The sequence below is a fragment of the Dactylosporangium cerinum genome (genome assembly GCF_042653625.1).
Lineage (GTDB): Bacteria > Actinomycetota > Actinomycetes > Mycobacteriales > Micromonosporaceae > Dactylosporangium > Dactylosporangium cerinum.
In genome coordinates this window covers 57672-114998 of sequence record NZ_JBHSIU010000015.1, presented here as the reverse complement: position 1 = coordinate 114998, position 57327 = coordinate 57672, and the positions used below count along the sequence as shown (strand labels likewise).

General features: G+C 71.8%; 50 protein-coding genes and 1 tRNA gene (2 of these 51 running past the window's edge). 35 read left to right on the top strand and 16 right to left on the bottom strand.

Annotation, left to right across the window (positions count from 1 at the left end):
• On the top strand, window positions 1–1994 hold the 3' portion of the coding sequence (locus ACFPIJ_RS15395; protein ID WP_380115585.1) for a winged helix-turn-helix domain-containing protein. It extends 682 nt beyond the left edge of the window; 1994 of the gene's 2676 nt are visible here — the last part of the coding sequence; its start codon lies beyond the left edge, outside the window; it ends in the stop codon at window positions 1992–1994.
• A 279-nt stretch (window positions 1995–2273) separates the two neighbouring features.
• Here ACFPIJ_RS15395 and ACFPIJ_RS15390 read toward each other — a convergent pair whose 3' ends face one another.
• From ACFPIJ_RS15390 to ACFPIJ_RS15380, 3 genes are all read right to left on the bottom strand, one after another.
• The gene (locus ACFPIJ_RS15390; RefSeq protein ID WP_380115583.1) at window positions 2274–3080 is read right to left on the bottom strand and encodes a DUF7144 family membrane protein; all 807 of its coding nucleotides are present in this window, start codon (window positions 3078–3080) and stop codon (window positions 2274–2276) included.
• Between the two features lie 310 nt (window positions 3081–3390).
• Entirely contained in the window at window positions 3391–4065 is a 675-nt protein-coding gene (locus tag ACFPIJ_RS15385) for a PP2C family protein-serine/threonine phosphatase (protein ID WP_380115581.1), read from the bottom strand.
• A gap of 141 nt (window positions 4066–4206) precedes the next feature.
• Window positions 4207–7014 carry a winged helix-turn-helix domain-containing protein gene (locus ACFPIJ_RS15380; protein WP_380115580.1) on the bottom strand — a complete coding sequence of 936 codons (2808 nt, stop codon included), beginning with the start codon at window positions 7012–7014 and terminating at the stop codon, window positions 4207–4209.
• Window positions 7015–7784: 770 nt separating this feature from the next.
• Between ACFPIJ_RS15380 and ACFPIJ_RS15375 the strand changes: the two genes are divergently transcribed.
• Complete coding sequence (locus ACFPIJ_RS15375) at window positions 7785–10004, top strand: ATP-binding SpoIIE family protein phosphatase (RefSeq protein ID WP_380115578.1); 2220 nt, start codon at window positions 7785–7787, stop codon at window positions 10002–10004.
• A 12-nt stretch (window positions 10005–10016) separates the two neighbouring features.
• Here ACFPIJ_RS15375 and metG read toward each other — a convergent pair whose 3' ends face one another.
• On the bottom strand, window positions 10017–11780 hold the full coding sequence (metG, locus tag ACFPIJ_RS15370; RefSeq protein WP_380115577.1) for a methionine--tRNA ligase: 1764 nt from the start codon (window positions 11778–11780) through the stop codon (window positions 10017–10019).
• 108 nt (window positions 11781–11888) lie between these two features.
• Here metG and ACFPIJ_RS15365 point away from each other — a divergent pair, with 108 nt between their 5' ends.
• Entirely contained in the window at window positions 11889–12779 is an 891-nt protein-coding gene (locus tag ACFPIJ_RS15365; protein WP_380115576.1) for a hypothetical protein, read from the top strand.
• Window positions 12780–12791: 12 nt separating this feature from the next.
• Here the strand turns inward: ACFPIJ_RS15365 and rsmI are convergent, their stop codons facing one another.
• The gene (rsmI, locus tag ACFPIJ_RS15360) at window positions 12792–13652 is read right to left on the bottom strand and encodes a 16S rRNA (cytidine(1402)-2'-O)-methyltransferase (RefSeq protein WP_380115575.1); all 861 of its coding nucleotides are present in this window, start codon (window positions 13650–13652) and stop codon (window positions 12792–12794) included.
• Here rsmI and ACFPIJ_RS15355 point away from each other — a divergent pair.
• The 3 genes from ACFPIJ_RS15355 to ACFPIJ_RS15345 all read left to right on the top strand — a co-directional run bounded on the left by ACFPIJ_RS15355 (window position 13607) and on the right by ACFPIJ_RS15345 (window position 17021).
• Entirely contained in the window at window positions 13607–15220 is a 1614-nt protein-coding gene (locus ACFPIJ_RS15355) for a dolichyl-phosphate-mannose--protein mannosyltransferase (RefSeq protein WP_380115574.1), read from the top strand. The two genes, rsmI and ACFPIJ_RS15355, sit on opposite strands and share 46 nt — an antisense overlap.
• A gap of 100 nt (window positions 15221–15320) precedes the next feature.
• A complete protein-coding gene (locus tag ACFPIJ_RS15350; RefSeq protein ID WP_380115572.1) occupies window positions 15321–16505 on the top strand; it encodes a PP2C family protein-serine/threonine phosphatase in 1185 nt (394 codons plus the stop codon).
• A 24-nt stretch (window positions 16506–16529) separates the two neighbouring features.
• Window positions 16530–17021, top strand: a complete 492-nt coding sequence (locus ACFPIJ_RS15345; RefSeq protein ID WP_380115570.1) for a MarR family winged helix-turn-helix transcriptional regulator — start codon at window positions 16530–16532, stop codon at window positions 17019–17021.
• A gap of 797 nt (window positions 17022–17818) precedes the next feature.
• Here ACFPIJ_RS15345 and ACFPIJ_RS15340 read toward each other — a convergent pair.
• Window positions 17819–19054, bottom strand: a complete 1236-nt coding sequence (locus ACFPIJ_RS15340) for a hypothetical protein (RefSeq protein ID WP_380115569.1) — start codon at window positions 19052–19054, stop codon at window positions 17819–17821.
• 81 nt (window positions 19055–19135) lie between these two features.
• On the opposite strand from ACFPIJ_RS15340, the gene ACFPIJ_RS15335 reads away from it, so the two are divergent.
• The 5 genes from ACFPIJ_RS15335 to ACFPIJ_RS15315 are packed head-to-tail and all read left to right on the top strand — an operon-like array spanning window position 19136 to window position 24115.
• Complete coding sequence (locus ACFPIJ_RS15335) at window positions 19136–19993, top strand: TatD family hydrolase (protein ID WP_380115568.1); 858 nt, start codon at window positions 19136–19138, stop codon at window positions 19991–19993.
• Entirely contained in the window at window positions 19990–20862 is an 873-nt protein-coding gene (gene rsmA, locus ACFPIJ_RS15330) for a 16S rRNA (adenine(1518)-N(6)/adenine(1519)-N(6))-dimethyltransferase RsmA (RefSeq protein WP_380115567.1), read from the top strand. Before ACFPIJ_RS15335 ends, rsmA begins: the two co-directional genes overlap by 4 nt.
• Window positions 20859–21809 (top strand): 4-(cytidine 5'-diphospho)-2-C-methyl-D-erythritol kinase, encoded by a 951-nt coding sequence (locus tag ACFPIJ_RS15325; RefSeq protein WP_380115566.1) that lies wholly within the window; start codon window positions 20859–20861, stop codon window positions 21807–21809. The genes rsmA and ACFPIJ_RS15325 overlap by 4 nt, the downstream gene beginning before the upstream one ends.
• Entirely contained in the window at window positions 21810–23612 is a 1803-nt protein-coding gene (locus ACFPIJ_RS15320) for an ABC-F family ATP-binding cassette domain-containing protein (RefSeq protein WP_380115564.1), read from the top strand.
• A gap of 20 nt (window positions 23613–23632) precedes the next feature.
• The gene (locus ACFPIJ_RS15315) at window positions 23633–24115 is read left to right on the top strand and encodes a DUF4383 domain-containing protein (protein WP_380115563.1); all 483 of its coding nucleotides are present in this window, start codon (window positions 23633–23635) and stop codon (window positions 24113–24115) included.
• A gap of 30 nt (window positions 24116–24145) precedes the next feature.
• Here ACFPIJ_RS15315 and ACFPIJ_RS15310 read toward each other — a convergent pair whose 3' ends face one another.
• A complete protein-coding gene (locus ACFPIJ_RS15310) occupies window positions 24146–24748 on the bottom strand; it encodes a TetR family transcriptional regulator (protein ID WP_380115607.1) in 603 nt (200 codons plus the stop codon).
• 95 nt (window positions 24749–24843) lie between these two features.
• Complete coding sequence (locus ACFPIJ_RS15305) at window positions 24844–25836, bottom strand: acyl-CoA desaturase (protein WP_380115561.1); 993 nt, start codon at window positions 25834–25836, stop codon at window positions 24844–24846.
• A gap of 229 nt (window positions 25837–26065) precedes the next feature.
• Here ACFPIJ_RS15305 and ACFPIJ_RS15300 point away from each other — a divergent pair.
• The 9 genes from ACFPIJ_RS15300 to cysN all read left to right on the top strand — a co-directional run bounded on the left by ACFPIJ_RS15300 (window position 26066) and on the right by cysN (window position 35665).
• A tRNA-Gln gene (locus tag ACFPIJ_RS15300) sits at window positions 26066–26140 on the top strand.
• Window positions 26141–26184: 44 nt separating this feature from the next.
• The gene (gene glmU, locus ACFPIJ_RS15295) at window positions 26185–27654 is read left to right on the top strand and encodes a bifunctional UDP-N-acetylglucosamine diphosphorylase/glucosamine-1-phosphate N-acetyltransferase GlmU (protein WP_380115560.1); all 1470 of its coding nucleotides are present in this window, start codon (window positions 26185–26187) and stop codon (window positions 27652–27654) included.
• Window positions 27655–27687: 33 nt separating this feature from the next.
• Window positions 27688–28668 (top strand): ribose-phosphate diphosphokinase, encoded by a 981-nt coding sequence (locus ACFPIJ_RS15290; RefSeq protein ID WP_380115558.1) that lies wholly within the window; start codon window positions 27688–27690, stop codon window positions 28666–28668.
• A gap of 328 nt (window positions 28669–28996) precedes the next feature.
• Window positions 28997–29614: a 50S ribosomal protein L25/general stress protein Ctc gene (locus ACFPIJ_RS15285; RefSeq protein WP_380115556.1), complete on the top strand. Its 618-nt coding sequence runs from the start codon at window positions 28997–28999 to the stop codon at window positions 29612–29614.
• A gap of 80 nt (window positions 29615–29694) precedes the next feature.
• Window positions 29695–30282 carry an aminoacyl-tRNA hydrolase gene (gene pth / locus ACFPIJ_RS15280; RefSeq protein WP_380115555.1) on the top strand — a complete coding sequence of 196 codons (588 nt, stop codon included), beginning with the start codon at window positions 29695–29697 and terminating at the stop codon, window positions 30280–30282.
• Between the two features lie 134 nt (window positions 30283–30416).
• Window positions 30417–32609 carry a sugar transferase gene (locus ACFPIJ_RS15275; protein ID WP_380115554.1) on the top strand — a complete coding sequence of 731 codons (2193 nt, stop codon included), beginning with the start codon at window positions 30417–30419 and terminating at the stop codon, window positions 32607–32609.
• Window positions 32609–33448, top strand: coding sequence for a 3'(2'),5'-bisphosphate nucleotidase CysQ (locus ACFPIJ_RS15270; protein WP_203848138.1), 840 nt, complete (start codon window positions 32609–32611; stop codon window positions 33446–33448). The genes ACFPIJ_RS15275 and ACFPIJ_RS15270 overlap by 1 nt, the downstream gene beginning before the upstream one ends.
• 19 nt (window positions 33449–33467) lie before the next feature.
• Window positions 33468–34376 carry a sulfate adenylyltransferase subunit CysD gene (gene cysD, locus ACFPIJ_RS15265; protein WP_380115552.1) on the top strand — a complete coding sequence of 303 codons (909 nt, stop codon included), beginning with the start codon at window positions 33468–33470 and terminating at the stop codon, window positions 34374–34376.
• Window positions 34376–35665 (top strand): sulfate adenylyltransferase subunit CysN, encoded by a 1290-nt coding sequence (gene cysN, locus ACFPIJ_RS15260; protein WP_380115550.1) that lies wholly within the window; start codon window positions 34376–34378, stop codon window positions 35663–35665. The genes cysD and cysN overlap by 1 nt, the downstream gene beginning before the upstream one ends.
• 9 nt (window positions 35666–35674) lie before the next feature.
• Here the strand turns inward: cysN and ACFPIJ_RS15255 are convergent, their stop codons facing one another.
• The gene (locus tag ACFPIJ_RS15255) at window positions 35675–36457 is read right to left on the bottom strand and encodes a hemolysin family protein (protein WP_380115548.1); all 783 of its coding nucleotides are present in this window, start codon (window positions 36455–36457) and stop codon (window positions 35675–35677) included.
• 85 nt (window positions 36458–36542) lie between these two features.
• Here ACFPIJ_RS15255 and galE point away from each other — a divergent pair, with 85 nt between their 5' ends.
• Complete coding sequence (gene galE, locus ACFPIJ_RS15250; RefSeq protein ID WP_380115547.1) at window positions 36543–37514, top strand: UDP-glucose 4-epimerase GalE; 972 nt, start codon at window positions 36543–36545, stop codon at window positions 37512–37514.
• A gap of 18 nt (window positions 37515–37532) precedes the next feature.
• Here the strand turns inward: galE and ACFPIJ_RS15245 are convergent, their stop codons facing one another.
• The 4 genes from ACFPIJ_RS15245 to ACFPIJ_RS15230 all read right to left on the bottom strand — a co-directional run bounded on the left by ACFPIJ_RS15245 (window position 37533) and on the right by ACFPIJ_RS15230 (window position 41163).
• Window positions 37533–38723 (bottom strand): hypothetical protein, encoded by a 1191-nt coding sequence (locus ACFPIJ_RS15245; protein WP_380115545.1) that lies wholly within the window; start codon window positions 38721–38723, stop codon window positions 37533–37535.
• Complete coding sequence (locus ACFPIJ_RS15240) at window positions 38716–39231, bottom strand: RNA polymerase sigma factor (protein ID WP_380115544.1); 516 nt, start codon at window positions 39229–39231, stop codon at window positions 38716–38718. Before ACFPIJ_RS15240 ends, ACFPIJ_RS15245 begins: the two co-directional genes overlap by 8 nt.
• 68 nt (window positions 39232–39299) lie before the next feature.
• Window positions 39300–40580, bottom strand: coding sequence for a sialidase family protein (locus ACFPIJ_RS15235; protein WP_380115543.1), 1281 nt, complete (start codon window positions 40578–40580; stop codon window positions 39300–39302).
• Window positions 40570–41163, bottom strand: a complete 594-nt coding sequence (locus ACFPIJ_RS15230; protein ID WP_380115542.1) for an RNA polymerase sigma factor — start codon at window positions 41161–41163, stop codon at window positions 40570–40572. Before ACFPIJ_RS15230 ends, ACFPIJ_RS15235 begins: the two co-directional genes overlap by 11 nt.
• Before the next feature lie 75 nt (window positions 41164–41238).
• Between ACFPIJ_RS15230 and trpS the strand changes: the two genes are divergently transcribed.
• The 4 genes from trpS to ACFPIJ_RS15210 are packed head-to-tail and all read left to right on the top strand — an operon-like array spanning window position 41239 to window position 44455.
• Window positions 41239–42279: a tryptophan--tRNA ligase gene (gene trpS / locus ACFPIJ_RS15225; protein ID WP_380115541.1), complete on the top strand. Its 1041-nt coding sequence runs from the start codon at window positions 41239–41241 to the stop codon at window positions 42277–42279.
• Between the two features lies 1 nt (window position 42280).
• Entirely contained in the window at window positions 42281–42835 is a 555-nt protein-coding gene (locus ACFPIJ_RS15220) for a 2'-5' RNA ligase family protein (RefSeq protein ID WP_380115604.1), read from the top strand.
• 4 nt (window positions 42836–42839) lie between these two features.
• Window positions 42840–44012: a YihY/virulence factor BrkB family protein gene (locus ACFPIJ_RS15215; RefSeq protein ID WP_380115540.1), complete on the top strand. Its 1173-nt coding sequence runs from the start codon at window positions 42840–42842 to the stop codon at window positions 44010–44012.
• Between the two features lie 8 nt (window positions 44013–44020).
• Window positions 44021–44455: a hypothetical protein gene (locus ACFPIJ_RS15210; protein ID WP_380115539.1), complete on the top strand. Its 435-nt coding sequence runs from the start codon at window positions 44021–44023 to the stop codon at window positions 44453–44455.
• On the opposite strand, the gene ACFPIJ_RS15205 is transcribed toward ACFPIJ_RS15210, so the two are convergent.
• A complete protein-coding gene (locus ACFPIJ_RS15205; protein WP_380115603.1) occupies window positions 44452–45885 on the bottom strand; it encodes a glycoside hydrolase family 13 protein in 1434 nt (477 codons plus the stop codon). The genes ACFPIJ_RS15210 and ACFPIJ_RS15205 overlap by 4 nt on opposite strands.
• A gap of 1 nt (window position 45886) precedes the next feature.
• On the bottom strand, window positions 45887–46813 hold the full coding sequence (locus tag ACFPIJ_RS15200; RefSeq protein ID WP_380115537.1) for a MerR family transcriptional regulator: 927 nt from the start codon (window positions 46811–46813) through the stop codon (window positions 45887–45889).
• A 57-nt stretch (window positions 46814–46870) separates the two neighbouring features.
• Here ACFPIJ_RS15200 and ACFPIJ_RS15195 point away from each other — a divergent pair, with 57 nt between their 5' ends.
• From ACFPIJ_RS15195 to ACFPIJ_RS15155, 9 genes are all read left to right on the top strand, one after another.
• Window positions 46871–47212: a hypothetical protein gene (locus ACFPIJ_RS15195; protein WP_380115536.1), complete on the top strand. Its 342-nt coding sequence runs from the start codon at window positions 46871–46873 to the stop codon at window positions 47210–47212.
• A gap of 193 nt (window positions 47213–47405) precedes the next feature.
• A complete protein-coding gene (locus ACFPIJ_RS15190) occupies window positions 47406–48464 on the top strand; it encodes a BMP family lipoprotein (protein ID WP_380115535.1) in 1059 nt (352 codons plus the stop codon).
• A 69-nt stretch (window positions 48465–48533) separates the two neighbouring features.
• Window positions 48534–50054, top strand: coding sequence for an ABC transporter ATP-binding protein (locus ACFPIJ_RS15185; RefSeq protein ID WP_380115534.1), 1521 nt, complete (start codon window positions 48534–48536; stop codon window positions 50052–50054).
• On the top strand, window positions 50051–51199 hold the full coding sequence (locus ACFPIJ_RS15180; RefSeq protein ID WP_380115532.1) for an ABC transporter permease: 1149 nt from the start codon (window positions 50051–50053) through the stop codon (window positions 51197–51199). Before ACFPIJ_RS15185 ends, ACFPIJ_RS15180 begins: the two co-directional genes overlap by 4 nt.
• Complete coding sequence (locus ACFPIJ_RS15175; RefSeq protein WP_380115531.1) at window positions 51196–52449, top strand: ABC transporter permease; 1254 nt, start codon at window positions 51196–51198, stop codon at window positions 52447–52449. The genes ACFPIJ_RS15180 and ACFPIJ_RS15175 overlap by 4 nt, the downstream gene beginning before the upstream one ends.
• Window positions 52450–52451: 2 nt before the next feature.
• Window positions 52452–53156: a cytidine deaminase gene (locus tag ACFPIJ_RS15170; protein ID WP_380115530.1), complete on the top strand. Its 705-nt coding sequence runs from the start codon at window positions 52452–52454 to the stop codon at window positions 53154–53156.
• Window positions 53157–53241: 85 nt separating this feature from the next.
• A complete protein-coding gene (locus ACFPIJ_RS15165; RefSeq protein ID WP_380115528.1) occupies window positions 53242–54519 on the top strand; it encodes a thymidine phosphorylase in 1278 nt (425 codons plus the stop codon).
• Window positions 54519–54878, top strand: coding sequence for a cupin domain-containing protein (locus tag ACFPIJ_RS15160; protein WP_380115526.1), 360 nt, complete (start codon window positions 54519–54521; stop codon window positions 54876–54878). The genes ACFPIJ_RS15165 and ACFPIJ_RS15160 overlap by 1 nt, the downstream gene beginning before the upstream one ends.
• A 21-nt stretch (window positions 54879–54899) precedes the next feature.
• Window positions 54900–55580, top strand: a complete 681-nt coding sequence (locus ACFPIJ_RS15155; protein ID WP_380115525.1) for a DUF4272 domain-containing protein — start codon at window positions 54900–54902, stop codon at window positions 55578–55580.
• Here ACFPIJ_RS15155 and ACFPIJ_RS15150 read toward each other — a convergent pair.
• On the bottom strand, window positions 55572–56396 hold the full coding sequence (locus tag ACFPIJ_RS15150; protein ID WP_380115524.1) for a putative RNA methyltransferase: 825 nt from the start codon (window positions 56394–56396) through the stop codon (window positions 55572–55574). The two genes, ACFPIJ_RS15155 and ACFPIJ_RS15150, sit on opposite strands and share 9 nt — an antisense overlap.
• 17 nt (window positions 56397–56413) lie before the next feature.
• On the opposite strand from ACFPIJ_RS15150, the gene ACFPIJ_RS15145 reads away from it, so the two are divergent.
• On the top strand, window positions 56414–57327 hold the 5' portion of the coding sequence (locus ACFPIJ_RS15145; RefSeq protein ID WP_380115523.1) for an adenosine deaminase. Its footprint extends 157 nt past the window's final position; 914 of the gene's 1071 nt are visible here — the first part of the coding sequence; its start codon is at window positions 56414–56416; its stop codon lies off the right edge, out of view.

The window sequence follows — 57327 nt, the reverse complement described above, 5'->3', positions numbered from 1 at the left end:
AGTTGCACGCGGTGATGCGGGGCTGGGCGGCGGGACTGCGACTCGCCGCCCTCGCCGTGCAGGGGCACCCGGAGCCTGACAGTCTGGTGCCCCGCTTCGCGCTGCAGGACCGGGCGCTCGGCGAGTACCTCGTCGGCGAGGTCTTCGACACGCTGCCGGAGGACATCCGCGAGGTCGTGCTGTGCACCTCGGTGCTCGACCAGGTCAGCGCGGAGCTCGTGGAGGCACTCACCGGCCGGGTCGACGGCGCGCGGATCCTCGCGCAGCTGGAGCACTCGAACCTGTTCGTGGTGCAGGGCAGCGGCAACGCCGGCATGTACCGGTGCCATCCGCTGTTCGGTCTCATGCTCTACGACGAGCTGCGCCACCGCCGGCCCGAGCAGGTGCGCCAGCTGCACCGGCGGGCCGCGGACTGGTTCGCCGCGCACGACCTGCCGGCCGACGCGCTGCGCCACGCGCTCGCCGCACGCAACTGGGGCCAGGCCTCGGATCTGCTCGCGGCGAGCTGGCAGGAGCTGGTGCCGGGGGCCCGGCTGCGGACCATCAAGGAGCTGGTCCCGCCGCCGCCGCAGGAGGTCCGCAACGATCCGCGGCTGGCCCTGGCGTTCGCGGCGGAGCGGCTGGACGCCAGCGACCCGCAGGGCACGGAGACGTTCCTGCACCTGGTCGACCGTTCCCAGCACACCCTGGTCGAGTCGGCCCGGGTGGCGCTTCGACCCATCGTCGACAGCTTCCGCATGGCCGAGGCGCACCAGTCCGGCAAGCCCGAGCTGATCCTGGCCACGGCACCGATGCTGTTGCGCGACGACATGGGCCTCGACGACCAGGACACCGCCCGGATGCGGGCCCTGGCGCTCGTCGCCGTCGGTGGTGCCCGGCTGCTGCAGGGTGATCTGGCGGCGGCGGAGCTCGCGCTCACCGAGGCGCTCAACCTGGCCCGGCGCTGCGGCGGCGTCCAGTCCCAGCTGGCCGCGCTGCGACAGCTCGCGCAGCTCAACGCGACCCGCGGCAGACTGTCCGCGGCGATGCGCTACGGCAAGGAGGCCCTGGCCCTCGCCGACCGCGAGGGCCAGACCCAGGGCAGCGACGTGGTCTGGGCCCAGCTCACCGTCGCCGAGGTCTGCTACCTGCAGGCCCGGGTCCGGGCGGCCGAGCACTACCTGGACCGGGCGCTGGACGGCGGGGGTCTCGCCGACCCGGGCCTGGTGGCGGTGGCGACGATGTCCCGGGCGCACATCCGGGCCGCCGCCGGCGACGCCAGGGCCGCCTGCACCGAGCTCGCCGCGATCCGGCGGCAGCTCGCGGACTGGCGGTACACGCCCCGGCTCCAGCACTGCGTCACGCTCGCCGAGGCCGAGCTGCGGCTGGCCGCCGGCGACGTTGAGGCGGCCAAGCGGCTGCTCAACCTGGAGCCGGTCGAGCTCCTCGCGCCGTGGCTGGGCGTCGTCCGCGCGAAAGCCCACCTCGCCGAGCGTCGCCCGGCGGCGGCCCTCGGTGCGGTCCAGCCGTTCCTGGAGTACACCACCGGTTCGCTGGTGTGGACGGTGGACGCGAACCTCACCTGCGCCCGGGCACTACGGGCGCTCGGTGACCGGTCCAAGGCCGGCCGCGCCCTCGAACAGGCGCTGCGCTGCGCCGAGGACGAGGGCATCCGCTGGCCGTTCGTGGCGGGCGGCCAGCCGGTCCGGGAGCTGCTGGTGACCTACCTGCCGGCGGGCAGCGGATACCGCGGCGTCGCCGAGGACATCGCGACCGAGCTCAACGGCTTCGGCCGTCCGGCCGCGGTGGCGGGGGAGCTGGCCGAACCGCTCACCGAACGCGAACTGGCCGTCCTGCGCTACCTGCAGGGCACCCTGTCCGCGGGCGAGATCGCCTCGATGCTCTACGTGTCCGTCAACACGGTGAAGACGCACATGAAGAACATCTACCGCAAGCTGGGGGTCGGCAGGCGGCGAGAGGTCATCGAGCGGGCCCGGGAGCTGAACCTGCTGTAGGGCGGTTCACCGGACACACGAAGGGCGGCCCCCGGGATTCCCGGGGGCCGCCCTTTTCGGTGGTGCGCTCCGGGGCCGGCTGCCCGTGGGTGAGTCAGGTGCGTCCGGGAGGTCCGGCCAGGTGCCCGTGGTGAAGGTCAGGTGCGCCCGGGAGGTGCCCGGCCAGGTGGCCCGTGGTGGATTTCAGGGTGCGCCCGGTGGCCGGCCCCCACCGGCACGACAAAACGGCGGCGCCCACGTCGTTGTGGGCGCCGCCGTCGGCGGTGGGGCTGTCGCGAACTACTGGGTCACGTACGGCCGGGCGCCGATCGCGGCCAGCTCCTCGACGATCTCCTCGTCGTCCTCGACCATCACGCCCTCGATGATGGCGGTGTCGGCCGTCGCGGCGATCAGCACCGGCAGCGGGTCCATCAGCGGGTCGAGGGAGGCGCGCTGGACGGGGACCAGGGACTCCTCGACCAGCTCCGGAAGGTTCATCGGGACGGTGGCGTGGCCGACGGCCCGGACCCACGAGGTGGGCGAGTCGAAGTCGATGACGTCCACGTCCACGTTGACCTGCAGCGCCTCGGCGGCCGGCTCGAGCTCCTCGACGATGTCCACGAGAATCACGTCCTCGTGGCGCACGATCGGGCGGCCGGCCTTGTGACGGCCCCGGTACGTGTCGGAGCGGCTGTTGCGCCGCAGCGCGAGCTTCGTGACCGAGGCGATGGGGATCTCGGCCGGTTCGGCGTCGGGGCCGGCCGGCTTGCCCTTCGCGACGGTGAGGATGAACAGGATGATCACGTCGAGCGTGACCATGAGCAGCGACCATGCCGGGTAGGCCCGGAGCATGGCCAGCTGCGAGATCGCGTGCAGGGCCACGACGCTGACCGCCGCGGTCCGGGCGCTGCCCTTGCGGGCGCGCAGCGCGAGGCCGGTCGCGCCGAGCAGCACACCGAGCGTCACCGTTGCCGCCGCCCAGGTCGTGGCGCTGGTGAATGCCACGTCATTCTTGTCGAAGCCGATACCGCCGCTGGCGAATCCCACCAGCAGTCCTTGCGAGACGTTCAACGTGCCGACGAGCGCGAGCATCGTCGTTCCGAACATGGTCCATTCCTTCACCACACCGCCGCCGCTGTCCATCCGCCGTACCTCTCCCTACTGCCTCTGCCATCAGCTGAATCGGTTTCACCAGGGGAATGACGAGCGGGAAATACGTGCGGGCCGTGCCGGTCCCGGTCGAAACCAGGACCGGCACGGCCTATCTCCCCCGTTGTTATCTGTTCCCCCCGGAACAGGCCCGGATGGCCGTTCCGGACGCGCCGCCCGCGCGCCCGGAACGTCCACGTCGTGCCTGGGAACATGATTGGAGGTAGGCGGGTGAGCAGGGATCACCCTCGATGGGTGAGGTTCCGGGTCATCTGGCGACCGGCTCGGCGGCCAACAGGCAGGCGTCGTCGTCGGGGTTGCCGCGCCGGGCACCGTCCAGGGCGCGGTCCAGGCGCTCGCCCGGCGCGGAGGCGCACATCGCCGCCCGCACGTCGTCGGCGAGGCCCTGAACTCCCTGGTCGATGGCCTGGTCCCGGCGTTCGACGACGCCGTCGGTGTACATGAAGAGCAGCTCGCCGGGTTCGATGCGGACCGCGGCGTGCGGGTACGCGGCGCCGGGCTCGACCCCGAGCGCCATGCCGGGCGGCTGGCGCAGCGGCCCGACACCGTCCGCGTTGGCCCGCAGGATCGGCAGGTGACCGGCGCGGGCCCAGACGAGCATCCGGTCGGCGGGGCGGAACCGGCCGCAGACGGCGGTCGCGAGCATGGTCGTGCGGCGCCGGCACAGCATCCGGTTGAGGGCGGCGAGGATCGTGCCGGGTTCGTCACCGGCGAGGGCGAGGGAGGTCATCGACGCCCGCAGCTGGCGCATCGTGCCCGCCGCGTCGGGGCCGTGGCCCATCACGTCGCCGACGGCCAGCATCACGTCGCCGCCCGGCAGGGCGATGCCGAGGAACCAGTCCCCGCCGACGCCGGCGATCGTGTCGGCGACCGCGTATCGCACGCCGACCCGCACACCGTTGACCGCAACATCCGTCGTCACCACGTCACACCCCTGAGCCTTCGTCGGTCGACGGCCGGAGCACCGGCAACCGCCCATATCGTGGCCCTCACGACCGGGTGGGTGGCTCGCCCGGAAAGGGTGGTTGCCGGTGGTGGTCGCACCACACCACCGGGTGAGGCCTCAGATCAGGCTCAGCTCGCGGGCCCGGCGCACCGCGTCGCGGCGCCGGCTGACGCCCAGCTTGCGGTAGACGTGCCGGACGTGGGTCTTCACCGTGTTCGTCGACACGCTGAGCACGGCGGCGATCTCCGCGATCGACAGCATGCTGCGCAGATACAGCAGCACCTGCGACTCCTTCTCGGTGAGCGGGTCGGCCATCGCGCCGGCCGCGCCCGGCGCGGACCACGCCTCCAGGCCGTCCGGGACCGCGGCCGGGACCGCCGGCGCCAGCGGCGGCACGGTGGCCGGCGGCGGCACGGTGGCCGGCGGCGGCACGGTGGCCGGCGGCGGGGTGGTGGCCGGCTGCGGGGTGGCGGTCGGCTGCGCCCAGCCGTCGGCCGTGCCGTAGTGCTCGTCGCGTTCCAGCTCCCGCGGGCGGGTGACGGTCAGCACCGGCGGCGCCGCGAGGACCTCCGCGATCCACGCGGCGTGCCCCTGGAACGGCCGGCGGATGCCTTCCGGCCCGGCCATCCGCAGCGCCTGGTCCAGCTGGTCCGACGCGGCGGCGACGTCGCCGAGCTGCCGCAGCGCCTGGGCCAGCACGACCGTCGCGGAGACGGCGTTGACCAGCGAGCCGGGCCCGTTGGCCAGGACCCGGTCGGCGACCTGCGCGGCGGCGGCCGGGCGGCCGTCAGCCAGGTGCAGGCGGGCGAGGGTCAGCAGCGGTTCGTCGGACTCGGGCCAGTGCCGGAGCGCCTCGTCGATGACGGCGTGCGCCCGGTCCAGCCGGCCGTCGTGCAGGCACAGCTCGGCGTGCAGCGCCCGCGCGATGACGTCCGCGTAGCGGGGCATCGCGCCGACCCGGCTGTCCAGCAGTGGTTCGAGGGCCTCGCTGGCGCCGCTGTGGTCGCCGCGGTCGAAGAGCAGCAGCGCGAGCGCGATCGCCCCGCTGACCCACCCGTTGGGGTCGGGCACGGCGTTGGCGCTGACGCTCTCCTCGATGTGGAAGCGGGCCTCGTCGAGCTGGCCGCGCTCCCGGCAGACGGTGGCCAGCACCAGCCGGGCGTAGCTGATGTTGCGCGACTCGGCGATCCCCGCGTCGCGGCAGCTGTCCAGGACCCGCCGGGCGCAGGCCGCCGCCGCCGACAGCCGCCCGCGGCTGAGGTGCGCAACCGCCTGCAGGCGGTTGGCCTGCACGGTGAGCAGGTTGAAGCCGGACTTGCGGGCCAGGTCGGCGCCGTGCTCGAGGGACTCGTCGGCCTCCTCGAGCCGCGCGTCGGCGATCGCCGCACCGGCGAAGGTCAGGTGCGCGACGGCGCGGGCCGCGGCGGTGAGGTCCGCGTAGACGTGCTCGGCCGCCGCGTCCTCGGTGCGCTCCAGCAGCCGCGCCGCTGCCGCGGCGGCGCGTTCCGGGCTCTCCGCCGCGGCGGCCTCGGCGAGCCGCATCGCCGCGAGGACCTCGGCCTGCACGGCGGTCGGCGCCTCGCCGAGGCCGCGTTCCCCGAGCCGGATGAACGCCGACATGCCGACCAGGTCACCGGTGTCGCGGCAGTACAGGGCGAGGGCGAAGGCGAGCATGGGCCGCTCGGCGATGTCCGGCGGCGGCTGGGTCCCGTCCCGCGCCGTCATCGCCCGCGGTCCCGACCCGGCCAGCTCGGGCCAGTACTGGACGAATAATCGCTCAGCGGTGACCCAGTCGCTGCCGGCGATGGCGTGGGTCAGGGCGTCGCTGGGCAGCCCGTTGGCGGCATACCAGCCGGCGGCGGCCCGGTGCAGCGCCCGCTCCTCGGCGAAGGGCAGCGTGCTGCGCAGTTCGGCGCGCAGCATGGCGCGCAGCAGCCTGCGGTAGCGGTACCAGGAGTGCGAGCCGCCGTAGAAGCTGGCGAGGGCGTTGGCGCGGCTCATCTGGGCGAGCAGCCTGGCGCCGCCGCGGGTGCCGGTGAGCGCCTCGACCAGGCCCGGGCACACCGTCTCCAGGATGGACGTGCGCAGCATGACGTCGCGTATCTCGGGGTCGAGGTGCTGCAGGATCTCGCGCCGGACGTATTCGCTGAGCCCGACCTCCTCGTTGAGCCCCGCCTCGCCGAGGATGATGTCGGTGACCATCCGCTCCGGCTCGTGCCGGCCGACCATCGCGGAGAGGATCACCGCGACCGCCGCCGGCCAGCCCTCGGTCACGTGCCACAGGGCGAAGCGGAAGTGCTGGGCGAGGCGCACCCCGTAGCCGTCGGCGAGGCCGGACACCTCGTCCTGGGTGAGCGCCAGGTGGTCGGTGCGCAGCTCGTGCAGCTGGCCGCGGACCCGCCACCGGTACAGCGACAGCGGCGGCTCGGTCCGGGCGAGGATGAGGAAGCTGATCCGGTCGCCGAGACGGGTGATGAGCCGCTCGAGCCGGCGCAGCACGGTGTGGTTGGTGACGTGGTGCAGGTCGTCGAGGACGACGACGGCGCGTTCGTGGTGGTGGGCGTTGCTCCACGCGTAGGTGGCCGGGTCGACGGCGATGCCGGCGGCGGTGAGGGCGTTGGTCAACTGCCGCCAGGCCGTGGCGCCGCAGTTGACGTCGAACCGCACGTAGGCGGCCCGGCCGGGTGCGCGACCGGCGTGGATCCACGACGCCACCAGGGCGGTCTTGCCCCAGCCGGTCGGTGCGCAGAGCAGGGTGACCGGGTGCGACACGGCGGCGTCGAGGTGCTCCATGAGACGGGCCCGGCTCAGGTGTACCGTCGGCAGCGCAGGCGTGTCGCCACGCCGTGCGACCAGCGGTGCCTCGACCGGCCGGTGCGGCGCGTTCCAGCTGCGGAACCGCTCGGCGGCGTCGTTGTGCGCCAATATGTCAAGAGTGCTCTCACGTGGAACGCCGTGATGGCTCGTTTGCACCGTCACTCCCGAAGACGCGGTTTTCCGACGTGCCGGTCAGCCCTTCCCGGAGGGTGGTAATGGTCGGACAACTGACGCCGACCACCATAGAACTCCGACCCGTCCCGAGGGGAGCCTCACATTTATCTGCGTCGATTGTATAGCTACAAACATTGACGAACATCGAATAGTTGAGCGCTCTAGATGTCGAGAAACGTCGATTGGTATCGGTGTCCTGCCGTACGCCGTGTGTGCGACAGAGGGGGCGATGGGGATACTTTGTCCAGTTTTGCTGTGGGCGTCAGTTGTTACTGCGCGTCTTGTGGCTACACAGCGTGAACCCGGGGCCGGATGGCATCCGGGGCGCCTTGCGGACCTGGGGAGAATGGACCGTTTCGACCCGTGGCGGACCCGTACTGCACGACTGCGAAGATCCTCCCACTCGCCACACCGGTGTGTCGCCACGCGGTTCTACTTATGCCAGGAGCTCTAACTACTCAGGGCGGTGCCACACGAGCGCTTTTGTTACGGATAATTACAACGGTGTCATCAGCAACACTCCTCATAGGTGTCGGAACGCTTGCTCAAACGCATGCCAATCTGCAAGTTGCACGTCCCGACAACCGGCATAGAGGGCATTCCAGGCGCACGCTGTGACCGGTGCGGCCACCGCCGCCGTTGCGCCGCCGCCCGGTCGTCGGTTTGGATGGTTCGTCCGCGAATGTTCCAGGACCGGAGGTCCGGTGTACGACCTCAACAGCCTCTCGCTGAGCGAGATCGTGCGCTGTGGGACGGACGTTCGCGCGGCCGCCGCCGCGGCGCACGACCTGCCGGCTGCGCTGCGGGCCGTCGCGGCGCTGCTGTGCGAACGGGTCCGGGACGGGGACGAGCGGGACGGGCACGGCGGGCCCGCGTTCGCCTGGCTCCACCTCGCCGCCGGAGGCGAGGCGATCACCGTCGGCGGCCCGCCGGCCGCCGATCCGGAGGCCCTGACCGCGCCGCGAGGGGTCACGTTGCACGACGCCGACGACTATCCGGTCCGGGTCGTGCTCGCCGTCATCGGCGCCGGCTACCGGCTGCTCGCCGGGGTCACCGTGCGGCTGGACCAGGCGACCGCGCAGCTGTTCGAGCTGATCGGCGGCAACCTGTGGATCGGCCTGCAGCGGCACCTGGGCGCCGGCCCGGCCGAACGCGAGGAGGCGCTCGGCGACCTGCTCACCGCCGTGGAGCGGACCGCTGCGGAGCAGGCCACCCGCCTGGAGCGGACCGTCGCCGAGCTCGGCGACGCCGCCGGCCGGCTGCGCCGCAGCCAGCACGAACTGCGCGAGCGGGAGGCCCGGCTGCGGGAGGAGACCAGCCTCGTCGAGGCGCTGCACGCCGTCGGCACCGACCTGTCCTCGGAGCTCGACGTCGACCGGGTCGTCCAGCGCGCCACCGACGTGGCGACGAGCCTCACCGGGGCGGCGTTCGGTTCGTTCTTCTACAACGTCACCGACGAGCTCGGCGAGTCCTACCAGCTCTACACCCTCTCCGGGGTGTCGAAGGAGTCGTTCGCGAAGTTCCCGATGCCGCGCAACACGAAGGTGTTCGACCCGACGTTCCGGGGCGTCGGGCACCTGCGCAGCGACGACATCACCAAGGACCCGCGCTACGGGCTCAACGAACCGTATTCCGGCGATCCCGAGGGCCACCTGCCGGTCGTGAGCTACCTGGCCGTGCCCGTCATCTCCTCCACCGGTGAGGTGCTCGGCGGTTTCTTCTTCGGCCACCCGCGACCCGCCCGCTTCACCGCACGGCACGAACGCCTCGCCGTCGGCGTCGCCGCGCACGCCGCCGCCGCGCTCGACAACGCCCGCATGTACCTGCGGCAGCGCACCGCCGCGGTCGAACTGCAGCGCAGCCTCCTGCCCCGGATCCCGCGGGTGGAAGGGCTCGAGGTGGTCTCGCGGTACCTGCCGGCGGCGAAGGGGGTCGAGGTCGGCGGCGACTGGGTCGACCTGGTGCCGCTGTCGGCCGGCCGGGTCGCCCTCGTCGTCGGCGACGTCATGGGCAAGGGCATCCGCGCGGCCGCGGTCATGGGACAGCTGCGCACGGCGATCCGCTCGTACGCGTCGCTGGACCTGTCCCCGGGCCGGCTGATGCGGCAACTGAACACGCTGCTCGCGGCCGACCTCGACACCGAGATGGCGACCTGCCTGTATGCCGTCTACGACCTGGTGCACGGGACCCTGAACTACGCCAACGCGGGCCACCTGCCGGCCGTCGGGGTCCTTTCGGGCCAGCCGTCGCGGCTGCTGACCGGGCCGGTCGGGCCGCCGCTGGGCACGGTCGACTTCCCCTACACGGAGCAGGTCGTGGCCGTGCCGCCCGGCGAGGCGCTGCTGCTGTACACCGACGGCCTGATCGAACGGCGCGACAGCAACATCGAGGACCGGCTCGCCCACCTGCAGGTCCGCGTCGCCCTGCATCCGCGACCGTCCCTGGCCGCGCTCGACGACCTCGTCGCGGGGATGGTCGACCCGGCCCACCACGAGGACGACCTCGCGGTGCTCTACGTCCGGCAGCTGCCGGACGAGGTGCCGCGCACCGCCCGGGCGACCTACCCGGCGTCGGCGGAGCGGAGCCGGACCGCCCGGCGCTTCGTGGAGCAGACCCTGCTCGGGTGGGGCGTCCCCGGCGAGCGGGTGGACACCGCGGTCTCGGTCGTCGCGGAGCTGTTCGCCAACGCGGCGACCCACGCCCGCACCCGCACGGTCGAGCTGCGCCTGCACCTGCTGCCCGCCCACATCGCGGTCGAGGTCTTCGACCAGGACAACCGGCTGCCGTTCCTGATCGAGCCGACCTTCGACGACGAGCACCACCGCGGCCTGCACATCGTGCGCGCCACCTCGGACCGCTGGGGCACCCGCGCCGTCGCCGACGGCAAGATCGTGTGGGCGGAGATCCCGCTCCGCCCACACTGACCAACGTGCGTCTCAGCTCTGCAGCCGGGCCAGCTCCTCCTCGACGATCGACTCGTCGAGCTTCTTGAACACCGGCGTCGGTGCCGCCAGGGCAGTGCCCGCGACGATGTCCTGCGGGGTCCAGGTCGCGCCGACGGTGTAGTCGCCGGTGAGGATCGGATACGTGATGCCGTTGTCCAGGTCCTCGACGTCGACGATCCGCGGCATCGGCGCGTGCACGCCGGTGCCGCCGAGCAGCTCGTGGATCTGCTGCGCCGCGTGCGGCAGGAACGGCGTGAGCAGCGTGTTGCAGTCACGCACCGCCTGCAGGGCGACGTGCAGCACGGTGCCCATCCGGGCCTTGTCCTCCTTGAGCTTCCACGGCGACTGGTCGGAGAAGTACTTGTTGACCTCGCCGACGATGCGCATCGCCTCGGAGATCGCCGCCTTCTGCCGGTGCTTGGCCAGCAGGTCGCCGACGCTGCCGAACCCGGCGCGCACCGCCGCCAGCAGCGTGGTGTCCTCCGCCGTCAGCGCGCCGGCGGCCGGGATCTCCCCGAAGTTCTTCGCGGCCATCGAGATCGACCGGTTGACCAGGTTGCCCCAACCGGCGACCAGCTCGTCGTTGTTGCGGCGGCGGAACTCCGACCAGGTGAAGTCGGTGTCGGTCGCCTCCGGGCCGGCCACGGCGATGAAGTAGCGCAGCGCGTCGGCGTCGTAGCGCTCCAGGAAGTCCCGCACGTAGATGACGACCCGGCGCGACGAGGAGAACTTCTTGCCCTCCATCGTCAGGTACTCCGACGAGACGACCTCGGTGGGCAGGTTGAGCGCGCCGAGCGCGCCCGGCTTCGGCGACGAGTAGCCGAGCAGGATCGACGGCCAGATCACCGAGTGGAAGACGATGTTGTCCTTGCCCATGAAGTAGAACGCCTCGGCGTCCGGGTCCTGCCACCACTTGCGCCACGCCTCGGGGTCACCGGTGCGGCGGGCCCATTCGACCGACGCCGACAGGTAGCCGATGACCGCGTCGAACCACACGTAGATGCGCTTGTCGTCGCGGTCGCGCCAGCCGTCGAGGGGGATCGGCACGCCCCACTCCAGGTCACGGGTGATCGCCCGCGGCTGGAGGTCGGCGATGAGGTTGCGGGAGAACTTCAGCACGTTGGGCCGCCAGCCCTCGCGCGTGTCGAGCCAGGCGTTGAGCTGGTCGGCGAACGCGGGCAGGTCCAGGAAGAAGTGCTCGGTCTCCACGAACTCCGGCGTCTCGCCGTTGATCTTCGACCGCGGGTTGATCAGCTGGTCCGGGTCGAGCTGGTTGCCGCAGTTGTCGCACTGGTCCCCGCGGGCGCTGTCGTAGCCGCAGATCGGGCACGTGCCCTCGATGTACCGGTCGGGCAGCGTCCGGCCCGTCGACGGCGACCGGGCGCCGAGGGTGGTCTTCGCGACGATGTACCCGTTGTCGTACAGCCCCTGGAAGAGCTCCTGGACGACCTGGTAGTGGTTGCCGGTGGTGGTGCGGGTGAACAGGTCGTAGGTCAGGCCGAGCCCGTGCAGGTCCTCGACGATGACGCGGTTGTACCGGTCGACGAGCTCGCGCGGGGTCACCCCCTCCGCGTCGGCCTGGACCTGGATCGGGGTGCCGTGCTCGTCGGTGCCGGAGACCATCAGCACGTCATGACCGGCCATCCGCATGTAGCGGCTGAACACGTCGGAAGGGACCCCGAAGCCGGACACGTGACCGATGTGGCGCGGCCCGTTGGCATAAGGCCAGGCGACCGCGGCGAGAACACGACTCATGACCTGCAAGCGTAGTGACCCGTCCCCTCGTTCGGCGAACGGATAGTTTCTCCCGACACGCAAGGGTAAGTCCGAAATCTGCGCCATCACCCGTTGTCCAATGAAGCGGTGAGCGAAGAAGCAGCGTGGTGGCGTGGCCAGGCCGCCGGGATCCCGCCCAAGGCCCCCGACCCCGACGGGTTCCCGTTGTGGCCCACCACGACGACGGCCACGGTCCGGGCGCCCTCGCCCGGCGGTGCGCCCTACCGCGAGCCCGGCACCGAGCCCGACGGTGCACCGGGGACCGACGTGGTGCCCGCCGGCCTCGCCCACGGCCTCGTCGACCCGGCCGCCCATGACGCCGGCGCCACCGCGGTCGTCGAACACCTCCAGCTCGCCACCGCCCGCCTGGAGGCGACCGCGGCGCAGCTCGCCGACGCCGGCGACAGTTGGCCACCGCCCGCGATGCGCGTCATGCGCCGGCCGCGCGACGCCGCGGTCACCTCGCCGCCGCCGAAGCGCCTGCCCCGCAAGGTCCGCCGCCTGCGCAACCCTGCCTTCGGCCTGCCGGCGATGCTGGTGATCGCCCTGCTCGCCGGGTTCTTCGCATGGACCAGCGCCGAACCGTTCTGGCTCGACATGGGCCAGGGCGAGCACGGCCGCGCCCAGATCACCCGCTGCAAGGGCGACGGCGTGCTGCGCCGCTGCTATGCGACGTTCCAGTCCGACGTCCGGGCGGCGGTGGCGGGGGTACCCCTCGTCGGCGCCGACGAGGCCCCCGGCGCCACCCTCGACGCCCGCATGCGTGCCGGCGGGCGGATCGCGTACGCCGGCAACCCGTCGGGGCTGCGGGTGCGCTGGACGGTCGGGCTCGCGCTGATCCTGCTGTGCGGCGCCGCGCTGTGCTGGGCCACCGGAGCCGGCCGCCTGGGCCGCTTCCGCACCCGCCTCGCCGCCTACGCGCTGACGGTTGCCGCGCCGCTGGTCCTCGGGCTGGGCGTGCTGATCGCCAGCTACTGACCGGCGGAAGTTTCAGGCGTGGGCGGCCGCGTACACCTCGCGTCTCGGGAGGTCGTAGCGGGTGGCCACCTCGGTGATCGCGTCCTTCTTCGACGCGCCCGCGGCCACCAGCGCGGCGACCGAGGCGGACAGGGCCGCGTCCGTGGGCCGCTCCTGCTGGACCGCGGGCGCGCCGCCGACGACCAGGGTGATCTCGCCGCGGGCCGACGCCGCGTCCTGCGCCAGCTCGCCGAGCGTGCCGCGGCGGATCTCCTCGTAGGTCTTCGTCAGCTCGCGGCACAGTGCCGCCGGGCGGTCCGCGCCGAAGGCGGTGGCCAGGTCGCGCACGGTGTCCTCGACGCGGTGCGGGGACTCGAAGAAGACCAGGGTCCGTGGTTCGGTCGCCAGCGACGCGAAGTACGCGCGCCGCTCGCCCTGCTTGCGGGGCGGGAACCCCTCGAAACAGAACCGGTCGCAGGGCAGCCCGGACACGGCCAGAGCGGTCGTGACGGCACTCGGACCGGGCGCGACGCTCACCGGCACCCCCAGCGCCACCGCGGCCCGGACCAGCCTGAATCCGGGGTCGGAGACGCTGGGCATGCCGCCGTCCGTGACGACCGCGACGGTCGCCCCGCCGGCGAGCAGGTCCGCGAGCTCGGGCGTGCGGCGCTCCTCATTGCCCTCGAAGTAGCTGACGAGCCGGCCGCCGACGGTGACGCCGAGGGCCTGGGCGAGGCGCCCCAGCCGGCGGGTGTCCTCGGCGGCGACGACGTCAGCGGTGGCGAGGACCGACCGCAACCTGGGCGAGGCGTCCTCGGGATTGCCCAACGGAGCTCCGAGCAGAATCAATGGCACATGTGCGATGGTGGCATCCCACCGCCTACGATCGCGCAATGACCTCGGTGCTGACCGACGCAAGCGAGACGCCGCCGCAGGCGGTTGAGCCGACCCCGGCCCGCCCGGTCGACGACGTGGTCCGTCGTCGGCTTGCCCGGCCGGCGCGTGCGACGCCGGGGTTCTGGCTGGCGGCGATCCTGGTCACGGGGATCGGTCTGCTGCTGCGGATGGTGAATCTGTCCCATCCGAAGGAGACGATCTTCGACGAGGTCTACTACGCGAACGAAGCGTGGGACCTGTTGCAGCACGGGGTCGAGTGGAACCCGGAGGACAGCACCCCGCAGTACGTGGTGCATCCGCCGCTGGGCAAGTGGATGATCGGGCTCGGCGAGCAGATCTTCGGGTACAACTCGTTCGGGTGGCGCATCGCGGCGGTCACGGTCGGGGTGGTGTCGATCCTGCTGATCGTCCTCGCCGCGCGGAAGCTGTTCCGCTCGACGCTGCTGGCGGCGACGGCGGGGCTGCTGATGTCGCTGGACGGCATGCACTTCGTGCTGTCGCGGGCGGCGCTGCTGGACATCTTCCTGATGTTCTGGATCGTGGTCGCGTTCTACTTCCTGGTCCTGGACCGCGAGCAGCGCCGGGCCAGGTGGCTCGCGGCCCTGGAGCGCGGGATCGACCCGAGCCGGCCCGGTGCCGGCAACCGGCCCCGCCTCGGGATTCCCTGGTACCGGCTGGCCTGCGCGGTCTCCCTCGGCCTCGCCTGCGGCGTCAAGTGGAGCGCGTTGTGGTACGTGCTGCTCTTCGTCGCGCTGACGCTGATCTTCGACATCAGTGCCCGCCGCGCGGCCGGGTCGCGGCACTCGATCCGCGACGGCATCCTCGACGACGGCGGCTGGATCTTCGCCGTGTTCGGCCTCGCGCTCGCGGCCTACCTCGCGACCTGGACCGGCTGGTTCCTCTCCGACGACGGCTACTTCCGGCACTGGTACGCGCAGACCAACGGGCTCTCGGGCGACCGCCCGATCATCGACCCGCTGTACAACCTGTGGCATTACCACCACGAGGCGTACAAGTTCCACACCGGGCTCAGCACGAAGCACCAGTACCAGTCCTGGCCGTGGATGTGGCTGCTGCTGGGCCGCCCGGTGGCGTTCTACTGGAACACCGACGGGCCGTGCGACGCGAGCAGCTGCGCGTCGGAGATCCTGCTGCTCGGCACGCCGGTGCTGTGGTGGTCCTTCCTGCCGGCGCTGATCGCGCTGGGCTGGCTGGCGATCGCCCGCCGCGACGGCCGCGCCTGGCTCATCATGGTGTGCGCCCTGGCCGGCATCGTGCCGTGGTTCCAGTCGATGCCCGAGCACCGCACGATGTTCTACTTCTACGCCCTGCCGGCCGAGCCGTTCCTGGTCCTGGCGGTGGTGTACGTGCTGGGCGCGATCATCGGCCCGCCCCGGCACGTGAAGCCCGCCAGCGACCACCGGCTGATCGGGGCGATCGTCGCGGGCGCGTATGTCCTGCTCGTCGCGGCCTGTTTCGCCTATTTCTACCCGATCTATAGTGGTATGGACATTACGTACACCGAGTGGTTCTCCCGGATGTGGCTCGGATCCCGCTGGGTGTAGCACCACGAGGTGGCTGGGTATCACCACAGTCGACGGGCTGCCTTATATTGTTTGCCGCACGGCAAGCAAAGGCTTCGGTCGCGGATGGTGAAGGGCTCGCATGTCCGGCGTTGGCTCCATCGAGAAGGCTTTGCGCACCGCACCACCTGATCGCCTGGTGGAGGTGCTCGACGCACACCTGAGTGCGGCACACGGCACGAAGAGCAGCACCGTGTGGCTCGCCGACTACCGCTCCACCACGCTGTCACCCAGCGGCGACGAACCCGACGCCGCGGACAGCCAGCTGACCGCGGCCACCCGGGCGTTCGCCAGCCAGACGGTCGTCGTGGACGCCCGGGAGGGGCATGCCCTGGCCCGGGTGCACCTGCCGATCACGGCATGGGGCGAGCGCGTCGGGGTGCTCAGCGTGGTCCTGGACGCCGAGCGGGCGCAGCAGGCGCGGGAAGGGCTGCGCGACCTGGCCGGCACCTTCGCGGTGGCGTTGCAGGCGGCGTACAAGCGCACCGACCGCTACCACCTCGACCGCCGGCGTGGCGGGCGGCTGACGATGGCCGCCGAGATGCAGTGGGACCTCCTGCCCGCCCGGGGCTACGACCAGCCCGGGATCAAGTTCGCCGGGCAGCTGGAGCCGGCGTACGCCGTCGGCGGCGACCACTTCGACTGGTCCGTCAACGGCGACTGGCTCACCGTCACCGCGCTCAACGGCATGGGCACCGGCCTGGACGCCGCGCTGCTCAGCACGCTCGCGGTCAACGCGATGCGCAACGCCCGCCGGTCCATCCCCACCGGCCAGAGCGCCCCCGGCGACCTCGCCGACCAGGCCGTCCTCGCCGCCGACGCGATCTCCTCCCAGTACGGCGGCACCCGCCACGTGGCGACCCTCCTGCTGTCGCTCAACATCGCCACCGGCGAGCTGCGGATCATCGACGCCGGCTCACCCCGCCTGATCCTGGTCCGCGGCGGCCAGGTCCGCGACATGGTCCTCGACCCGCAGCTGCCACTGGGCATGTTCGGCGACACCAGATACGTCGAGGAGCAGGAACGACTCCACCCCGGCGACCGTCTCTTCATCGTCAGCGACGGGGTGCACGCCGCCACCCGGCCGAACGAGGCCGCGTACGGTGAGCGTGAGTTGAGCCGTGCCATACGATCGACCCGGTTGCAACCACCGGCCGAGGCCATCGGCAGCGTCATGCGGAGCCTTCGTGACTATCACGCGGGCGCCGAGCTCGCTGACGATGCGCTGATCGTCTGTCTCGACTGGTCGCCCAGAGCCGATCCGTGACCCCCGCGAACCCCGGAGGACGACGTGCGGAGCCGACCCTCACCGCACCCGGCTGGCAGTGACGACGCGGCCGCCCTGGCCGCGGCACTGGTCGACGCCGCGGGTCAGGCACTGGTCCTCGCCACCAGCGCCGCCAACGACAACTCCGGCGTCTCGGCCGCCCAGTTGCGCGTCCTCGGCGTCGTGGACCAGGCCGGCTCGATCAACCTGACCCAGCTGGCGATCGCGCTGCACACCGCGCCCTCCTCCGCCAGCCGCCTCTGCGACCGTCTCGAGGCCGCCGACCTGCTCCGCCGCACCAACGACGACCGCGACCGGCGCGAGGTGTGGCTGGTCCTGACCCCGACGGCCCGCCGGCTGCTGGACGGCCTCGGCCGCCAGCGCCAGGAGACGATCGCCGCCGTCCTGCGCCGCATGCCCCCGGACGACCGGGCCGCCCTGGTCCAGGGCCTCCAGTCCTTCTCCCACGCCGCCGGCACGCCAGTAGCTGGGTCAACAAAGGCCCAGGCCAGCTGACGCTGGGGCACTGTGCTTGCTGGGCCACCGCTGGCGCGGCGTCCCGGCGGGGGGCTGCGCCACCCCACACCCCCCATGCGACGCTGCGCGCCGCACTCAAGCCTGTTTCTTCCGCTGCGGCCTTCGGCCGGAAGAGCAGTGGGGGATTCTCACCCCACACCCCCAATGCTCGCTGCGCTCGCACGACCTGCGCCCTGACGGGCGCGGTCGACTCAGACGCATGCGCGTGGGCACCCGAAAGACCGGGGGTCCGGGTTTCGGATCGCTCAGGTCTGTCGTCCTCCTCGCCCGCCATGCGCGCGAGACGACGGGGGCGGGCCCGCCTCCCGAAAAACCCGTCGATCACCGACGTGGACGGCACCGGCGATCTTGCGACTACCTGGTTGATCGATGGTTCCCGGGGATCACTGATCAACCAGGTAGTCGCCGTTTCCCACAGTCCGGAAAGCACGGGCAACACCCGCGCCCATAGGTCGGGCCCGCCTCCGTCGTCTCGCGCGCAGAGCGGGCGAGGAGGACGAAAGACCTGTGGGACGCGAAACCTGGACCCCCGGTCTTTCGGGTGCCCACGCGCATGCGTCTGAGTCGACCGCGCCCGTCAGGGCGCAGGTCGTGCGAGCGCAGCGAGCATTGGGGGTGTGGGGTGAGAATCCCCCACTGCTCTTCCGGCCGAAGGCCGCCGCGGAAGAAACAGGCTTGAGTGCGGCGCGCAGCGTCGCATGGGGGGTGTGGGGTGGCGCAGCCCCCCGCCGGGACGCCGCGCCAGCGGTGGCCCAGCTAGCACAGCCCAGCAGTGCTTACAAATCAAACCAATGGTCGTCTGCGCGGGCGTCGGTGACCTCGGCGCCGGGGGCCCAGGCTTCGTACAGGCCGCGCTCGACGCAGTGTGCTCCCAGCCGGGCGACGGCGTCGCCGTCCGGGCGGCTCAGGCGCAGGCGGAGCCAGTCGCCCTCCTCGCGGATGACGGTGCAGGGCGCGTCGCGCCAGGTGGCCGACGGGATGCGGCGGGCCAGGGCGTCCAGGGGGTAGCGGGCGGCGCGGGTCTTGGCCGCGACCCGGAACTCGCCGGGCGGGTCGACGATCGCCTCGTACACGTTGTCGCGGTAACGGCCCACGTACCGGGTCAGGGGCGTGGCGGCCGGGAAGTACTCCTGGTCCGCGGCGATCGTCTCGGGCAGCAGGTGGCGCCACTGGGGGCCGTGCATGCGGCTCCACGCGCGCTGCTCCGGCAGGTATGTGTAGAGCGTCACCTCGGTGCCGTCGCCGGTGTAGGCGACCAGGGACGTGTTCGCCGGGACGGGGAGCTCGGCGAGGTCGCGGGTGACGAACTCGGGCACGATGTGCCGGCCGCTCGGGGCGAAGCCGGTGCCGATGACGGGGGAGCCGAGCCGGTCGTGCGGCGGCATGGAGACGAGGCCGGCGTACGAGTCGGCGAGGGGCACCTCGTAGTCCCACTCGTCCACGGCCCGCCAGCGGATCGCGAAGACGACACCGCCGTCGGACTCCGGTATGCCGCCGCTGAGGATCGCCAGGTCGATCGGGGTGCGCAGGTGGGCGACGTCGAAGGCGCGGTAGCAGAAGCCGCTGATCGGCCAGCCGCGGAGGTGGCCGCCGAGCTGGCGGCCGGTGAGGAACTTGATCATGCGGGTGCCGCGCCGGATGGCCGCGGTGCGGCGGATCGGGGCGAGTTGGGCGGCGGCGGACGGGGTCTGGGTCAGTTTGTGCAGGCCGGTCCAGTCCAGGGCCCGGGTCACCGGCATGAGCAGCGGCTCGTCCTCATAACCCGAGAAGCCCGCCAGGCCCGAGGAGCCGGAGTCCGGGGTGCCGGAGAAGGCGGCGACCTCGGTGGCGTGCACGAAACGCCGGAACGGCCAGCGGGCGCCGGGGCGCGGGTTGGGCAGGAAGCCGGGGCCGGGTTGGGTCGCGTACACCTCGAAGGCGGCGCCCTGCGCGATCTCCTCCGCGGGATACGTGGTCCCGTCGAGGGTCACGCTGTGGGTCGCCGACCCTTCCGCATGCCCGATGACTGTCACCTTCGCGACGCTAAGGCGGGGTGATGCACCTCAGGTGAACGAATCGTGAACGCCGGACCGGGGGTGGCATGCTTAACGCCGATGAGTGCCAGAAAACACAGCCGGGAGGGCACGTTCCCTCCGCCGCCCGAGCCGCTGCCGGTCGCGGTGCTGGACAGCCACACCCACATCGACATCACCCTCGAGGACGACGGGGTCGGTGGTCCGTCGACCGTGGCGGACGCCATCGCGCTGGCCGGGGCGGCCGGCGTCGACCGGCTCGTGCAGGTCGGTGTCGACGTGGCGTCGTCGCAGTGGGGTGTCCAGGTGGCAGAGCAGCACCCCGGTGTGGTGGCGACGGTGGCGTTGCACCCCAATGACGCCCCGCGCCTGCCGGACCTGGACGGCGCGCTGCGGGAGATCGAGCGCCTCGCCGCACACCCGCGGGTCCGGGGCATCGGCGAGACCGGGCTGGACTACTTCCGCACCGGCGACGACGGGCGCAAGGCCCAGCACGAGAGCTTCCGGGCGCACATCGGGATCGCGAAGCGGCACGGCAAGACCCTCGTCATCCACGACCGCGACGCGCACGAAGACATCCTGCGGGTGCTGGACGAGGAGGGCGCCCCGGACCAGGTCGTCATGCACTGCTTCTCCGGCGACGAGGCGTTCGCCCGGGAATGCCTGGACCGTGGCTTCCTGCTGAGCTTCGCCGGCACCGTCACCTTCGGCAACGCGAAGGACCTGCGGGCCGCCGCCGCGATCACCCCGCTGGACGGGCTCCTGGTGGAGACCGACGCGCCGTTCCTGACCCCGACGCCGTTCCGCGGCCGGCCGAACGCCAGCTACCTGATCCCGCTGACGGTCCGCGCCCTGGCCGAGGTGACCGGGCACGACCTGGACGCGCTGTGCGCGGCGATCTCGGCCAACGGCACCCGCGCGTTCGGCGAGTGGCGATGACGCTGCTCGGGCCGGCGGAGATCCGGGAGCTCGCCGCGTCGCTCGGCATCCGGCCGACCAAGCAGCTGGGGCAGAACTTCGTCCATGACCCCAACACGGTGCGCCGGATCGTGCGCGCCGCCGAGCTCACCGATGACGACGTGGCCCTGGAGGTGGGCCCGGGACTCGGCTCGCTCACCCTCGGCCTGCTCGAGGCGGCGAAGACCGTGTGTGCCGTGGAGATCGATCCGGTGCTGGCGAAGGCACTGCCCGGCACGGCCGCCCGGTTCGCCCCGGAGCACGCCGACCGGTTGCACGTGATCGAGGGCGACGCGCTGAAGGTGGAGGTCGATCAGGAGCCGACCGCGCTGGTGGCGAACCTGCCGTACAACGTCGCCGTGCCCGTCGTGCTGCACCTCCTGGCGACCCTGCCGTCGCTGCGCAAGGGCCTGGTCATGGTGCAGAAGGAGGTCGCGGACCGGCTCGTCGCCGGCCCCGGTGGCCGCGTCTACGGCGTGCCGAGCGTGAAGCTCGCCTGGTACGCCACCTCGAAGCTGGCCGGCAAGGTGCCGCCGAGCGTCTTCTGGCCGGTGCCGAACGTCGACTCGGGGCTGGTGGCGTTCACGCGGCGGGAGCCGCCCGCCGGCGCGGATCGCAAGGCGACGTTCGCCGTGGTGGACGCCGCGTTCGCGCAGCGCCGCAAGACCCTGCGGGCCGCGCTCGCGGGCTGGGCCGGTGGGCCCGACGCCGCCGAGCGGATCCTGCGGGCCGCGGCGGTCGATCCCGGCGCCCGCGGGGAGCAGCTCACGGTGCAGGACTTCGCCCGCATCGCGAGCCAGCGGCAGGTGCGGCCTGACGGGGACGCGGCCCAGGTAGGGTGCACCACGTGACCGAGCCGCTCTTCTCCGACGATGACGAGGAGTTCGACCGGCCGCGCCTGGCCGCGCACGGACCGGTCCGGGTCCGCGTGCCCGCGAAGATCAACCTCCATCTGCACGTCGGCCCGGCGCGCGCCGACGGCTTTCATGAGCTGACCACGGTGTACCACGCGATCGGGCTCTACGACGAGATCACCGCCCGCCGCGGCGACACGCTGACGCTCACGATGGAAGGTGAGGGCACCGGCCTGCTGTCGCTCGGCGAGGACAACCTCGTCATCCGGGCGGCGCGGGCCCTGGCGGACGAGACGGGGCACGACCCGCACGCCCGGCTGCACCTCAAGAAGCAGATCCCGATCGCCGCGGGTCTGGCCGGCGGCAGCGCCGACGCGGCCGCCGCACTGGTCGCCTGCGACCAGCTGTGGGGGACCGGACTGTCCCGGGACGACCTCGCCGGCATCGCCGCGACCCTGGGCTCGGACATCCCGTTCCTGGTCCTGGGAGGCACGGCGCTGGGCACCGGCCGCGGCGAGCTGGTCAGCCCCATCTTGACCGGCGGGCACGCGTGGCACTGGGTCCTGGCCGTCGCCGAGGAGGGCCTGTCGACCCCGACGGTGTACAAGACGTTCGACCAGCTGGGCGCCCAGAGCGAGGCCGGCCCGCCGGACGGGCTGCTCGCCGCGCTGCGCCAGCGCGACCCCGACGTGCTCGCCGCCCACCTCGCCAACGACCTGCAGGCCGCGGCGCTGCACCTGCGTCCGGAGCTGCGTGGGGTGCTGGACGCGGGGCTTGAGGCGGGCGCGCTCGCCGGGCTGGTCTCCGGCTCCGGCCCGACCGTTGTCTTCCTGGCCGAGGACGCCAGGCACGCCGCACTGCTCGCGGCGGACCTGGAGGCCGCCAACTGCTGCCGCGCGGTGCGCACCGCCGCCGGTCCCGTGCCCGGAGCGAGAGTGCTGTAGATGGCCAACATCATCAACCTGGACAAGGTCGGCAAGACCTACCCGGCGGGGCGGATCTTCGACGAGGTCTCCCTCGGCGTCGACGACGCCGACCGGATCGGGGTCGTCGGGCTCAACGGGGCCGGCAAGACGACCCTGCTGCGGATGCTCACCAAGGCCGAGGAGCCCGACGAGGGACGCGTCACCCACCGGCGCGACCTGCGGGTGTCCGCCCTGCCGCAGAACCTCGACCTGCCGCCGACCGCGACCGTCCGCGACATCATCATCGGCACCGCCTGGCTGCCCGCCGCGTTCGCCGCTGAGCACGAGTGGGCCGGCGACGCCGGTGTCCGCACCGTGCTCAACGGGCTCGGCATGCCGCACCTCGGCCTGGACGCGCCGGTCGGACCGATGTCCGGCGGTGAGCGGCGCCGCATCGCGATCGCCGCGCTGCTGGTGCGCCCCGCTGACCTGCTGATCCTCGACGAGCCCACCAACCACCTCGACGTCGCCGGCATCGCCTGGCTGGCGCGGCACCTGCTGCAGCGCCGCGGCGCGCTCATGGTCGTCACCCACGACCGCTGGTTCCTCGACGCGGTCTGCACGACCACGTGGGAGGTCGCCGACGCGACCGTGCGCGCCTACGAGGGTGGCTACGCGGCCTGGACCCTGGCCCGGGCGGAGCGGCTGCGGGTCGCCGCCGAGGTCGAGTCCCGCCGGCAGAACCTGCTCCGCAAGGAGATCGCCTGGCTGCGCCGCGGCCCGCCGGCCCGGACCAGCAAGCCGAAGTTCCGCATCGACGCGGCCAACGCGCTGATCGCCGACGTGCCGCCGGCCCGGGACACGGTGTCGTTGCAGCGTCTCGCCGTCACCCGGCTGGGCAAGCAGGTCTACGAACTGTCCAAGGTGGACCTGCGGGCCGGCGAGCGGACCCTGCTGTCCGAGGTGGACTGGCTGGTGGGACCGGGCGACCGGATCGCGATCCTCGGCGCCAACGGGGCCGGCAAGACCACCCTGTTGCGGGTGCTCGCCGGGGTGCGGGACCCCGACGGCGGGCGCATGCAGCGCGGCAGCACCGTGCGGGCCGCATTCCTGTCGCAGGAGCTCAAGGAGCTGCCGGCCGGCCTGCGCCTGCTCGAGGCGGTCGAGGAGGTCGCCAAGCGGGTCAAGCTCGGCGACCGGGAGCTGACCGCGTCGCAGCTGGCCGAGGTCTTCGGCTTCAGCGGCGCCCGGGTCTGGACCCCGGTCGCGGACCTGTCCGGCGGCGAGCGGCGCCGGCTGCAGCTGCTGCGCCTGCTCGCCGCGGAGCCCAACGTACTGCTGCTCGACGAGCCCACCAACGACCTGGACATCGACACCCTCGCCGCGCTGGAGGACCTGCTCGACTCGTGGCCCGGCACGATCGTGGTCGCCAGCCACGACCGGTACCTGGTCGAGCGGGTCGCCGACGTCGTCTACGGCATGTTCGGCGACGGGCACCTCGTCCACCTGCCCGGCGGTGTCGACGAATACCTGGAGCGCATCGCCGGCGAAGGGGAGGGTTTCGGCGCGGGCACGAACCCGGCGCCGGCACTCAGCCGGGAGAAGGCCGCCGACCTGCGCGCGTCGGACAAGGACGCGCGGGCCGCGAAGAAGGAGCTGTCCAAGCTGGAGCGCAGCATGGACCGGTTGACGCAGAAGGAGGCGGCGCTGCACGCCCAGCTGGCGGAGCACGCCACCGACTACACCCGGATCACCGCGCTGGACGCCGAGCTGCGCGCGGTGCGGGAGGAGATCGCGCAGATCGAGGAGCAATGGCTCGCCCTCGCCGAGATCGCCGGATGACCCCGTCCTAGAATGCGGTCATGGCCGCTCACTTTCCGATCAACCACCACCTCCGGCCCCTGTACCGGCTGCTCTGCATCCTCGCGGGCCTCTACATGCTGGTCTTCGGCGTGGTCGGCTTCGTCCAGACGTCGGGGAACGAGTTCTTCACCCAGACCGACGCGGAGTGGGTGCTGGGGTTGCGCACCAACCCCGCGTTCGCGCTGCTGTCGCTGGTCGCCGGGGTCGTCGTGCTCGGCGCCAACCTCGTCGGCCGCAACCTGGCCCACTACGTCAACCAGCTCGCCGGCGTCGTGCTGACGATCGTCGGCATGGGCTCGCTCGCGCTGATGCAGACCGAGGCCAACGTCTTCGCGTTCTCGATGGTCAACGTGATCGTCACGTTCATCCTCGCCGGCATCACCGGCGTCGCCAGCCTCTACGACCGCGTCGGCAGCGCCGCGGCGGCCGAGGCCGAGGAGCAGTTCCGGCGCGGACCCCACACGGTGAGCGAGACAGCGTGACAGAAGGCGGCGCCGCGGCGCCGCCTTCTGCTATTTGCCCTGCCGGGTGACGAGCGTCGGTTTGGCCTCCATGTTGGACAGCCCGTTCCACGCCAGGTTGACCAGGTGGGCCGCGACGACCTCCTTGCGCGGCTTGCGCACCTCCAGCCACCACCGGCCGGTCAGCGCGACCATCCCCACCAGCGCCTGGGAGTAGAGCTCGGCGAGCTTCGGGTCGAAGCCGCGACGTTTGAACTCCGAGCCCAGTATGTGCTCGGCCTGGTGCGCGACGTCGTTGAGGACGCTCATGAGGTTGCCGTTCGGCGACATCACCGGCGACTCCCGGACCAGGACCCGGAAGCCGTCGGTCTCGTGCTCGATGTAGTCCAGCAGCGCCAGGGCCGCCTGCTCGAGCAGCTCGTGCGGGTGACCCGCGGTCAGCGCGTTGGTGATCCGGTCGAGCAGGTTGCGGACCTCGCGGTCCACGACCACCGCGTAGAGCCCCTCCTTGCCGCCGAAGTGCTCATAGACCACGGGTTTGGAGACCTTCGCACGCGACGCCACCTCCTCGATGGAGGTGGCGTCGAATCCCCGCTCCGCGAACAGCGCCCGCCCGATGGCGATGAGCTGCTCGCGACGCTGGGCGGCGGACATCCGCACCCGTGACTTCGGCGATACCGGCGGCGGCGGGGGGCCTGGTACTGGGCTCAGCCGTTGGTGGATGTGCGGTGTTTCCTCCGGAAGGTCGGTCACCCGCTCATCGTGCCAGCCGCGCCATCGGCGGCGGCGACCCGTTTCGCATCGAGCCGGTCACGCTTCGGCCAGCGCACGTCGGTGGCCCAGCCGAGCTTCTCGAAGATCCAGATGAGCCTGGCGTTGATGTCGATCTGGCCCTTGTCGACGCCGTGGCGGGCGCACGTCGGGTCGGCGTGGTGCAGGTTGTGCCAGCTCTCCCCGAACGACAGGATCGCCAGGGGCCAGAAGTTGCTGGCCTTGTCGCCGTCGCGGGTCTCGAACGGACGCTCGCCGTAGACGTGGCAGATCGAGTTGATCGACCAGGTGACGTGGTGCAGCAGCCCGATCCGCACGATCCCGGCCCAGAAGAACGCCGACAGGGCACCCTGCCACGACCAGGTGACCAGGCCGGCGATGATCGCGGGCAGCGTGGCGGACAGGATCACGATCACCGGGAACAGCTTGTCGATGCGGCGGATGTCCTTGTCGGCGAGCAGGTCGGGGGCGAAGCGCTCCCGGTTGGACAGCTCGCGGAAGAACAGCCAGCCCACGTGGGCGTAGAACAGGCCCTTCACCAGGCCGCCGAACGATTCCCCGAAGCGCCACGGCGAGTGCGGGTCGCCCTCGCGGTCGGAGAACGCGTGGTGGCGGCGGTGGTCGGCGACCCACTGCGTGGGGTTGCCCTCGATCGCGGTGCTGCCGGCGATCGTCAGGGCGATGCGCAGCCCGCGGTTGGCCTTGAAGGCGCCGTGTGTGAGGTACCGGTGGAAGCCCGAGCCGATGCCGAGCCCGCCGATCACGTAGAAGACCGTGCCGAGCGCGACGTCGAGCCAGGTGAGCCCCCATCCCCAGGCGACCGGGACGGCGGCCAGGAGGGCGACGAACGGCAGAACCACGAAGCCCCAGAGGGCGACCAGGATCCCGATGCTCTGACGCCCCTCGGTGAGGGCTTTTGGCCCGCGATCGGGGGTCTGACCTGGGGCGGGATCAAGGAGTACAGCGGACATGACACCTCTCACGGGCTCTTCGCCGGGCGGGGGAGATCGACGGCCTACGGCTACGTCACCGTAACTTACGGATGCGTAGGTTCGCCATACGAGCTCCGTGTCAAGCCGATTACCCGCCGTCTTGTGTGATCTTCGTCCGGAAAGATCGGCGGGCCCGCCCGCCGGGTGAGAGAAGCGGCCTCGATACGAGGCGGATTGATGCGCCCGGTAGGCTGCACACGCAGATCTTTGGGGTGTGGGGTAACGGCAGCCCGCAGGCCTTTGGAGCCTCGCAGTCCAGGTTCGAATCCTGGCACCCCAGCCACCTGACTACGATGGGGCGCACCGACACCGTCGAGGAGTGCGCCCGTGCGAAACGTGATCATCCTGGCCGCCGGCGAGGGAAAGCGGATGAAGTCCGCCCTGCCCAAGGTGTTGCACCCGCTGCTCGGCCGGACCCTCGTGGGGCACGTGCTCGCCGCCGCCGAGGAGGCGATCGGGGGCGCCGCCACCGTGGTCGTCGGCCACGGCGGTGAGCTGGTCCGGGCCCACCTGGAGCAGGTCGCGCCGACCGCCGTGCCGGTCACCCAGATCGAGCAGCGCGGCACCGGCCACGCCGTGCGCATCGCGCTGGACGAGACGCCCGAGCTCACCGGGACCGTGGTCGTGCTCGGCGGCGACACCCCGCTGCTGCGCGCGGAGACGCTCAGCGCGCTCGTCCACACGCACGAGAGCACCAAGGCCGCCGCCACCGTGCTGACCGCGGAGGTCGACGACCCCACCGGGCTCGGCCGCATCGTGCGCAACCGGGGCGGCGAGTTCGTCGCCATCGTCGAGGAGCGCGACGCGACCCCCGCCCAGCGGGGCATCCGCGAGATCAACTCGGGGGTCTACGCCTTCGACGCCGAGCGCCTGCGCGAGATGCTCGGCAAGCTCTCCACCGACAACGATCAGGGCGAGGAGTACCTCACCGACGTCATCGGGCTGCTCGTCGGGGCCGGCGCGCCGATCGTGGCGCACCGCGCCCCGGACGCCACGGAGACCCTCGGCGCCAACGACCGCGCGCAGCTCGCCGGGCTGCGGGCGCTCCTGCGGGACCGGATCAACGACGAGTGGATGCGCGACGGCGTCTCGATCATCGACCCGTCGACCACGTGGATCGACGTCACGGTCACCCTCGCGCGGGACGCCGTCATCGAGCCCAACACCCACCTGCGCGGTGCGACCCGCATCGGCGAGGGTGCGGTGGTCGGCCCCGACACGTCGCTCATCGACGTCGTCGTCGGCGACGGCGCCACCGTCGTGCGGACCCACGCGCTGTCCTCGGAGATCGGGCCGCAGGCGTCGGTCGGGCCGTTCGCCTACCTGCGCCCCGGCACGCGGCTCGGGCGCAAGTCGAAGATCGGCACGTTCGTGGAGACCAAGGCCGCCACCGTCGGCGCCGGCGCCAAGGTCCCGCACCTGTCCTACGTCGGCGACGCCGAGATCGGCGAGGGCACCAACATCGGCGCCGCGAGCGTCTTCGTCAACTACGACGGGGTGCAGAAGCGCCGCTCGGTGATCGGCGCGCACGCGAGGACCGGCGCCGACAACATGTTCGTCGCACCTGTGCACATCGGCGACGGCGCCTACACCGCCGCCGGTAGCGTGATCACCAAGGACGTGCCGCCGGGCGCGCTCGGGGTGTCGCGGGCCCAGCAGCGCAACATCGAGGGCTGGGTCGAGCGCAAGCGGCCTGGCACAGCCGCCGCGCAGGCCGCGCGCGACGCCCTCGCACGTGAACAAAACCACGTCACCCCCGCCCAGGTGGCCGACGTGGGGCCACGCGACGAACAATGAGCCCAACCACGAGATCGGGAGCGGGCGACCGTAATGGCCAGCATCAGTTCGGAGAACCGCAAGAACCTCATGCTCTTCTCCGGCCGGGGGTTTCCCGCGCTCGCTGAGGAGATCGGGGCGGTGCTCGGCGTCGAGCCGACACCGATGGATGCCTACGACTTCGCCAGCGGGGAGATCTTCATCCGCTACCGGGAGTCGGTGCGCGGCTCGGACGCGTTCGTCGTGCAGTCGATGGTCGCGCCGATCAACGACTGGCTGATGGAATGCCTGATCATGGTCGACGCGCTCAAGCGCGGCTCGACCAAGCGGATCACGGTCGTCCTGCCGTTCTACCCGTATGCCCGGCAGGACAAGAAGCACCGCGGCCGCGAGCCGATCTCCGCCCGGCTGGTCGCCGACCTGCTCAAGACCGCAGGCGCCAACCGGATCCTCACCGTGGACCTGCACACCGCGCAGATCCAGGGCTTCTTCGACGGCCCGGTCGACCACCTGTTCGCGATGAACACCCTGGCCGACCACATCGACGCCAAGTACGCCGGGCGCCCGATCACCGTCGTCGCCCCCGACTCGGGCCGGGTCCGGGTCGCCGAGCGCTGGACGGACCGCCTCGGCGGCTGCCCTCTCGCCTTCATCCACAAGACCCGCGACCCGCTGAAGCCCAACCAGGTCGTCGCGAACCGCGTCGTCGGCGAGGTCGAGGGCCGGGTCTGCCTGATCGTCGACGACATGATCGACACCGGCGGCACGATCGTCGGTGCCGCCGACATCCTCTTCAACGAGGGCGCCGCCGACGTCGTGGTCGCCGCGACCCACGCGGTGCTGTCCGACCCCGCCTGCGACCGGCTCGACGCCAGCCGGATCAGCGAGATCGTGGTGACCAACACGTTGCCGCTGCCGGGTGACAAGAAGGTTGACAAGATCACTCAGCTCTCGATCGCCCCGCTGCTGGCCCGCGCGATCCGTGAGGTGTTCGACGACGGTTCGGTCACGACCCTTTTCGGCGGGCTGTCCTGATTTTCGGCAGGCACCGCGGCCCGTCCGGTTGACACAGGCGCGTGATCTGCACAACCGGACGGGTGCGATGTGAGGGGGCGCAGCGGTCTCGGGTAAGCTTGTGCGGTTGCCACGGCGAGGGTGCGCCAAGGGCCGGGCGTGCGTTCCGGTGAAGACCGTTCCAGCGGTCCTCACCAGATCGGCATGACGGCCACGCGGGCTCCGTGATCGACGCGGTGCTCCGGGCCTGTGCCCCGTGCGCCTCCCTCGCCCGAGCGCCGCACCACGACAACTGTTACCGGTCGCGCCGGCCGGTGCCCGCCGCACAACCGCATCAGGAGTTTTTGCCGTGTCCGAGGTAAAGATCAGCGCTGAGCCCCGCACCGAGTTCGGCAAGGGTGGTGCCCGCCGCACGCGCCGGGCCGGCAAGGTGCCCGCCGTGCTGTACGGCCACGGCGAAGCGCCCCGCCACATCGCCCTCCCCGCCCGCGAGTTCGCCGCCGCCATCCGGCACGGCGGCAAGAACCAGATCTTCAACATCGAGATCACCGGCGGCGGCACCGCGCTCGCGCTGCCGAAGGCGATCCAGCGTGACCCGATCAAGGACACCTACGAGCACGTCGACCTGCTGGTCGTGCGTCGCGGCGAGAAGGTCACCGTCGAGATCCCGGTGCACCTGACCGGTGAGGCCGCCCGCGACACCCTCGTCATGGTGGAGAACACCACCCTGGCGATCCTTGCCGACGCGACCAAGCTGCCCGAGTTCGTCGAGGTCTCCATCGCGGGCCTCGAGGCCGGCAGCAACGTCACCGCCGGTGACGTGCAGCTGCCCGCCGGGTCCGAGCTGGCCGCCGACCCGGGCCTCGTCGTCGCCGTCGTCGCCGGGTCCCCGACCGCTGAGGCACTCGAGGGCGAGGCCGGCGAGGCCGCCGAGGCCGAGGCGACCCCGGAGCCGGCCGACGCCTGAGTCGTCAATCAAGGTCGCGGGCGCCTGACGGGCACCCGCGACCTTGCTGTATGCGCGACCTTGTTGTGTGAGGGGATCTCATGACGGACACCGCGCCCTGGCTGATCGTCGGGCTGGGCAACCCCGGCCCCGCGTACGCGCGTAACCGGCACAACGTCGGCTTCATGATCGCCGACCTGATCGCCCAGCGGGCCGGGCTGCGCTTCTCCAGGCACCGGCGGGTCGCCGCCGACGTGGCCGAGGGCCGGTTGCGCGTCGGCGGGCCGCGCATCGTCCTGGTCAAGCCGCTGACCTTCATGAACCTGTCCGGCGGCCCCGTCGCCGGGCTGGCCCAGTTCTACAAGGTGCCCCTCGCGCAGGTCATCGCCGTGCACGACGAACTGGACGTGCCCTACGAGCAGCTGCGGCTCAAGCAGGGCGGCGGCGAGGGCGGGCACAACGGGCTGCGGTCCATGTCGTCCTCGCTGGGTGGCAAGGACTACATCCGGGTCAGGTTCGGCATCGGCCGGCCACCCGGGCGGCAGGACCCGGCGGACTACGTGCTGGCCGACTTCTCCGCGGCGGAGCGCAAGGAGCTCGACTTCTTCGTGGACCGCGCCGCCGACGCCGTGGAGATGGTAATCGAGCGCGGACTCGAGCCGACGCAGAACCAGTATCACGCGTCGTAACGGCCCGGTTGTCCATCGTACGTCCGGTCCGAACCCTGCATGCCGGTCCGTGTGTCGCCGTGACGCATGTCCGAGTTGCACGTTGTACTCCAAGTCGCACCTTTTGCAAAGAAGGCGGACTTGAGGAGGCGTGCGTGGCGGTCGACAGCGGACGAACGCGGGACGGCTTCCACCGCCCGGCCCATCTCCGCCCCGAGGACCGCCCGGGCGGCCTGCGCCGCGACGAGCGCACCAGCGCCCCGCGCCGCGAGGAGCGCCCGGCCGGACCGCCCCACGGCGAGCGTGCCGACGGTTCCCGCCGGGTGGAGCGTCCCGACGGTTCCCGCAGGGTGGAGCGTCCCGCCGGCCAGCGGTGGGAGGAGCGCCCGGGTGGCCTGCGGTGGGAGGAGCGCCCGGGTGGCCCGCGCCGTGACGAGCGCTCCGGTGGCCTGCGCCGACCCGAGCGGCAGAGCAACGCCCTGCAGTCCGCCCGGCCCGCCGCGGACCAGACCAACGCGGTCACGGCCGACCCGGTCCAACTGGTGAAGAGGGCCGAACCGGCCCAACTGGCGAAGACGGCCGAGCCGGTTCAACTGGTGAAGACGGCCGACCCGGCCCAGCGCGTGAAGATCGCCGAGCCGGCCCAGCGCGTGAAGACGGCCGAGCCGGCCCAGCGGGTGGACATCGTCGAGCGGCAGGTCGTCCGGCGGCGGCCCAGTCCGATGGGCACCGCCGTGCGGCACCCCGAGCGGCTGCCCGCCGCGGCCGCGCGGACCGCCGCCCCCGTCTCGCCGGCGCCCGGGCCTCCCGTCCCGCCCGCACACGTGTCCGCCCAGCTCGCCGCCGAGGTGGAGGACGCGGTCGCGGGGGCGGCGACGTTCGTGCCGGCCGCGAAGCCCGCCGAACCGGCGACCGAACCCGGCGGTGAGGCCGGAAGGGCGCCCCGGCACCGGGCCCGCTGGGCGTGGGAGGGCCGCTACCTGCGGACCCTGCTGCTGATCGACACCGTGATCGGGGTCCTCGCCGGGCTGGTCGCGTTCGAGGTCCGGTTCGGCTCGGTCCTGACCAACTACAACAGCCGCTACGCGCTGCTGTCCGCGCTCCTGCCGGTCGCCTTCACCGCGACCCTCGCCGCGAACCGCGCCTACGAGAAGCGGTACCTGTTCGTCGGCACCGATGAGTATCAGCGGGTGCTGCGGGCCGGGCTGGCGCTGACCGCCGCGACCATCGTCGGGGCCTACGCCGCCGAGATCCAGATCGCCCGCGGCTGGTTCGTGGTGGCGTTGCCGCTGGTCACGTCCGGGTGCCTGGTCTCGCGGTTCGTGCTGCGGCAGCTGCTGCACCGGGCCCGCAAGGCGCGCGGCGCCTGCATGCGGCGGGTCGTGGTGGTGGGCCACGAGCTGGCGGTCGAGGCGATGACGAGCCAGCTGCGGCGGGAGCGGTACCACGGCCTGAAGGTCGTCGGCGCCTGCCTCGCCGCCGAGGGCAGCGTGCCGGACGTGCCGGTGCTGGGCACGTTCGACGAGATCGCCGGGGCGGTGCGCCGGGCGAGGGCCGACACGGTCCTGGTGCTGTCCTGCCCGGAGCTGGACGGGCACGCGCTGCGCCGCCTCGCGTGGCGGCTCGAACGCGACGACATCGACCTGATCGTGGCGAGCACCCTGATCGACGTGGCCGGCAGCCGGACCACGATCCGGCCCGTCGACGGCCTGCCGATGCTGCACGTCGAGCACCCCACGCTGACCGGCGCGAGGCGGGTGCTGAAGGCGGTCGTGGACCGGATCGGCGCGGTCCTGCTCCTGGTCGCGCTGAGCCCACTTCTGGCTGGTCTGGCGCTTGCGGTTCGCGCAGAGTCACGAGGGCCGGTACTGTTTCGTCAAGTACGGGTGGGCAAAGACGGTCGTGAGTTCGTGATCGTCAAGTTCCGCACGATGCACCTGGACGCCGAAGCCCGCCTCGCGGAGCTGCGGCACCTCAACGAAGTCGGCGGCGCGCTGTTCAAACTGCGCAACGACCCACGGGTCACCCGCGTCGGGCGGCTTCTGCGCAAGTTTTCGCTCGACGAGCTGCCCCAGTTGCTCAACGTGCTCGGGGGCAGCATGTCACTGGTCGGGCCGCGCCCGCCGCTGCCGGAGGAGGTCGCCGTGTATCCGGACGACGCCCGGCGCCGGCTGGCCGTGCGGCCCGGGATGACCGGCCTCTGGCAGGTGTCCGGCCGGTCGGACCTATCGTGGGACGAAGCGGTCCGCCTCGACCTGCAGTATGTGGAGAACTGGTCGCTGTCGCTCGACCTGGTGATCATGCTGCGGACGTTGAGCGCGGTGACCCGAGGGGCTGGAGCGTACTGATGACCGACCTACCACCCGCCACCGACGGCGGGTTTGCCCGCTGGCTGGCCCAGCGCGCGGGCGATCTGCTGTTGAAGCTGCGCGAGGAGACGGGCTACGGCGACCCGGCCGCCCTGCGCAAGGCCGGTGACCGGCTGTCACACGAGCTGCTGGTCGCCCAGCTGGAGCGCTGGCGCCCGGCCGACGCGGTCCTGTCCGAGGAGGGCGCCGACAGCGCCACCCGGCTGAGTGCCGACCGGGTCTGGATCGTCGACCCGCTCGACGGCACCCGTGAGTTCGGCGAGGAGGGCCGCGCCGACTGGGCGGTCCACGTCGCCCTGTGGGGGCGCACCTCCGCGCGGATCACCGAGTATGCCGGCGACGGCACCCCGCAGCCGGAGCGCGCCGTCGGCTGGGGCCGGCTCCTCGCCGGTGCGGTGGCACTGCCGGCGCAGCACTGCGTGCTCGGCACCGACGCGCCGCCGCCGTTCCCGCCGATGCCCGGCGTGCAGGGCGAGCCGATCCGCCTGGCGGCCAGCCGCACCCGCCCGCCGGCGCTGCTCAGCGCGCTCGCGGAGCGGCTGCCGATCGAGCTCGTCCCGATGGGCTCCGCCGGCGCCAAGATCGCGGCGGTGATCGACGGTGCCGTCGACGCCTACGTCCACGCCGGCGGGCAGTACGAGTGGGACTCCGCCGCACCGGTCGCTGTGGCGGTCGCCACGGGCCTGCATGCTTCCCGGATCGACGGGACTACGTTGGAATACAACCAGCCCGACCCACGGCTGCCTGACCTGGTGGTGTGTCGGAAGGCACTGGCGCCTCAGTTGCTGGCCGCGATCAGCGCGTCTGTCGCTCCCTAGGGAAAGGGTTCCGCCAACCATGAGTCGCGCGCCATACCGCGTCTCGCATCTGGACGCTCTCGAGGCCGAGAGCCTGTTCATCATGCGTGAGGTGGTCGCCGAGTTCGAACGACCCGTCCTGCTGTTCTCCGGTGGCAAGGACTCGATCGTCATGCTCCGCCTCGCGGAGAAGGCGTTCGCGCCCGGGCGGATCCCGTTCCCGGTCATGCACGTCGACACGGGGCACAACTTCCCGGAGGTCCTGGCGTACCGCGACCGCCGCGTGGGCGAGCTCAACGTGCAGCTCATCGTGGCCAGCGTCCAGGAGGCGATCGACAGCGGCCTGGTCCGCGAGTCCGGCGACGGCATGCGGAACCGGATCCAGACCCCGGTCCTGCTCGACGCGGTCGAGAAGTACCGCTTCGACGCGCTGTTCGGCGGCGCGCGCCGCGACGAGGAGAAGGCCCGCGCCAAGGAGCGCGTCTTCAGCTTCCGCGACGACTTCGGCCAGTGGGACCCGCGCAACCAGCGGCCCGAGCTGTGGGCGCTCTACAACGCCCGCATCGCGCCCGGTGAGTCGATCCGGGTGTTCCCGCTGTCCAACTGGACCGAGCTGGACGTCTGGCACTACATCGCGCGGGAGGGCATCGAGCTGCCCGACATCTACTACGCGCACGACCGCGAGGTCGTCGACCGCAACGGCATGCTCTACGCGATCAACGAGTTCCTGCCGCTGAAGTCCGGTGAGCAGCCGTTCGTGGAGCGGGTCCGCTACCGCACCGTCGGCGACGCGTCCTGCACCGCCGCGGTCCGCAGCGACGCGGACACGATCGACAAGGTCATCGACGAGGTCGCCGCGACCCGCATCACCGAGCGTGGCGCGACCCGCGGCGACGACAAGGTCAGCGAGGCGGCCATGGAAGACCGCAAGCGTGAGGGGTACTTCTAATGACCGCGGTTGTTGACACACCCGCCCAGCGGCAGATGGACCTGCTGCGGTTCGCGACCGCCGGGTCCGTCGACGACGGCAAGTCGACCCTGATCGGCCGGCTGCTGTATGACTCGAAGGCGATCTTCGAGGACCAGCTGGAGGCGGTCGAGGCCACCTCGCGCTCCCGCGGCGACGAGTACACCAACCTCGCGCTGCTCACCGACGGCCTGCGCGCCGAGCGCGAGCAGGGCATCACGATCGACGTGGCCTACCGCTACTTCGCCACCCCGCGGCGGAAGTTCATCATCGCCGACACGCCGGGGCACATCCAGTACACGCGCAACATGGTCACCGGGGCGTCCACCGCCGACCTGGCGCTGATCCTGGTCGACGCCCGCAAGGGCCTGGTGGAGCAGTCCCGGCGACACGCCTTCCTGTGCTCCCTGCTGCGCGTGCCGCACCTGGTGCTGTGCGTCAACAAGATGGACCTCGTCGACTACTCGCAGGAGGTGTTCGACCGCATCGCCGACGAGTTCACCTCGTTCGCGGCGAAGCTCGAGGCGCCCGACCTGACGGTCATCCCGATCTCGGCGCTGCACGGTGACAACCTGGTCACCCGGTCCGAGAACATGCCGTGGTACGAGGGACCGTCGCTGCTGCACCACCTGGAGCACGTGCACATCGCCTCCGACCGCAACCTGGTCGACGTGCGTTTCCCGGTGCAGTACGTGATCCGCCCGCAGTCCACCACGGTCGCCGACTACCGCGGCTACGCGGGCCAGGTCGCCTCCGGGATCATGAAGCCGGGCGACGAGGTCATGGTCCTGCCGTCGGGCTTCACCACGAAGATCACGAACATCGAGACCGCGGACGGGGAGCTGCAGGAGGCGTATCCGCCGATGTCGGTGACGATCCGGCTCGCCGACGAGATCGACATCGCCCGGGGTGACCTGATCTGCCGGCCGAACAACGCGCCGGCGGTCGCCCAGGACATCGAGGCGATGATCTGCTGGATGGACGAGACGCGCCCGCTGACCGTCGGCGCCAAGTACTCCATCAAGCACACGACCCGGTCGGCCCGCACCGTGATCCGTGGCCTGCAGTACCGGCTCGACGTCAACACGCTGCACCGCGACGAGTCGGCGACGTCCCTGGCGCTCAACGAGATCGGCCGGGTCAAGCTCCGCACCACGGTGCCGCTGCTCGCCGACGAGTATCGCCGCAACCGCACCACCGGCGGATTCATCATCATCGACGAGGCCAGCAACCGCACCGTCGGCGCCGGCATGATCATCGAGGCGGGCTGAAGATTTTTACTACGGCTGGCGCGGGCGGATCACTGAAACCCGCGCCACCCGGCGGCCTTCCACGGTGCTGACATGTAGGTGCCAGCCGTCGTGCCGCACTTCGTCGCCGGTACGGGGTAGCCGGCCCAAGCGGGCCATCACGAAGCCCGCCACCGTCTCGTACGGGCCGGTGGGCAGCGTCAGGCCGGTCCGCTCGGCGAGATCGGCGAGGTTGAGGCGGCCGTCCACCTCCGCGGTCTCCTCGGGTGAGGGTGGTGCGTCGTACTCGTCGTGGATCTCGCCGACGAGTTCCTCGATCAGGTCCTCCAGCGTCACGATCCCGGCGGTGCCGCCGTATTCGTCCATGACGACCGCGAGGTGGTGACCCTCCCGGCGCATCTCGGACAGTGCCGCCAGGACCCGCTTGCTCGCCGGCAGCCGTTTCACCTCGCGGGTCAGCTCCCGCAGGCGCAGGCACGGGTCGACCGCGGGCAGCAGCGTCAGGTCCCGCACGTGGACGAAGCCCAGCACGTCGTCCTGGTCGCCGTCGATCACCGGAAACCGGGAGTGGCGGGTGGTCCGCACCTGCGTCACCGCCTCCGCGACCGTCAGCCCCGCGTCCAGGAACAGCACCTCGGTGCGGGGGACCATCACCTCGCGGACGTGGCCGGTGCCGGTGTTGACCGCGATCAGGGTCCGCAGCTCGGCCTCGCTGACGTCGAGTGGCTCGTTGGTAGCGTGAAGACGGTGCGCCCAACGGCTCAGCACGCCCGCCACGGTCTGCCTGATGGTTCCGGGGCCAAGCTCCGGCATGCCCGAAATTGTAGGTGCCGGGCGCTCCATCAATCACCTCGGACGTGTAAATTTGTTGGTTCCTGATGACTTTTGGAGGAACGTCGTGAAACTGCTTGTCACCGGGGGCGCCGGCTACATCGGCAGCGTCGTCACCGCCCTGCTGCTCGACGCCGGTCACGACGTGACGGTCCTCGACGACCTCTCGACCGGCCACGAGTCGTCGGTGCCGCAGGGCGCCGTCTTCGTCCGCGGCCGGGTCCACGACGCGATCGGTGACGTGCTGACCCGCGACGCCGCGTTCGACGGCGTCCTGCACTTCGCCGCGTTCATCGCCGCCGGGGAGAGCGTGCAGAAGCCCGAGAAGTACTGGGAGAACAACACCGTCGGCACGCTGCTGCTGCTCGACGCGATGCGCGCGGCCGGCACCCGCCGGCTGGTCTTCTCCTCCACCGCCAACGTCTACGGCGACCCCGACGTCGTGCCGATCCCGGAGACCGCCGCGGTGCGGCCGCCGAACCCGTATGCGACCTCGAAGCTCGCCGCCGACCACGCCCTCACCGGCGAGGCCGTCGGGCACGGCATCTCCGCCGTCAGCCTGCGGTACTTCAACGTCGCCGGCGCGCTGCGCCGCCCCGACGGCTCGATGATCGGCGAGCGGCACGACCCGGAGAGCCACCTGATCCCGATCGCGCTGCAGGTCGCCCTCGGCCGCCGCGAGAAGCTCCAGCTCTTCGGCGACGACTACAACACTCCCGACGGCACCAACGTCCGCGACTACATCCACGTCGGCGACCTGGGCGCCGCCCACCTGCTGGCCCTGGCGACGATGGACGGCGCAGGTCACCGCGTGTACAACCTCGGCAACGGCACCGGCTTCTCCAACCGCCAGGTCGTCGAGGTCGTCCGCGAGGTGACTGGCCACCCGATCCCGGTGGAGATGGCGCCCCGCCGGCCCGGTGACCCCGAGCAGCTGGTCGCCGCGTCGGGCAAGGCGAAGCGTGAGCTGTCCTGGACCCCGCAGCACGCCGAGCTGGCCACGATGGTCCAGGACGCCTGGGACTTCATCCGCAGCTGAAGCAGCTGTAGCGGCTGGTTACTGGGCGTCGATCTTCTGCCAGGTGGTGCCGTCGACGGAGTACGCGGTGTAGATCGTGGACATGCCGTAGGCGACCCAGCCGGTCTGCGTCCGCGCCAGCCGGTCGGTCGCGTGCAGGCCCGTGATCCGCTGCCAGGTGCCGCCGCGGTCGGTGGAGGCGAGCCAGTGCCCGGCGCCGTCGACCAGCAGGAGCCGGCCGTCCAGCAGCGGCACCAGGTCGCCGCCGACGGTGGTGCCGGCCGGCGACCGCGGCTCGGCGAAGGTCGCGCCGCCGTCGGCGGAGGAGGCGACGCCCAGCAGCCCGGACGGCTTGACGGCGGGGTCGATCAGCGCGACGTAGACGTCCCGGCCGAGGAACGACACCCGGGCCGTGCCGCCGCCCGGGAAGGTCTTCGGCGTCCAGGACAGCCCACCGTCGCGGGAGACCGCCACCGCGGGGTGGCCGTCGATCGTGCCGGCGACCCACCAGGAGGCGTCGCCGGCCCGGACGGGTGACACCCACGACACCGTCAGCGGCGGCTGGACGGCCGGTGCGACGAGCGTCGTCCCGTCGTGCAGCAGCGCCGTGACCTGCGAGCCGAGCAGGACCAGCCGGGCGTCGCCGGGCAGGGCGGTGCCCGGCGTCGTGGCCGGGCCGGAGGCGGTGTCCCAGGAGACGCCGTCGGCGCTGCTCGACCGGGTGCCGTCCGGGCCGATCAGGGCGATCCGGGAGCCGGTGACGACCAGCGACGGCACGGCGTCCAGCGGCGGCGTGCCGAAGGCACCCGGGGCGCGAGCCGTGCTCCACGTCCGGCCGCCATCGGTGGTGGTGTTGACCCAGGCCGTGCAGGAAGCCGCGGCGCACGTGCGGGTCAGCAGGAAGCCCCGGTCGGCGTCGATGAACTCCGCGTCGTCGATCGTGCCGGGGAGGTCCCGTGGCAGGCTGGGCAGGCCGTTGATGGTGATCCCGCCGCCGGTGTAGACGCCGCCGGGCGGCGCCGGCGACGAGGCCGCCACCTGCGGGGGCGGGGTGTCGCCGGGGACCAGGAAGGGCACCGCGACCGCGGCCAGGGTCAGCGCGACCGCACCGGCCTGGACGGCGCGGCGCCGGCGGCGCAGGAGGCGGGCCCGGGCGGTGATCGCGGCCATCGGCGGCTGGGTGAAGTCGAGCCGCTGGGCGCGGAGCAGGGTCTCCAGCTCGTCAGGCATGACGCACCTCCTTCGCTGGTGCGGCGGTGGGGGTGCGGTAGCCGGGCAGTCGTTCGGCGAGGGCGGCGCGTCCCCGGGAGAGCCGCGACTTGACGGTGCCGCCGGGCACGCCGAGCGTGGCGGAGATCTCCTCGACGCTGAGGTCGGCGTAGTAGTGCAGCACGATGACCTCCCGGTACGTGCGGGGGATGGCGTCCAGCGCCTCGGTCAGGTCGGTGCGCTCCGGTGACGGGCCGGCGTCGACGTGCCGCTGGACGGCGCGTTCGCGCAGCATGATCAGGTCGAGCAGTTTCCGCCGGCGCCAGCGGCGGCGGACCACGTTGACCGCCACGGTGCGCAGCCACGCCTCGGGGTTGTCGATGCCGGTGAAGCCGCCGGGGCGGGCGGCGGCGCGGGCGAACGCCTCCTGGACCACGTCCTGCGCCTCACTGAGGTCGGTCGTGAACGCGTAGAGCTGTGTCACCAGCCTCCGGTAGCAGGCGTGGTAGACCCCCTCGAGCTCGCTCACACCGCTCACGATCCTCGACCGGCCACCGTGGTTCCAGGTTTTGCCGCAAAAGATCTGCAGACAGGAATTCAGTCGGGCAGGACGGTGGCGGAGAGGGTCGCGGACTGCCAGTTGCGGCCGTCGGTGGAGAGCCTGGGCGAGGCGCCGAGCGAGGCGTAACCGTTGTCGACCGGGTCGATGCCCCCGCCGGGACCGGCGACGATACCGAAGTGCTCGCCGTCGAGGCTTTCCAGGTAGACGGTCTCCGAGTCGCCCGCCACCCACAGCAGCACGGACCGGTCGGGGCGCACCAGCGCGCCGAAGGCACGGCCGTTGAGGGCGCCGTCGTTGTTCAGCGGCGCCGGCAGCTCGATCTTCGTGGTCACCTCCTGCCAGCTCTCGCCGCCGTCGCGGGTGCGGAAGTGCCGGATGCCCTTGCCGTAGCGGATGAAGGCGTGCGCGGTGGTGCCGTCCAGCGTGACGACGGTGGGCGCGTCGATGCCCGGCGGGGCGTTGAACGCGCGGGCCAGCCAGTGCCGGCCCTGGTCCTTGCTCACCGCGACGGCGGGCGCGCCGGTGCGCAGGTCGGCGCCGGTGGTCCACCAGCCGGCCTGGGCCGGCAGGTCGCCGACGACGGTCCGCCGCGCCATCGGCGGCTGGTCGACGAGCAGGCTGAGCATGCCGTCGCTCTGCCGGACGCCGAAGAGGTCGCCGTACTGCACGAGCTGCAGCGCCCGGTCCTCGGCGTCGAGCGTCTCGCGGGTCTCCGGGCCGATGACCGGGACGCCGCCCGGGTTGGCCGAGGTGTCGTCGAGGCGGAACTTCACGCTGGTGCGGGAGCCGCCGCTGACCTCGCCGCTGAGCATGAACGTCGCCGGTGAGATCCGGGTCAGCTGCACCTGGTCGAGCTTGTCGAGCGGGCTCTGCCGCAACGCGTCGAGCAGGAACGGGACGCGCCGCTGCGGGGACTCAGCCCGCAGCACGACGACCTGGAGGTTGCACCGGCGGGCCTGCGGCACCTCGACGCAGACGTCGACCGCGACGACCACCCCGTCAGGTAGGTCACCGGCGGCGGCCCGGATCGACCGGGTCGACTCGAAGCTGCCGCTGGGCGGCGCCGACGGCAGCGCGCTCCACGGCTCGCCGAGGTCGGGGTTGGGCCCGAGCGCGGCGGGGGACGGCCGGCCGAACACGCCAGCGAGCGCGACGGGCGCGAACACGGCGAGCGTGCCGACGAGGGCACCGACGACGGCCATCCGGTCGCGCAGGCGCACCCGGCCGGCCCGGCGGTACAGCAGGCTGAAGTCCGGCATCCAGGTGGCCGACTCGACCTGCGCCCGGAGCGTGCGGAAGTCCAGGTCAGGGCGCATCTCGCACCTCCTGGGCGGCGCGTTGTGGTTGCGGCAGGCCCGGCGGCCGGCGGCGCGGGGCGCCGGGCTCGGCCCGGTAATCGGCGTCGGTGTCACTGAGCAGCGCGGCGAGCATGGCGCGGCCCCGGGACAGGCGCGCCTTCACCGTGCCGACGGGCACGCCGAGGGCGTCGGCGACCTCGTGCACCGACATGTCGGCTAAATGGTGCAGCACGATCGTCTCCCGCGTGGCCTGCGACAGCTGCTGCAGGGCGGCGACGAGCGCGACCCGGTTGGGGTCGACACCCGGGACGCTTTCCACCGGACGGGCGACCCGCCCGCTGCGGACCAGGGTGTCGAACAGCCTGCGGCGGCGCCAGCGGGTCCGGGCGAGATTCATCGCCACGGTGCGCAGCCACGCCTCCGGGTCGGCGACGTCGAGGAACTGCCGGGGCCGGGCCAGGGCCCGCGCGTAGGCCTCCTGGACCAGGTCCTGGGCCTCGGCGTGGTCGCCGGTGAGCGCGTAGAGCGCGGCGACGAGTCGCCGGTAGTGCGCCTCATACGCGTCACGGACGGCTTCGCGTGCCTCGAGCTCTTCACCCACCCCGTCACCCCCTCTCCGTTGAAGACCACTGTGCCGCGCTCCCGGTTGCGCCACCGCTGTGGTGGTGCTGACAGAATGGCGCGCATGTCGCCGTCCGTCAGCACCGCCCGGCCTCGGGTGCTCTCCGGGATCCAGCCCACCGCCGACTCGTTCCACCTGGGTAACTATCTCGGAGCGCTGCGTAACTGGGTGGCGATGCAGGACACCCACGACACGTTCTACTGCGTGGTCGACCTGCACGCGATCACCGCCGGCCACGACCCGGCGCTGCTGCGCAAGCGCACCCGGGTGAGCGCGGCGCAGCTCCTCGCCGTCGGGCTCGACCCGGAGCGGTGCACGCTGTTCGTGCAGAGCCAGGTGGCGGAGCACGCGCAGCTCGGCTGGGTGATGGGCTGCATCACCGGGTTCGGCGAGGCCAGCCGGATGACGCAGTTCAAGGACAAGTCGCAGAAGCAGGGCGCGGACCGCTCCAGCGTCGGGCTGTTCACCTACCCGATCCTGCAGGCTGCCGACATCCTGCTGTACCAGGCCGACGCCGTGCCGGTCGGTGAGGACCAGCGCCAGCACCTGGAGCTGACCCGCGATCTCGCCCAGCGGTTCAACACGACGTTCGGCGCGACGTTCACCGTGCCGGCGCCGTACATCATCAAGGACACGGCGAAGATCACCGACCTGCAGGAGCCGACCGCGAAGATGTCGAAGTCGGCGTCGACCGCGGCCGGGCTGGTCGAGCTGCTCGAGGACCCGGCGAAGGCGGCCAAGAAGATCAAGTCGGCGGTCACCGACACCGGGCGCGAGATCATCTTCGATCAGGCCGCGAAACCGGGCATCTCGAACCTGCTCACGATCTACTCGGCGCTGACCGGGCGGAGCATCGACGACCTCGTCGCGGCGTACGACGGCAAGGGCTACGGCGACCTCAAGAAGGACCTCGCCGAGGTCGTGGTGGAGTTCCTGCGCCCGATCCAGCAGCGCACCAACGCCTACCTGGAGGACCCGGCGCAGCTGGACAAGCTGCTCGCGATCGGTGCCGAGAAGGCCCGCACGGTCGCCGGTGCCACCCTGAGGACGGTCTACGACCGGATCGGGTTCCTCGCTCCGGGTGCCACGCACTGACGTGGCGCAGGTGCGGACCACCATCGGCGTCGCGATCGACCTCCCCGACCCGTGGGGCAGCGAGCTGACCGCCGCCCGCCTCGCCGCGGGCGACCCGGCTGCGGCGCACGTGCCGGCGCACGTGACCCTGCTCGGCCCGACCGAGGTCGACGCGGCCGACCTGCCGGCGATCGACCGGCACCTCGCCGAGGTGGCCGCGCGGCACGCCCCGTTCACGGTGCGGCTGCGCGGGACCGGCACGTTCCGGCCGCTGACCCAGGTCGTCTTCGTGGCGGTCGCGGCCGGCATCAGCGAGTGCGAGCAGCTCCATCAGGCCGTCCTCACCGCGGCCGCGATCCAGGCGGCGGTGCCGTTCCCGTATCACCCGCACGTGACGGTCGCGCACAACGTGGCGCCGGAGCGGCTCGACGCCGCGTTCGCCGATCTGGCCGGATACGAGGCCGAGTTCCCCGTCGACGGGTTCGCGCTCTTCGAGCACGACGCGAGCGGGCGGTGGCAGCCGCACGCGCAGTACCGGCTCTCACCGCGCCGGTCCGTCGCCGATCAGCGACGATAAGAAGGTGGGCCTGTTTGACCGGCTCGAAGCCGGCTTCGATCGGGTGGTGGCCGCCGGCCGCCGGCGCTCCCGTGTGTTCGACCACGTGTGGCGGGCGCAGGAGCGCTACTTCGACGTCGACGCGGCCCGCCTCGCCGCCGCCACCGCCTACTACGGCTTCTTCGCCGTCTTCGCGATGGTGGTCGTGGCGTTCTTCATCCTCGGCCGGGTGCTGCGCGGCAGCGAGGCCGTCGTCGAGCGGGTCCAGAGCTACCTGGCGGTCAACCTGCCGCAGCTGCACTCCGACCAGATCTTCGCCGGCAGCCAGCAGATCGGGCTGATCGCCCTGCTCGGCCTGATCATCGCCGGGGTCGGCTGGGTGGAGAACCTGCGCTCGTCCCAGCGCGCGCTGTGGCACCTGCAGGAGCACCCCGGCAACTACTTCGTGCGCTGGCTGGTCGACCTGGGCGTCCTGGTGGCCCTGGGCATCCTGCTGATCGTGTCGATCGGCATCTTCGCCGGTGTCCAGGAACTGCTGTACTGGCTGGCCGGCGACCTCGAGCAGGACCCGGTGCGGGTGGCGCTGCGGGGCACGTCGACGCTGCTGTCCGGCATCGTGGACCTGGTCCTGGGCATGGCGCTGCTGGCCGGCGTGCCGCGGTTGCGGATGTCGCTGCGGCGGCTGCTGCCCTCCGCGCTGCTCTTCGCGGTCGGGCTCGGCGTGCTCAAGACGCTCGGGAAGCTCTACATCACCCGGACCGAGGACAACCCCGCCTACCAGCTGGTCGCCGGCACCATCGGGTTGCTGCTCTACATGTACCTGCTGCACCAGCTGCTGCTCTTCGCCGCCGCGCTCGCGGCCACCGACACGCACGGCCGGGCCAAGGACCTCGCCGGCGGCGAACCGCGCAGCGACGTGCAGGCGGCGGTCCGCGCCGCCCAGCTGGTCGAGGAGGCCGCGGAATCCACCGAGCGGGCCGCGGCAGCGGTGCGGGAGGACCAGCCCTCGCCATCGGCGGACCAGCCTGAGGCGCCGGCGGACCAGCCTGAGGCGCCGGCGGACCATCCTGAGGCGCCGGCGGAACAGCCTGAGGCGCCGCCGGCGGACCCGGATGCCGTGGCGGTCGCCGCCGACATGGCCCGTCGGATCGCTCCGTCCGGCGGTTCGGCGGCACCGGAGCCGCGCGACCCGTCATGATGGGCGCCGTGGGTGCACTAGTGACTTTGGACCTGCCGGCCGACGCGCCGGCGCTGACCCTGCCGTGGATCATCACCTTCGGCCCGTTGAACGAGGACGAGGAGTGGGAGCCCGTTGTGTGCGGGCCCTACGAGCGGGCGCACGCGCTCGCCCTCGCCGAGGCCGTGGTGGCCGACGACGACCTGATGGCGGTGGTCGAGCCGCTCCAGCCGCACGTCACCGCCGAGCAGATCCTCGGTGACATCGCCGCCTCCCGCCTGGCGGCCGAGAACGAGGACCTGGAGACGGCGGCCCTCGACGAGGAGCTCGCCGGCTACGACGACCACGATCACGGCCATCACCACGACCACGACCACGACGACCCGGACCACACGCACGAGGCGCCGTCGGTCGATGAGATCCGTGCCGGTTTCGCCCGGATCGCGGCCAAGCTGACTGCCTAGTCCGGCTGGATCCTCCACCAGGCGGTCGTGTCCGGTGGCAGCTCGCCGGCCATCCCACCGCTGCTCAGCAGTGGGGTGGCCGGCCCCTCGACCGGAACCGGCGCGGCGGTGAGGTTCGCCGCGACCCGCGTCGTCTCCGTCTCGAACAGCAGCACCCCGTCGGGTGCGTCCAGCCAGCGCAGCGTCGTGGCCGGGCGGCGCAGCCGCAGCGCCTCCCGGTAGAGGTGCAGCGTGGAGCCCGGGTCGTCGCGCTGCGCGGCCACGGTCAGGCCGGCCCAGTCCGCCGGCTGCGGCAGCCAGGAGCCACCCGGCCCGAAGCCGAACGGCGGCGCGTCGCCGGACCAGGGCAGCGGCACCCGGCAACCGTCCCGGCCGAGCTCGGTGCCGCCGGAGCGGATCCACTGCGGGTCGGCCCGCACCTCGTCCGGCAGATCCAGGACCTCCGGCAGGCCGAGCTCCTCGCCCTGGTACAGGTAGGCGCTGCCGGGCAGGCCGAGCATCAGCAGGACCGCGGCCCGGGCCCGCCGGACGCTGCCGAAGCGGGTCACGTGGCGGCGCCGGTCGTGGTTGGACAGGACCCAGGTCGGTGGCGCGCCGACCGCCGCCGCAGCGGCCAGGGACGCGTCGATGATCCGGCGCAGGACCGCCGGGTCCCAGGGCGCCTCCAGGAAGTCGAAGTTGAACGCCTGGTGCAGCTCGCCCACGGACACGTAGCGGGCCACCCGGTCCGGTGCGGTGTCGAACACCTCGGCGACGGCCATCCGCTCGCCCGGGTAGGAATCGAGGATCTTGCGCCAGTCGCGGTGGATCTCGTGGACGTCCTCGTGGTCGAAGAACGTCACCCCGGCCAGGTCCTTGATCATGCCGTGGGCGACGTCGACCCGGAAGCCGTCGACGCCCCGGTCCAGCCAGAAGCGCAGGATGTCGTCGAACTCCGCCCGCACGTCCGGGTTGTGCCAGTTCAGGTCGGGTTGTTCGGGGGCGAACAGGTGCAGGTACCACTGCCCGTCGGCGACCTGCGTCCAGGCGGGGCCGCCGAAGAGCGACCGCCACCCGTTCGGCTCGTCGCGGAAGATGTACCGGTCGCGCCGGCCCTCCACGAACCACGGGTGCCGTGAGGATGTGTGGTTGGGCACGATGTCGACGATCACCCGCAGCCCGAGCCGGTGCGCCTCGGCCAGCAGGTCGTCGAAGTCGGCGAGAGTGCCGAAGACGGGGTCGACGTCGCGGTAGTCGCTGACGTCGTAGCCGCCGTCGATCATGGGGGACCGGTAGAACGGCGAGAGCCACAGCGCGTCGACCCCGAGGTCGGCGAGGTGGCCGAGCCGGGCGGTGATGCCGGGCAGGTCGCCGACACCGTCACCGTCGGCGTCGGCGAAGCTTCGCGGGTAGACCTGATAGATGACCGCGTGCCGCCACCACTCCACCAGGTCACGCTAACGGGCGGCGACCCGCTCGGAGGGCGTTCAGGAACCACTCCCAGCGGTGCATCGTCGTCGGCACCGGCGGCCACCCGTTGATCACCGCCATGAGCTGCCAGTAGCGCTCGGCGCGCGGGTCGACGGCGAGGGTGAGCTGGTCGATGAGCAGGTCGCGGTCGGCCTCGGCGACGCCCCACCGGTCCAGGACGGCGGCGACCACCGGCACCGCCCGTGGGCTGTCGGGCGGCACGCCGTCGTCCATGTGCGCGGCGATGTGACCGGTGAACCACGATATTTCCGGCATGTCGGTCGGGACCAGGCGGCGCTCCCCGGTGGCGAAACTGCGCTTGCCCATGGCCCGCAGCCGCGCCCGGAAGTCCTGCTCGCGGAGCATCTCGGCGAGCTCGATCCACGCGTCGATCTGCGCGTCCGTGGGATCGTCGGGCAGGTCCGGGGACACGCTGCGCATCCCCGCGGTGAACCGCGCGGCCTCCGGCGAGTCGGTGATCTCGGTGAAGATGCTGTCGAAGAACTCGTCCACGATCCGCCGGCGCTCGTCGGTGCTGGCCTGCGCGATCCGGGTCATCCGATCCAGGGTCTCGGGAGTGGGGCCTTCCCCAGTCGGGCGTTGGGACACCGCCCGCAGCGCGGCCCGGCGCAGCCGCAACACCCGGATCTGCACCCCGATCGCCTCGGCGTGCGCGGCGGCCACGGCGCCGAGGTCCTCGCCGCGGTCCAGGACCCGTTTGATGGTGGCGATGTCCAGGCCGAGCTCCCGCAGCGTGCGCACGAACTCCAGCCGGACCAGCGAGTCGTGGTCGTAGCGGCGGTAGTTGGCGTGGGAGCGCTCGGCCTCCGGGACCAGTCCGACGTCGGAGTAGTACCGGATGGTCTTGACCGGCAGGCCGGACAGCCGGGACAGCTCGCCGATGTTCATGCCGCAATCGTGGACCCTCCAGCAAGGGGAGAGTCAACGAACCGCTACCTTGCGCGAGTGGAACCTTTGCGGCTCATCCTCCTCTATGTGCACCTCATCGGGTTCGCGCTGCTGCTCGGCGGTTCGATCACCCAGTACCTCACCGGCACGCTGCGCATCAACAGCGCGATGCTGTGGGGTGCGATCGTCCAGGTGGTGACCGGCATCGCGCTGTCGGCGCCGTTGCGCGACGGCGACGAGCCCCCGTCCGCCAAGCTCGCCGTCAAGGCGATCATCGGGCTGGCGATCTTCGCCATGGCGTTCTTCTCGCGCAAGCGCGAGCAGGTCAACCGTGGGCATTTCCTGGCTTTGGTGGGGCTAACGCTCGTTAACGCCGCCGTTGCCGTCTTTTGGAAGTAAAGCGGACGTTACAAGATCGATCTCAGTAGGCTGGAGGAACCGCTCGCACGTCACGGCCCTATAACGCACTCCTCCCAACCCGGCAGCAAACAGCGGAACTGTCGGTCGGAGGGCGTACGCTCCCGCCGTTGGGATTCACCGCGTTGGGGCGGTGCTTTGGTGAAGGGAGACCGTCTTGCGCCGAGTGCGTGGGATGAAGGTTCTCGCGGCCGCCGCGGTGGCGATTGTCGCGTTGGGCAGCATGGCCGCTTGCGGCGATGACAAGGGCGACGAGCCGGGGACCGCGACCAGCGGGACCACGAAGAAGAGCGTCAAGGTCGGCCTCGCGTTCGACATCGGCGGCCGGGGCGACAAGTCGTTCAACGACTCCGCCGCCGCAGGTCTGGACCGGGTCAAGTCCGAGCTGAACCTTGAGGTCAAGGACCTGGCCGCCGTTGCCGGCGAGAGCGAGAACGACAAGTACGCGCGACTGAAGCTGCTCTGCACGACGGGTTACAACCCGGTCATCGCGGTCGGCTTCGTCTACGACGGTGCGGACGCCAAGAACGGCCCGCTCGCCCGCGCCGCGAAGGACTGCCCGAACACCAAGTTCGCCATCGTCGACGGCGGCACCACCGCTGACAACGTGGCCGACCTCGTCTTCGCCGAGGAGCAGGGGTCCTTCCTGGTCGGTGCGGCCGCGGCGCTGAAGACGAAGACCGGCACGGTCGGCTTCATCGGCGGCTGCCAGGTCGACCTGATCAAGAAGTTCGAGGCGGGCTTCACCGCCGGCGCCAAGGCCGCCAAGGCCGACGTCAAGGTGCTGACCAACTACCTGTCGACCCCCGCCGAGGCCTGCAAGGGCTTCAACGACCCCGCGGGCGGTAAGACGGCGGCCACCGGTATGTACGACCAGAAGGCCGACATCATCTACGCGGCCGCCGGCGGCTCCGGCACCGGTGTCTTCGAGGCCGCCAAGGCCAAGAACGCGCTGGCCATCGGCGTCGACTCGGACCAGTACAACACCGTGACCGACGCCTCGCTGAAGACGGTCATCATGACGTCGATGCTCAAGCGGGTCGACAACGCGGTGTTCAACTTCGTCAAGGACTTCGGCGAGGACAAGTTCAAGGCGGGTCCGACCGTCTTCGACCTCAAGTCCGACGGCGTGGGCTACGCCACCTCCGGTGGCCAGGTCGACGACATCAAGGACAAGCTCGACAAGTTCAAGGCGGACATCGTCGCCGGCACGATCACGGTGCCGACCAAGTAATCGGAAGCTGGGCGTGAGGCGGGGGACTGTGATCCGGTCCCCCGCCATCACTTGTTGAAGGAGCCTCTCGTGACCGCGGACCCACCCGCCGTCGAGCTGAAGGGGATCACCAAGCGGTTCCCCGGCGTCGTGGCGAACTCCGACGTCAACCTCACCGTCCGCAAGGGCACGATCCACGCGATCGTCGGTGAGAACGGTGCCGGCAAGTCGACCCTCATGAAGATCCTCTACGGCATGCAGCCGCCGGACGAGGGCGAGATCCTCATCGAGGGCAACCCGGTGAAGTTCTCCTCGCCGCAGGGGGCGATCGAGGTCGGCATCGGCATGGTGCACCAGCACTTCATGCTCGCCGACAACTTCACGGTCACGGAGAACGTGGTCCTCGGCGCCGAGAAGCTGCACGGCATCGGCACCCAGGCCAAGAGCAAGATCACCGAAATCTCGCAGCGCTACGGGCTGGGCGTCGAGCCCGACGCGCTGGTCGAGGACCTCGGCGTCGGCGACCGCCAGCGGGTCGAGATCCTCAAGGTCCTCTACCGCGGCGCCCGCATCCTCATCCTCGACGAGCCGACCGCGGTGCTGGTCCCGCAGGAGGTCGACGAGCTCTTCGGCAACCTGCGCGAGCTCATCCGCGAGGGCCTGACCGTGCTGTTCATCTCGCACAAGCTCGACGAGGTCCGCGGCGTCGCCGACGACATCACCGTCATCCGGCGCGGCACCACGGTCGCGTCCGTCAAGCCCGACCAGGTCACCGCCCGCCAGCTGGCGACCCTCATGGTCGGCAGCGAGCTGCCCAGCCCCGAGGCCCGCGAGTCCACCGTCACCGACGTGCCGGTCCTGGTCGTGCGGGGGCTCACGGTCCGCGGCCCCGACGGCCGGCCGATCGTGGACGACGCCACCTTCACGATCCACCAGGGCGAGGTCGTCGGCATCGCCGGCGTCGAGGGCAACGGCCAGGCCGAGCTCGCCGAGGCGATCATCGGCATGCGCGCCTCCTCCGGCACCGTCGAGCTCGACGGTGTCGCGATCGCCGGGTGGGACACCCGCCGGCGCCGCGAGGCCGGCCTCGGCTACATCCCGGAGGACCGGCACCGCCAGGGCCTGCTGCTCGACGCGCCGCTCTGGGAGAACCGCATCCTGGGCCACCAGACCGAGCCGCCCAACGCCAAGGGCTTCCTGATCAACGTCGGCGGCGCCCGCCGCGACACCACCCGGATCGTCGCCGAATACGACGTGCGCACGCCGAGCATCGACGTCGCCGCGGTCGCGCTGTCCGGCGGCAACCAGCAGAAACTCATCGTCGGCCGGGAGATGAGCCACCAGCCCAAGGTCCTCATCGCCGCTCATCCGACCCGCGGGGTGGACGTCGGCGCCCAGGCCGCCATCTGGGACCACATCCGCAACGCCCGGATCGCCGGCATGGGCGTGCTGCTCATCTCGGCCGATCTGGACGAGCTGATCGGCCTGTCCGACGCGCTGAAGGTGATCTACGGTGGGCGGCTGGTGGCCGACGCCGACCCGTCGACCGTCACCCCCGAGCAGCTCGGCGTCGCCATGACCGGCGCAACTGGTGAGGAGACCCCTTCATGACCACGGCCGCCGTCGGCGCCCGGCGCATCGATGTCGGGAAGCTGCTGCCGCAGCTGATCGCGCCGGTCGCCGCGCTCGTCATCGCCGCCGCGATCTCCTCGATCGCCCTGCTGATCAGCGACAAGGACCCCCTGACCGCGTTCCAGCACATGTACGAGTTCGGCACGCAGCCCGACCAGAAGGTCGAGATCCTCAACAAGGCCAGCGAGCTCTACATCGCCGCCGTCGCGGTGGCGTTCGGCTTCAAGATGGGCCTGTTCAACATCGGCGTCGAGGGGCAGTCCAAGGTCGCCGCGTTCTTCGCCGGCGCCCTGGCCAGCGCGTCGTTCATGGACTGGATGCCCGGTGGCCTGCGCATCGTGCTCATCGTCGTGGTCGCGATGATCGTCGGCGCGGCGTGGGCGTCGATCGCCGCGCTGCTCAAGACCCAGCGCGGGGTCAGCGAGGTCATCTCCACGCTGATGCTCAACGCGATCGGCGGCCTGGTCGTCACCTGGCTGCTCAACGACCACTGGGGCGTCACCGAGCCCGGCGCGCAGATCAAGACCACCGGCATCCTGCCGGAGAACTCCTGGATGCCGGGCCTGCCGATCATCTCCGGCACCGACCAGAAGGTGCTCGGCTTCTTCGCCGTCGCGGTGTTCCTCGGCGCCGCGTACTGGTTCGTGATCAACCGGACCCGCTTCGGCTTCGACCTGCGGGCCACCGGCTACAACCCCTTCGCGGCGGTCGCCAGCGGCGTCAACGCCAAGCGCATGGTGATCACCGCGATGCTGATCTCCGGCGCCGTCGCCGGGCTGGTCAACCTCCCCCGGATGCTCGGGGAGAGCCACACCTACACGGAGGGCTTCGGCGGCATCGGGTTCACCGGCATCGCCGTGGCCCTGCTCGGCCGCAACCACCCGATCGGCATGGCCCTCGGCGCGATCCTGTGGGGCTTCCTGGCGAGCTCGCAGATCATCCTCGACCTCGACGGGATCCCCAAGGAGATCATCCTGATCATGCAGGGCGTCACCGTCCTGTCGGTCGTCATCGCCTACGAGCTCGCGGCCCGCATCGGCCGGCGGGCGCAGCAACGGCGGGTCGGCGTGGCCACCGCCGCGGCCGCCCCGGCAGTAGCCGAGGTAGTGGAGGAGTCGAAGTGAGCACCGACACGACGCTCTCGGCGGCGGCGGCGCAGCCCGCGGCGAAACCCCGAAGCCGGCGCATGTCCACCAGCACGATCCTGCTCATCGTCGCCGGTGCGCTGGTCGGGCTGTCCCTGGTCCACCAGCTCGCCAACGCCCCCGACGTCACGTCGTCCGGCGCCATCCAGGCCGCGCTCCAGGCGGCGGTCCCCCTCGGGCTCGCCGGTCTCGGCGGCCTCTGGGCGGAGCGCGCCGGCGTGGTCAACATCGGCCTCGAGGGCCAGATGATCCTCGGCACCTGGTTCGGCGCGTGGGGCAGCCTGGAGTTCGGGCCGTGGATCGGTCTGCTCATCGGCATCCTCGGCGGCGCCGTCGGCGGCCTCGTCCACGCGGTCGCCACGGTCACGTTCGGCGTCGACCACATCATCTCCGGCGTCGCGATGACGATCCTGGCGCCCGGCGTCGTGCGGTACCTCTCCTACATCACCTGGGGCAGCGCCGGCGCGACCCAGTCCCCGCAGGTCGTGGACCAGGTGCCGCGCCTGTCGGTGCCCGGCATCAACAGCCTCAAGGGCCTCGAGGAACACCAGTGGTTCCTGGTCAGCGACATCGCCGGGGTGCTGCGCGGCCTGCTGCACGAGGTGTCGCTGGTGACGATCCTCGCCGTGCTGCTCATCCCGCTCACCGCGTGGATCCTGTGGAAGACCGCGTTCGGCCTGCGGGTCCGGTCGGTCGGCGAGGACCCCCAGGCGGCGGAGAGCCTCGGTCTCAACGTCTACCGCTACAAGTACTACGGCGTGGTGATCTCCGGCGCGATGGCCGGGCTCGGCGGCGTGTACCTGTCCACGGTCACGTCCGCGATCTACCGCGAGGGGCAGACCGGCGGCCGCGGGTACATCGGCCTCGCCGCGATGATCTTCGGCAACTGGCGGCCGGGCGGCCTCGCGGTCGGCGCCTCGCTGTTCGGCTACACCGACGCGCTGCAGCTGCGGCGCGGCAGCGAGTCCGTGCACGCCCTGCTGATCCTGGTCGGTGCGCTGCTGCTGGCCCTCGCGGTGTGGGAGTTCATCCGGCGCAACCGGGTCGTGGCGATCTCTTCCGCCGTCCTCGGCGTGCTCTCCTACGTATTGTTCTTCTCTGTGGACAAGATCCCGACGGCGCTGGTGCAGGCCGCGCCCTACATCACGGTGCTGGTGGTGCTGGCGCTCGCGGCCCAGCGCCTGCGACCACCCGCTGCGGACGGCAAGCCGTACCGGCGTGGAGGCTGAGCGTGACGGACGTTGACTGGGTGGCGCTGCGCCGGGCGGCTGTCACCGTGATGGCGCGCGCCTACGCGCCGTATTCCAAGTTTCCGGTCGGCGCGGCCGCGCTGGTCGACGACGGCAGGGTCGTCGTCGGCTGCAACGTCGAGAACGCCTCCTACGGCCTCGGCCTGTGCGCCGAGTGCGGCCTGGTCTCCAACCTCCAGGTCACCGGCGGCGGGCGGCTGGTCGCCCTCGCGTGCGTCGACGGCGACGGGCGGCCGCTCATGCCGTGCGGCCGGTGCCGGCAGCTGCTGTGGGAGCACGGCGGCCCGGACTGCCTCATCGACCACGCCGACGGCCCGCTGCCGATGTCGGCGCTGCTGCCGCACGCGTTCGACGACACCGATCTGGGCCGGATCGCGGCACCGGGTCCCTCGGTCCCGGCCGCGCTGGCTTTGACGATCGGCACGGGCACGGTGTTCGTACACCCCGACGTGGCCGACGGACGGCAGGTCTGGACCGGCTACTGGGAGCGCTCGTCCGGTGCCGCCGAGGACGAGCCCGCGGGCATCCTGGAGGAGGGGCCGACCTGGGCCACCGCCGACGAGGGGGTCGCCTGGGGCCGGATCCGGACGCCGCGGGTGATCGTGGTGGACGCGCAGGGCATTCCCAGGTGGGCCGGGGACACCCCCCGACCGGCCGGCATCGAGCAGGACTGGAGTACGGCATGAGCGGGCCGGAGCGCAGCGGAGGAGCCGCGAATCATGGGCACAGTGTCGGCTCGGGCCGGCGCCGGAGCGCAGCGGAGGTGACGGCATGAGCTTCGCTGCGGTGGACGTCATCCGCGCCAAGCGGGACAAGGGCGTGCTGAGCGACGCGCAGATCGACTGGGTCGTCGACGCCTACACCAGGGGTGTCGTGGCCGACGAGCAGATGTCGGCGCTCGCCATGGCGATCCTGCTCAACGGCATGACCGCCGGTGAGATCGCCCGCTGGACCGCGGCCATGATCGCCTCGGGGGAGCGGCTGGACCTGTCCGGGGTCGGCCGTCCGACCGTGGACAAGCACTCCACCGGGGGCGTCGGCGACAAGATCACGCTGCCGCTGACCCCGCTGGTCGCCGCGTGCGGCGCGGCGGTGCCGCAGCTGTCCGGCCGCGGCCTGGGCCACACCGGCGGCACCCTCGACAAGCTCGAGGCGGTCGCCGGCTTCGGCACCAAGCTGTCCAACGAGGCGTTCGTCGAGCAACTGCGCACCGTCGGCGCCGCGATCTGCGCCGCCGGCGAGGGTCTCGCGCCCGCCGACCGCAAGCTGTACGCGCTGCGCGACGTCACCGGCACCGTCGAGGCGATCCCGCTGATCGCCAGCTCGATCATGAGCAAGAAGATCGCCGAGGGCACCGGCGCGCTCGTCCTCGACGTGAAGTTCGGCTCCGGCGCCTTCATGCGCCAGGTCGCCGACGCCCGCGAGCTCGCCCGCACGATGGTCGAGCTGGGCAAGGCCCACGGCGTGACCACCGTCGCCCTGCTCACCGACATGGAGGTCCCGCTCGGCCGGACCGTCGGGCACTCCCTGGAGGTCGAGGAGTCCCTGGAGGTCCTCGCCGGCGGTGGTCCGCAGGACGTCGTCGCACTGACCCTGGCGCTGGCCCGGGAGATGCTCGACGCGGCCGGTCTCGGCGACGTCGACCCCCTCGCGGCGATCGCCGACGGGCGGGCCATGGACTCGTGGCGGGCCCTCGTGCGGGCCCAGGGCGGCGACCCGGACGCGCCGCTGCCCGTGGCCAACGAGGTCGAGACGATCACCGCCGCCCGCGACGGTTTCGTGGCCACCATGGACGCGTACGCCGTCGGCGTGGCCGCCTGGCGCCTCGGCGCGGGCCGGGCCCGCAAGGAGGACCCGGTCAGTGCTTCGGCCGGCATCATCCTGCACCGCAAGCCCGGCGAGGCGGTCCGGGCCGGCGATGTGATCATGGAACTGCGCGCCGAGGACGCCAGCAAGCTGCCCGCGGCGCTGTCCGTGGCCCGTGACGCGGTCACACTGGCGGAGACACCGCCACCCTCCCGACCGCTGATTCTCGACAGGATCTCCTGATGCCCGAAATCATCAAAGCCCCGACCCAGATCCCCGTTCCCGGCGGCAAGGTCATCGACGAGTACGTCGGCCGGGTCAACTCCGGCGACTCGGCGGTGTCGATCGCCCGGATGCTCGCGCCCGGTGGCTGGACGGAGCCGTTCCAGACGCCCGAGTTCGACGAGTACACGATCGTGCTCCGCGGCACGGTCCGGGTCGAGCACGACGCCGGCCACTTCGACGTCGAGGCAGGTCAGGCCCTTGTCACCCGCGCGGGGGAACGGGTCCGCTACACCACCCCGACCGCGGAGGGCGCCGAGTACGTCGCCGTGTGTCTCCCCGCCTTCGGACCGGACCTGGCCCGTCGAGACGCTGACTGAGCCGGCGGCTACAGTGCGCGGGTGACCGTCACGTCCCCGGATCCGCAGCGGGTGCGGGAGGCGAGCCTCGAAGCGCTGCACCGCCTGCGGCTGCCCCTGCCACCACCGAACTTCCCTCTGGCCTGGGAGCCGGGCGACCTGGTGGAGCTGCGCCCGGGCGAGGAGATCGAGGCCCGCGCCGCGATCCTCAACGTCGTGCTCGCCCGGGCCTTCGGCATGCCGTCCCAGCTGGCGACCGGGTGGCTGCGCGAGGCCCGGCTGGAGGAGCGGCTGACCGCGCCCGAGTGGCAGTTCGTCGCCGAGGGCGACGGCGACGAGCGCTCCTTCGCGCTGCACCTGGAGGCGCTCTTCGCGCTGTCCTGGCTGCTCGGCATCGCCATGGACCTCGACCCGCTGCTGCCCTCCGCCGAAGGGCTCATGGAACGCCTGCCGAACCTGCCGCAGGGGGAGACCTTCGCGGCGTGGCGGCAGCGCACCCTGGCCGCGCCCCGCGGTGCGGGCGACGCCGCGACGCAACTTGACCTCTATTACTGCCTGGACTGGTCATATCTGGAGGCGGAGCGCCGCCGGCTGCCGCTGCCGGGCCAGATCGACTCCAACTCCATCGGCCAGCGCCGCTGGGCGCTCGAATGGGCGGTCGTCTTCACCGGCCCCTACCACGGCGACCCGCCCGGCTGGGAGGACGTCGACCTGTCAACCTAGGGTCCAGGTGCTCAGCTGTACCTCCAGGGTGGCGATGATCGGTTCGGGCATCGCGGCCAGGGTGGCGGTGACCTTTGCCGGGTCGGTGTGCCACGCGCTCGGGCCCATCCCGACGAGTGCGGCCGCCGCGGCGCGGTCCAGCGCCAGCTCCGCGCGCAGGGGGACGGTGCCGGCGAGGGTGAACCAGGGGCGCAGGCCCGCCGCGAGGCGTTCGGGCTTGGCCGGGTCGACGCCGACCATGCCCAGCGCCGCCACCAGCTCGGCGAGGTGCCCGGGGGCCGGGGTGACCACCACCAGGGCGCCGTCCGGGCGCAGCACGCGGGCGAACTCCGCGCCGGAGCGTGGCGCGAAGATGTCCAGGATCACGTCGGCGGTCGCGTCGCGGACCGGCAGGCCCTGCCACACGTCGGCGCGGACCGCGCCGACCCGGGGGTCGATCCTGGCCGCGCGGCGCAGCGCCGGTTTTGACACGTCCACGGCCAGGCCCACCCGGTCCGGGCCGAGGGCGCGGGACAGGTACCGGCCGGTCCCGGCCCCGACCTCCAGGATCAGCCCTGCTCCCCGTACACCTCCCGCGGCTTTTGCGACGGCGTCGGACACGAGGTCGAAGTGTCCGGCGTCCAGCAGTGACTCCCGGGCCGCGACCATGTCGGCGCTGTCGCCGGCGTGCACCGTCCGCCCCGCGGTCAGGTCCACGTAGCCCTGCCGCGCGACGTCGAACGAGTGACCCGCAGCGCAGCGCAGCGCCCGGTCCGCGGCCGTGAGCGGTCCGGCACAGACCGGACACCGCAGATGTGTGATGACGGAAGCGTGCACGCTACTAGTGTCGTTCCATGGTTGCACCCATCTACGACGAGATCCGTCGCGCGCCGAAGGCACTCCTCCACGACCACCTCGACGGGGGCCTGCGCCCCGCCACCATCCTCGACCTCGCCGCCGGCATCAGCCACGAGCTGCCCGCCGCGACCCCGGACGGGCTCGCGGAGTGGTTCGTCGCGGCGGCGGACTCCGGCTCGCTGGAGCGGTATCTGGAGACGTTCGCGCACACGGTCGCGGTGATGCAGACCCGGGAATCCCTGGTCAGGGTCGCCCGGGAGTGCGCCCTGGACCTCGCCGCCGACGGCGTGGTCTACGCGGAGGTCCGGTTCGCGCCCGAGCAGCATCTGGCCCAGGGCCTCGTGCTGAGCGAGGTGGTCGAGGCGGTCCTGGACGGCTTCCGGGAGGGCTCCGCCGAGGCGGCCGCCGCCGGCAGCCCGATCCGGGTCGGCACGCTGCTGACCGCGATGCGGCACGCGGCCCGTTCCATGGAGATCGCCGAACTGTCGGTGCAGTACCGCGACGCCGGGGTGGTCGGCTTCGACATCGCCGGCGCGGAGGCGGGGTACCCGCCCACCCGGCACCTGGACGCCTTCGAATACCTCCAGCGCGAGAACTCGCATTTCACCATCCACGCCGGCGAGGCGTTCGGCCTGCCGTCCATCTGGCAGGCGATCCAGTGGTGCGGCGCGGACCGGCTCGGACACGGTGTGCGCATCGTCGACGACGTCGCGGCCGACAATTCCCTCGGTCGGCTGGCCGCGTATGTGCGGGACAAGCGCATCCCGCTGGAGCTCTGCCCGTCGTCCAACGTCCAGACCGGCGCCGCCGCCTCGATCCGGGAGCACCCGATCGGGTTGCTCCGTGACCTGCGCTTCCGGGTCACGGTCAACACCGACAACCGGCTGATGAGCGGGACCTCGATGAGCCG

Bases quoted from the DNA above. Each gene is read 5' to 3' on its own strand.
- ACFPIJ_RS15190 (WP_380115535.1), top strand. From the start codon at position 47,406: ATGAAGGTTCTCGCGGCCGCCGCGGTGGCGATTGTCGCGTTGGGCAGC.
- ACFPIJ_RS15305 (WP_380115561.1), bottom strand. From the start codon at position 25,836: ATGTCCGCTGTACTCCTTGATCCCGCCCCAGGTCAGACCCCCGATCGC.
- ACFPIJ_RS15355 (WP_380115574.1), top strand. From the start codon at position 13,607: ATGGCACATGTGCGATGGTGGCATCCCACCGCCTACGATCGCGCAATG.
- ACFPIJ_RS15350 (WP_380115572.1), top strand. From the start codon at position 15,321: ATGTCCGGCGTTGGCTCCATCGAGAAGGCTTTGCGCACCGCACCACCT.
- ACFPIJ_RS15165 (WP_380115528.1), top strand. From the start codon at position 53,242: ATGAGCTTCGCTGCGGTGGACGTCATCCGCGCCAAGCGGGACAAGGGC.
- ACFPIJ_RS15310 (WP_380115607.1), bottom strand. From the start codon at position 24,748: ATGTCCGCCGCCCAGCGTCGCGAGCAGCTCATCGCCATCGGGCGGGCG.
- rsmA (WP_380115567.1), top strand. From the start codon at position 19,990: ATGACGCTGCTCGGGCCGGCGGAGATCCGGGAGCTCGCCGCGTCGCTC.
- ACFPIJ_RS15235 (WP_380115543.1), bottom strand. From the start codon at position 40,580: ATGCGCCCTGACCTGGACTTCCGCACGCTCCGGGCGCAGGTCGAGTCG.
- ACFPIJ_RS15335 (WP_380115568.1), top strand. From the start codon at position 19,136: ATGAGTGCCAGAAAACACAGCCGGGAGGGCACGTTCCCTCCGCCGCCC.
- ACFPIJ_RS15270 (WP_203848138.1), top strand. From the start codon at position 32,609: ATGACCGACCTACCACCCGCCACCGACGGCGGGTTTGCCCGCTGGCTG.
- ACFPIJ_RS15255 (WP_380115548.1), bottom strand. From the start codon at position 36,457: ATGCCGGAGCTTGGCCCCGGAACCATCAGGCAGACCGTGGCGGGCGTG.
- pth (WP_380115555.1), top strand. From the start codon at position 29,695: ATGACGGACACCGCGCCCTGGCTGATCGTCGGGCTGGGCAACCCCGGC.
- ACFPIJ_RS15390 (WP_380115583.1), bottom strand. From the start codon at position 3,080: ATGTTCGGAACGACGATGCTCGCGCTCGTCGGCACGTTGAACGTCTCG.
- cysN (WP_380115550.1), top strand. From the start codon at position 34,376: ATGACCGCGGTTGTTGACACACCCGCCCAGCGGCAGATGGACCTGCTG.
- ACFPIJ_RS15160 (WP_380115526.1), top strand. From the start codon at position 54,519: ATGCCCGAAATCATCAAAGCCCCGACCCAGATCCCCGTTCCCGGCGGC.
- ACFPIJ_RS15200 (WP_380115537.1), bottom strand. From the start codon at position 46,813: ATGAACATCGGCGAGCTGTCCCGGCTGTCCGGCCTGCCGGTCAAGACC.
- trpS (WP_380115541.1), top strand. From the start codon at position 41,239: ATGGCGCGCATGTCGCCGTCCGTCAGCACCGCCCGGCCTCGGGTGCTC.
- cysD (WP_380115552.1), top strand. From the start codon at position 33,468: ATGAGTCGCGCGCCATACCGCGTCTCGCATCTGGACGCTCTCGAGGCC.
- ACFPIJ_RS15290 (WP_380115558.1), top strand. From the start codon at position 27,688: ATGGCCAGCATCAGTTCGGAGAACCGCAAGAACCTCATGCTCTTCTCC.
- metG (WP_380115577.1), bottom strand. From the start codon at position 11,780: ATGAGTCGTGTTCTCGCCGCGGTCGCCTGGCCTTATGCCAACGGGCCG.
- ACFPIJ_RS15245 (WP_380115545.1), bottom strand. From the start codon at position 38,723: ATGCCTGACGAGCTGGAGACCCTGCTCCGCGCCCAGCGGCTCGACTTC.
- ACFPIJ_RS15315 (WP_380115563.1), top strand. From the start codon at position 23,633: ATGGCCGCTCACTTTCCGATCAACCACCACCTCCGGCCCCTGTACCGG.
- ACFPIJ_RS15180 (WP_380115532.1), top strand. From the start codon at position 50,051: ATGACCACGGCCGCCGTCGGCGCCCGGCGCATCGATGTCGGGAAGCTG.
- ACFPIJ_RS15320 (WP_380115564.1), top strand. From the start codon at position 21,810: ATGGCCAACATCATCAACCTGGACAAGGTCGGCAAGACCTACCCGGCG.